The organism is Phaeodactylibacter xiamenensis, assembly GCF_000759025.1.
GTDB classification, from domain to species: Bacteria; Bacteroidota; Bacteroidia; order Chitinophagales; family Saprospiraceae; genus Phaeodactylibacter; species Phaeodactylibacter xiamenensis.
On the sequence record NZ_JPOS01000029.1, the window covers coordinates 115,344 to 173,014 of the forward strand.

A 57,671-nucleotide genomic window follows, 5' to 3' on the forward strand; every position below is an offset into this window, starting at 1 on the left:
GTTTTGTTTCACTACCCAACGCCTTTTACTTTTTGGAGCGCTGGTGGTGGCTTTTCAGAGCTGCAAGTCAGAGTACCATCAGTACGTAGACCGGGAATTAGGTACCGGGGAAATCCGGGACAGCCTCATTTTTGGGATGCGGATGGGCCAAACCAAGAAGGAATTTTATGCCATTTGCTGGGAGCTGAATAAGCAAAAGGTCATCACAGCAGGCACCGGTAATGAGTATGCTAAATACGTGGTGGATGCGGATACCATTACCGGTGATTTGTCAAGAGCTAAGGACATGCTGTTCTATGGCATCTTTGATGAGGATGATGTGATGCGCGGCATGGATATGAAGTATGCCTACCAAACCTGGGCGCCGTGGAACCGCAACCGGCATGCAGACAGCCTGATGAATCAACTGCGCGAGCAGTACCTACAGGGGTATCCGGGCAACGATTTTATGGAGCTTGAGGTCGAAGGGCTCAAGACCCCGGCAATGGTCAAAATTGATGGTAACCGCCAAATCCTGATGTACCCCGTCAGTAATAAGGATGTAAAAGTACGTATCGAAGACTTACGTTATAAGCTTGACAAATAATGAAAGCACCTACTGCATTTTGGATCGTCCCCCTTTTGTTCCTCCTGAGCTGTCAGCCAGACGGTTCCGATCCTCAGTCTTCCTCCGCTCCGCTTTTTACGCTGAGGGATAACGCTGAGGTGGGGATCAATTTCAGCAATGACCTCACCTACACCAAAGACTTCAACGTCTACAAGTACCGCAACTTCTACAACGGTGGTGGTGTCGCGATCGGGGATATTAACAACGATGGGCTGGCAGATGTCTACCTGACGGCGAATCAAACCGGCAATAAACTGTTCCTGAATAAAGGCAACTGGCAGTTTGAAGACATCTCGGAAAAGGCGGGCGTAAGCGGGCAGCGGGCCTGGTCCACCGGTGTCACCATGGTAGATGTGAATGGCGATGGCTTGCTTGACATCTACGTCTGCAACTCCGGTGATGTGGAAGGGGACAATAAGGAAAACGAACTCTTCATCAATCAGGGCAATCTGCGCTTTGAGGAACAGGCAGAGCAGTACAACCTCAATGATAAAGGCTATTCCACTCACGCCAGCTTCTTCGACTATGATAAAGACGGTGACTTGGATGTGTACCTGCTTAACAACTCCTTCCAGGCCATTGGCAGCTTCAACCTGCGCAAAAACGAACGCCCGAACCGCGATGCCCTCGGTGGGGACAAACTGATGCGCAACGAAGGAGGCCGGTTCGTGGATGTGAGCCAAGAGGCCGGTATTTACGGTAGTGTGATTGGCTTCGGGCTGGGCGTAACCGTGGGCGATGTCAATAATGATAACTGGGAGGACCTCTTCATCTCGAACGACTTCTTCGAGCGGGACTATCTTTACATCAATCAGCAGGACGGCACATTCAAGGAAGACCTGGTCAATCAAATCAACTCCATCAGCGGGGCGTCCATGGGCGCCGATATGGCTGATATTGACAATGACGGCTATCAGGATATTTTCGTGACGGAAATGTTGCCTTCTGACTACAGCCGCCTCAAATCGGTTACCACCTTTGAAGGTTGGGACAAGTACCAGTACAACGTCACCAACGGCTACCACCATCAGTTTACCCGCAATGTGCTGCACCTCAACCGGGGCAACAGTACCTTCAGCGAAATCTCCCGCCTGGCAGGCGTGGAAGCTTCCGACTGGAGCTGGGGTGCCCTGTTCTTCGATATGGACAACGATGGGTACGAAGACCTTTTCATCGCCAACGGCATTTACAAAGACCTTACCGATCAGGATTACCTGCAGTACATCGCCAATGAATCGGTCATACAGTCTATCATTTCCGACAAAGGAGTCAACTACAAGGAACTGATCGACATCATCCCTTCCAATAAGGTGCCTAACCACGCCTTCAAAAACCTGGGCGGGCTTTCCTTTGAGGCATACGAAGCGAGTGGGCTGCAAACGCCCAGCTTTTCCAATGGCTCTGCCTACGGCGACCTCGATAACGATGGCGATCTCGACCTTGTGGTCAATAACGTGAGCATGCCCTGTTTTGTCTATGAAAACCAGGGCGCGGGCGGCAACTACCTGAAGTTTCACCTGCGGGGCGAAGGGCAGAACACCTTCGCCATTGGCAGCAAAGTAGAGATTCGGGCAGGCGATCAGATCTGGCGGGTGGAAAACCAACCTACACGGGGCTTTCAGTCGAGCGTAGACCCGGCGGTAGTGGTTGGTATCGGCAAGGCAGCGCAGGCTGAGGTGACCATCATCTGGCCGGATGGAAAAGTGACGCAACTCGGCACCGTGGAAGCAAATCAGACACTGACGGTGGCTTCTTCTACCGGGCAGGCTGTTGCTTCCATGGCTTCCGAAAATACCGTCTCCGGCAAGGCTTTCGAGCCTGTAGTCTCTCCCATTGACTACAGGCACGAAGAAAACAACTATGTGGACTTCAACCGGGAGCGCCTCCTTTACCACGGGCATAGCACTGAAGGCCCCCGGGCAGGGCAGGGTGACCTGAATGGCGATGGCTATACGGATATCGTCATACCTGGCCCCAAGGGTGCGCCCTGTGTAGCTTATTTCGGGCAGGCAGACGGCAGCTTTTCCAAAACCGTGCTGGAGCAAATTGACGCCGGGGCAGAACACCTCACTGCCCACCTCTTTGATGCGGATTCGGATGGTGACCTGGACCTCTACCTTGCAAGTGGAGGTGTGGAAATCACGGAATTCTCCAACCTTCTGCACGACGAGATTTGGTTCAATGACGGGCGCGGGCGGTTTACGGAGCACCGACAGGTCTTCCCCAATGACCAAAAAATGAGCACCCTCGCAGTGGATTCCCGGGACATCGACGGCGATGGTGACCTGGACCTCTTTGTCGGAGAGCGGATCAAAGTCGGGAAGTATGGTGCCAAATGCTCAGGCTTCATCCTGGAAAACGATGGAGCAGGCAACTTCCGCGATGTGACCGCGCAGTACTATCCTGAATTGTCCAATATAGGCATGATCACAAGTGCCCGGTGGTGCGATCTCAATAATGACGCCCTCCCGGATCTGGTGGTGGCCGGAGAATTCATGGAAGTACACATTTTGATCAGCGAAGGGTCAAGCCTGCGCAGGCAGCCGCTGCCCTTTCCCAATGCCGGGCTTTGGACGGCACTGGAGGTCGCAGACTTGGATGGCGATGGCAATGAAGACCTGGTACTTGGCAACCTGGGCACCAACAGCCGTATCCGCGGCACCACCGAACACCCGCTGCGCCTGTACTACAACGATTTTGACAACAACAACTTCCCGGAAAGCATTTTGACCTTCAACGCAGACAACGGGAAAGACTATCCCTACGCCCTGCGGCATAACCTCACCAAACAGATGCCGTACCTAAAAAAGCAATATCCGGATTTTCAATCCTTTAAAGAGGCAGATATCACACAGATATTCAATAAGGAACAGCTGGGAAGTACAGAAGTACTGGAAGCCAGCGAGCTTAGGTCTGTGGTACTGCGCAACCTCGGTGGGGGGCAATTCGAAAAGCAGGTCCTTCCGGTAACGGTGCAGTTCAGCCCGGTCTACGCCATTGAAGCGGCAGATGTAAATAAAGATGGCAAGCCGGATTTACTGCTCGGTGGCAACCTGTATAAAGTACAGCCTGAAATAGGCATCTACGATGCTTCTTATGGGAATTGCCTGATTAACGATGGGAAGGGGCAGTTTGCCGACCGCGCTGTCGAACTTGGGTTTGGCGTTAAGGGCGAAATTCGTGACATTCAGCTCATCAATGAGTTGGTTTATATTTTTCGGAATGATGATGAGATCAAGACATATCAGATTAACTATGAATAAAGTTGGGTTTTTTCAGGGGCTTGCTGTATTGCTGTTATGGTCGTTAAGTGCCTGCGGGGGAGACCCCTCGTCTTCAGGTGAGACGGCCCCGGGTACTATGCGGACGCTCGGGCCTGAGGAAACAGGCATTAGCTTTGTCAATCAGTTGTCTGATAACCTGGACCGCAATATCATCGAGTACCTGTATTACTATAACGGTGGCGGCGTTGCGGTAGGAGACATCAACAACGATGGGCTGGAAGACCTATTCTTTACCGCCAATGAGCAACCCGACAAGCTCTACCTGAACAAGGGCAACCTTCAGTTTGAAGACATCACAGCACAGGCGGGCATTTTGGCCGATGATGCCTGGTCGACCGGAGTGGCAATGGTGGATGTCAACAACGATGGTTACCTGGATATCCACGTTTGCAAAGTGGGTGTGGGCGTCATGCCGGCTGCACACAACCTTTTGTACCTGAATCAGCAGGACGGCACCTTTAAGGAAAGCTCCAAAGACCTGGGGTTGAATATTCAAGCCTTCTCCACACAGGCTTGCTTCCTGGACTACGACCTGGACGGCGACCTTGATCTATACCTCCTCAATCATAATGTCCATTCGGTACGCAGTTATGGCTCAATCAAAAAACGGAAAGAAACGGACCCACTTGCTGGTGACCGGTTCTTCGAAAACCGCGTCAATGAGGCAGAAGGGCAGTTTGTAGATGTGACGGCATCAACCGGTATCTACAGCAGCCCTCTCGGGTACGGGCTGGCTATCTCTGCCGCAGACCTGAATGGCGATGGCTACACCGATATCTACATCGGCAACGACTTTCACGAAAACGACTATATTTACCTCAACAACGGCGATAAAACTTTCCGGGAGGTGATCAAAGACTGGACCGACCACACCACGCAGTTCAGCATGGGCGTCGATATCGCAGACCTCAACAACGATCAGTTGCCGGATATCTTCAGCACGGATATGTTGCCCTTTGACGAGGAGATTTACCTCAAATCCGGGGGCGAGGATACCGATCAGCTCAAACGGATAAAGGCAGACCTGGGGTATGAGGAGCAATACGCCCGCAATCACCTGCAGCTCAATTCCGGCAAGGCTTATTTTACAGACCTGGCTCTGCAAACCCGCACCTTCGCCACCGACTGGAGCTGGGGCGTGCTACTGCAGGACTTCGATAATAACGGCTGGAAGGATATCTTCATCACCAACGGCATTGTGAAGCGCCCGAACGACCTGGATTACATTAACTACCTCAACAGTGAAGCCATCGCAAAGCTGGACGAGGACGACCCGGAGCGCACCCGTAAGCTGATTGAAAAGCTACCTTCCGAAAAATTGCACAATATCCTCTTCTTGCAACAGTCCGAACTGGAATTCACGAACCTGGAAAGCTCCAGGGTGGGTACGCCAACCTTCTCCAATGGCGTAGCTTATGCCGATTTGGACAAAGATGGCTATTTGGAAGCCGTTGTAAACAACATCAATGAGCCTGCACAAATACTGACCTGGAAAGACCGTGCAGCGGGTGGTAATTACCTCAGCCTGCACTTAAAGAACAGTGCCGGAACAACTGCACTGGGCACCAAAGTCTATGTTTACGCCGGTGGGCGCACCCTCTATCAGGAGCTACAGGTGGTCAAAGGCTATCAGTCCTCTGTTTCCCACCGTTTGCACTTTGGATTGGGCGATGTCAGTCAGATTGACTCTGTGCGGATCATCTGGCCGGGACAGGGAACACAGGTCCTGTCTGAGCTGTCTGTTAATCAGCATTTGGAAGTGGAAAGACCGGCGGCTGACGCGCTAATAGCCGCAGGGGGTAATCCGGTCGAAGCTCAGGCTTTTGAAGTGTTTCCACTACAACACGAGGAGAACCCCTATGAGGATTACGAAAAGGAAAAGCTCATGCCCGAGCGGCTTTCACAGGAAGGCCCGGCTGTTTTGTACGAAGACCTGAATGCAGATGGCATTAAGGACCTGCTCATTGGTGGAGCACATGGCTATCCCATGCGCTTGCTACAGGGTCAGGCGGACGGGTCGTTTCAGAATCTGGAGGTCGATGCATTCACCCGTGATGCCGGTTACGAAGATGCCAGTTTTGCGGTCATTGATTTCGATGCCGATGGTGACCTGGATATCTATGCCGTGAGCGGGGGAGGAGCGGCCAAAGAGCTGGAGAAGGCACTGGAAGACCGGTTGTACCTGAACAACGGTAATATGGACTTCCGCCGCGTGGCGCTTTCTCTGCCCCATACCAACGGAAGTGTGGTGGCGGTTGCGGACTTCAACAAGGATGGGTACGAGGACCTTTTCGTAGGCGCCCGCTCGATCCCGGGGTCCTATGGGCTATCTCCCTATAGCTTTATCCTGACCAATAAGCAGGGCAGGGGCGTAGATATCGCCTACAAACAACGGTTCGGCATGGTCACTGATGCCAAATGGGCCGACTTTGATCAGGACGATGACCTGGACCTCATCATCTGTGGTGATTGGATGCCGGTGACGATACTGGAGAACGATGGTGAAGGCGCGCTGGAGTACCTGCCGGAAGAAGCCAACGGCCCTGCGCTGACCGGATTCTGGACGAAGCTGGCCGTGGCAGATGTCAATCAGGACGGGCAACTCGATATTTTTGCTGGCAACCTGGGCACCAATAGCCTGATGCAAGCGAGCCCCGAGGCTCCCGTTAAGCTCTACCTTGGCGATTTTGATGAGAATGGCTTTGTTGATCCTCTGGTCTTTTTCCAATACTACGACCGCTACGTCCCGCTCGGTTCCAAAGATAAATTGCTGTCGCAGCTACCCGGGCTGAAAAAGGATTTCGTGTCCTATTCGAAGTATGCTGAGGTGGCCAGCTTTGAAGCCCTTTTGCCGGAAGGTCAGAAATTTCTGGTAGAAGAAAAACAGGCAGAAATCCTGCAGTCCATGCTGTTCCTCTCCACGGCTGATGGAGGCTATGAGGCGCAACCCTTGCCTGCACAGGCGCAGTGGGGCACCATACAGGATCTGTGGTGGGAAGAAGATGCCCGGCAGTTGTACTACATCAGCAGCAATGCTGAGCTGATGGCTGTACATGGCAATAGTCAATCCGCACGGGGAGGAGTACTCGGAGATTACGATGCAGCAGCTTCCGCCTTTAAAACGGTACAATCACTGGACCTGCCGAGAGGGGTTCAGGCGCGGGCGCTCCTACCGGTAAGCGGGCGGCAGTTGTTACTGATTACGAATAATGATTACCCCTATCTGCTAAGTAGCCGATAAGGTGCTACAACAAAAACGGGTTTTTAAGGTTGCCTTTATGTACTGCCCGGTGCGTGAAAGCTTGTGCGACCAGACCGGATGATTTGATCGTATTTCCGCGCTTAAGCCTTCCCTGGTGCGTGGTCTGTCGGCACAGGAAAGTAGAAGCTTTTACCACCTTGGAGCATTGAACCTTCAGATACCGCTATGCCATGACTACTTCCTTGAAGTTGATTTCGTTGTTTTGCCTTTTCCTCTTTGTACTACCGCAGGATGCCGATGCGCAGCGCCGGGGCAAACGCATTAAGCAGCGCTTCCGGGCCTCCCTGATTACTGGTTTCAACCTTTCTCAGATGGATGGCGATAATTACAATGGCTTCGACAAGTTCAATCCGCAGTTTGGCATCGGTGGCACCGCTATCATCAACAATTACTCAGAAATAGGTATTGAGCTGCTCTATCATAGCAAAGGTACCCGAACGGAATCAGACCCCCGCCGTACGATAAATAGAAAAGATCGATTGGTGGATTTGAACTATATGGAAATCCCCTTTTTCTATCGCTACAATCGTATGGGTGGCGCGCCCGGCGTTTTTTTTGAATTCGGTGGCGCCTTTGCCCGGCTTATTGATGCCCGGGTTAAAGAACCGGATATGGTATTGGACGGCTTGGTCATCAGCGGCCTGGAGGATGATTTTAACAAAAACGAGCTTAGCCTGCTGCTTGGGCTGGGACATCATTTTACCGAGCATATCGGCGCACGTATTCGTTACAGCTTTGCGCTTACCCGCGTTTACAATACAGACGACCTTAGCGAACAGGCCGTATTACAAATTGAACAGGAACGAGGGCTAACGCAGCTGCGAAACTACTATATCAGTCTTGCTGCTTTCTATCGGTTTTAAACTACAGCTATTGATTTTGTGTATAAGTGTTTGATTTACAGTTGGCTTTTCGAGGTGAATTGATTGTAGCCAAATAATATTCGCTGGTATAGAAAAAGGGTTGCATTGATCGAATATTCCCGCCCGTTTATAGAAGGTACCCATTTTCAAAGATCATTTCGTGCAACTTCCTCGTTTTATAACCGTCTTTGATAACGAAGACATCAATAAACGATTTAGTTGATAAGCACCCGCTGACCCGGGCCATTTGCCCAGCGGTCAGGTTATGCCTTATTGCCTGATTGTTAGTTTTTTATCCCGATTGTTATACCTAAAATCAGTTTTGTTATGAAAACCTTTCGCATTGTTTTTTCCGCCCTTTTGCTTACTGCATTCGTCACTGCATCCTTTGCTTCTGCACCCGACAGCGCTACTGCTGCCAAGGACCTGCGCCGCGAGATTTCCAAAATGATCGAAGCGCCAAACCTGGAGCAGCTGGGCATGAAGGAAACCTTTGTATTCATTAATTTCAAGGTGAACGAAAATAACGAGATCATTGTCCTCAATGTACTCGGCGTGACCGACGAAATCTGTGAACAGGTAAAGGAGAGTATCAACCACCGCAAAGTAGAAGGCCTCGGCCTGGACAAAGCGCAGGAATACAACCTGCGGGTCAACTTTGTAGCTGAGGGTGCACTCGCCAAACGGTAAACGTTAGTTTTCTTGGTGAAGGTAATGCCGGGTTGAGCCACGCGCTCAGCCCGGCATTATTTGTTGGGCAGTAAGCGCACAGGAAAGCTTTGGCCCGCTGGTGCAGAGCTTAAGCTTTGGTCTTTCCAGGCGCTCTGCCCCCGCTTCGCCCGGCGCACGCTCCGTCCGACGTAGTCGGGTCTTTCGCCGGGCGTACCCTTCCTTGCAGATCAATAGCGCACCGGGTGAATGCCTTGGCTCCGGTATGGGCTTAGTGCACCCGGTGAGCCCTTCAATGACCGACGAAGCAAGTAGAGACGCGAAGTCGTGAAAAGCATAATGCCACAAAACCTTCAGCCCCTTTGCCAACTCTTTCCGCCTACGCTCTTGCAGGTCAAGTTGAGGCCGGCAATGCGCAAAGGCTAAGCCGAGGTTGAAGTCCAGCCAATGGGCCTGATTAAAGAAAGGAATAGCCCGCTATTCCCGCCCTGAAGCCATCGCCAAGCCCTCAACCTTGACCGGAGTCTAAACCCTGGTCATCGCCCGGCAACCATAAAACCCACAGCCCGCCAAAGCCATAGGCAACGGCGGGAAAACGCCACAAAACCCTCTTTCCGCTGCGCACAAGGCGGTTACTGAATCACCACCCTTTCCACCCAAACCTGCCCTTCCGATTCCACGCGCAGGGCATACATGCCCGGCGGCAACTCCGGCAACTGTAGCGGTACTTCAGGTGCAGATGGTTTTATTACTGACCACACCGGCTGCCCCTGCAAATTGTAGAGCGTGAAATGTCCGGTGCCCGTGGGCACAGCTCCCGGCCAGGCGACCGTAAGGTGGCGGCAGGCGGGATTGGGGAAGACGGTGACCTCTGGCTCAGCAGGAGATGGGGCCCACTCCTCAGAAGTAACCACATAAGCGCAGGAGTCCAGGCTTGGGCACCCTTGTGCATCGGTGCGGACCAGCCAGCAATTTCTGCGCCCGTCTCCGCGCGACTTTCCCCCAACTATCAGATCGCCATTGGGCAGCTCTCCAAAGCGGCCAAATTGCCCGGAAACATTTTCGCCTGACAAGTCGAAGGGGGGCAGATAGTAACGGGACCACAGGGTATCCCCTTCCGGCGTAAACTTAAACAGCCACCCGGCCAGCTTTTTCGACCCGCCCGCCCAGGTACTGTGCTCTCCGGCACTCACAATGTTACCGTCCGAAACCAGTTTTAGCTCCCGGGAGCCTTCCTGTCCATTACCAAACAAATGGGGCGGTCCTGCAGGATTAGCCCATTGTACACTATTGACAGGAGAAAGCCTGGCGATAACTGATTGTACCATGGAGAATAACCAGCCATCGGGGTAATACTCTTCAAATACCTCCCCGAAAGTGATCAGGCTCCCATCCTCCAGGGCAACAATCTGCCGGATCAGCCCCGTTTCAGGATATACCTCCGAGGCCCATTCGGATTGTAGCGTACCATCGGTTACATTTATCTTGTATATTATGTTATAAAATTGCTCAGACTTTGTGCAACTAATCACTAAGATGGAGTCCCCCTGCATCGTGCCGTCCTGAACGATTTCCGTGGCACCTTCTTCCCCGTAATACTGCACCCATTGGGTCTCCCCAACTTTATTAATCCGGCGGGCATAGGGGGCGCCGGAACCATCAAGCGCCTTAGCCGTACCGTACAACAGGTACCCGCCCTCCAGTTCGATGGGCTCTACCACTGTAAAATTGCTGATCGCATTGCTGTCCTGGTATTCGTAGCGGAACTCCTCCTGCAGATCGCGGTTGAGTTTGACGATGATTGAATTATTCCTGCTAGTCACCGCATTAAACAAATACCCGTCATCTCCGGTCGGGATCAAGCCACCGTAGAGATAGTCTACTGCAAAGTTATTTATAATGGCAGAGGTCGTCGCTGTATCCGTAATGAAGTTTTGAAGCTGCACTTCATTGGATGGGCCATACCGGGTCAGTAAGACGCCTATTCTGTCAACCCCATCGGACTCCTCCATGGCTCTGCCAAAACCGATCATCGCCCCATTGTGCCCAACAACCGCATCGATGTAATCATTGAAATCATACCCAAAATCATCCGCGCGGTTGGCCGGTTGGGCAACAGAAAAGGTATAGAAAAAAAGGGAAAGGGCTCCAAAGAGCCAAATGTTATATGACTTTATCATGGCTGGTTCTTTAGCTTTAACGCAATACTACTTTTTGGCGCAGTGGGGCTGCAGCAAGTATTAGCCCCCCCTTCATCTGAAATGATATAAACGTTCAATGCCTTCTGTATTTCTTCCAATGGTTGCAGCTCTGCCCTCACCTCTCCGAGTTCTTCCGGCAGTTGGGGAGGGCTGCTGAAATCCGGGCCAATGAAAGAATTATAATACCCATCCCCATCACAATACCCCTGTCCGAAAGGGACAAAGAAAATGCCATGGGCGTTAAACGCATTATTCAAATTTGCCATCCCGGCCTTTGTTTCATCTTCTAAAATATAGGTGCCATTGTCTGAAGTATTCCACCATGCCTGGCTTGGACTGGCGGCATTTTCATCAATGAAATTGAAGATCACCCTTATGGTATAAGTGGAGGGGTCATCTTCATATACTTCCCCGTAAATAAGTCCTGGATAATCTGTGTTCTCTTCCTGGCTGTATAGAATGTCAGCATGAGCGCATAGCCAAAGGGCAAGCATGGTAAATGCCCAGTATTTGTGTGTGTGTTTAAGCATGGGGTTCGGTTTTTTAGTGGTTAGAGAATGATTGGTAAGGTACGATATTAAAAGGACAGATGCAATGTTTAAAAAAGGTAGTATTCCAAATCCATTTAGCTGGTTAACTTTTCATAATGAGCTAGAGCCCAGGCGATATATAAGCGGCCACGCGCTCAGCCCGGCATTATTTGTTGGGCAGCAAGCGCACAGGATAGCTTTGTCCTGCTGGCGTAGAGCTTAAGCCTGGGCATTTCCGGGAGCTCTGCTCCAGCTTTTCTTTGGGAAACCTATCGGAGAGCAGGAAGCTCCCCGACAGGAGCTCTATCCTGCTGGAGTAGAGCTTAAGCCCAGGCTTTGCAACGAGCTCTGCCCCAGCTTTCCCAATTACTTATTAAGGCGAAAAGTTCGCCGGGAAGGACGCCGCAGCGCCTGCCAGATGCTGTAGACATGCATGGCCATACAGAATGGAAAAATGAAGCTCATCAATGGCACAAAGAGCGGATGGGTCAGAAAAGCGCCGTCTGGTGTAGTGGCAAATAGCTGGTACGGGCTTTGCGGAAGCGAAACAAGGGCGATAGCCACCAAGTAAAGCAGCGAAAAGAGCCCAAAGGTATTCCAAAGTAGGGTCTCCGGTCTCCGGAACTGCCCCCGGGCGAAGAACACATAGCTGCCCATCAGCGCGCTGATGCCCACCACAATATCGTAATTGAACCACAAGAAGGTCAGCTGAGGCGGCACATACCGCCCTGCGTAGCCCATCCACAGCAGCAAACTGAGGACTATCCGGATCCCTTGCGCTTTGACGATCCACTGCGGGGGCGTGATGAGAAGGACCTGCCGGAAAAACCGAAAACCAAGCAGCAGCAGGAAGAAAACGGAAGGGAGCAGGAAAAGGCTAAGCATGGTGAGCACCGGCTCGGCTGTCCCGTACCGGGCGCTACTGGCCATCCCGATACTGATCAAAAGCCAAATGCTGAGCGACAAAATGACCAGCCGGCCCGCTTTTTTGCGCTGAGCAGGCGGCTGCTTCAACCGGCTCATGCCAATGCGCAGCGCAGTATACAAGCTGCCCAGCAATCCGGCGGTCAGCAGCAGCGTTATCAATTGGCCGATAAGAAATAAGGACTGGCTCATATCAGAATATGGTTGCGGAAGATAGGCTTTTGACAGCCGATCAAAAAAGAAACCGGGCAAGGATTTTCAAGACCAGCGTAAATCAAGTATTATTGTAAACTTAGCAGGTATCTCAATTTAGCCTGCTTCATTCACAACCTGAGACTCCTGCTGCATGGACAACAACAAGACAACGTCAGTACTGGAAGCCGCCCGGGCCGATACTCAGGAGCGTTTCCAGGCTGGTCTGACCACCGACCACCAATACCATAATCAAGGGCATACCGAACGCGTATGCAAAGCGGTGCTGGAGCTGGGGCAGTCAGCAGGGCTTGCAGGGTACCAGTTGGAAATCCTGGAACTCGCTGCCCTTTTCCACGACCTGGGCTTTACGGAAACCTACGAAGGGCACGAAGCGGTGAGCCGGCAACTGGCCGATCAGTTCTTATCCAGTCAGGCGTATGAAGAGGAGCGCAAAGCGGAGGTGCTCAACCTGATCGATGTAACGTTCCCGCCAAAGGTGCCACAAACGCAGCTCGAAAAAATCATGTGCGATGCTGACCTGAGCAACCTCGGCAGCCCGCATTACTTCGAGTACCTACAGGCTCTTCGCCACGAGTGGAAGACTTTTCTCAACCAGGAGTACACCGATGAAGCCTGGTACAGACTCAACTATAAATTCGTCAAAAACCACCGCTTTTACACCGCTGCGGCTGTAGAAGCCTACGACAAACAATGGAATACTAACCGAAAGCAGTTGAAACAGCTCAGAGATGAGCACCGCAGCCCGGCCCTGGGCAATGATAAACCGGCCAAGCCGGAGCAAGCCAAGCTGGCTGGGGCTATCAGTGATAGCAAAAGTGCGCAGACCATGTTTAAAACCAGCCTGCGCAACCATCTCGACCTTAGCGCGCTGGCGGACAACAAGGCCAACATCATGTTGAGTGTGAATGCGCTGATCGTTACCATCGTTATGCCTCTGGCCAGCTCCTACGTCAGCGAGCACCCTCAATTGGTGATCCCGATGCTGGTACTTTTGGTGACATGCCTGACCTCTATGATATTTGCGACCCTGGCTACCCGGCCCATCAAGATGAGCGGAGAGACCAGCCGGGAGGCCATTTCCAGCGGCACTTCCAACCTCTTCTTTTTCGGCAACTTTTTTAAAATGGACTTTCCCGCCTACGAGTCCGGCATGCAGGAGATTGTCTCTGACACTAAAAAACTGGACAGTTCAATTATGCGCGACTTATACTTTCTGGGGCGGTCGCTGGGCCGAAAGTACCGCCTGCTCAGGATCTGCTATACCATTTTCATGATTGGTATAATCACCACGGTGTTGACCTACGGGCTGCTGATATGGATCACTTCTGCTATTTGATCATATCCCGTGGTGGAGACAGGAATAAGCCCACCCTGAAATAGGGTTGAGGCGAAGTACGGGCACGAAAATCGTAGGTGGCATCAAGGGTATTGTCAAAGCGGGCCCGCCTTGGGATGAGGTAGCCTGTTTCAGCGGTAAGCCAAATCCAGGAATAGAGTTTCCTGTCATAAGTGGCTTTTAGGGCAATCTCGGCATGCCGGAAGTAGTAGGGCGTCATGCCTTGTGTTTCCGGCTGTAGCAGATCAAGAGCGTAAGAACTGCTCTGGTATTCTACCCCAAATAGCAGGAGATTTGTCGGGGAGAAGTTGTAGCGCATCATGATCTGAACGGGCAATACCGTCTCAATACCCCATTTTTCGCTGAAAGTTTGGTTGAACACCCCAAATGGAAGAATGGTAGTATTGAAAAAATTGCGCCCAAACATTAACCCAAGACCCCATTCCAGGTCCTCCCGTTCCTTGAAGCCCACTGCTGCCAGACCACTGTAGGTAGCGTAGCGCGGGTCGAAATTCATCATCTGTTCGTAATCGCCCCGGTAAGAGGTGCGTAGCCGCAAACCACCGTAGACCCGCTCGTTGAAAGACTTGGTGATGTAGACAGAATATTTATTGGTACGCAGCGCTTTGCCATTAAGCGATTCGAAAAGCTCCTGATTGAAGTAGCCAATCCGGTCAAAATGGACCGACTCCTGTTGGTATTCATAAACTGCCAATACTTTCAGGCTGGGCGCATTAATGATAGGAATTTTGATTTTAGCACGGAACTGCTCAATGTAGTCAATTTCGCTGGCATTGGCACCTTCTATACCGCCGGCGCGGGGCGCAAGGTTTTGATCGCCTACCATGGTGCGCTCAATGAGCAGGCCGCGGCCGCGAGACTTGTTGACCACCCCGGGGCGGCAGTAAGCCATACCGTCTTTCGTCAGGTCAATATCCTCTTTTTCAATCAGAGACAAAGATTGCCCATATAGGCTCTGCCAGGAAGCGGCAGATATCACTATGAGTAACCCTATCAAAGAACGATATTTGATCATACTAAACCTGTGTGCTTTTCTTTTTGACGGCTATTTTGAGAATGGCCACAGCAAAATTAGCAAACGAAATAACGACCTGAAATATTATCAGGTTTGTGCTGTAGCCCCGCCTTCAGAGGTCATCTATTGCTCTTTTATACAAAAAGAAGTACAGGTTAAATGTTCCTTTTCAGGTGTTAAAGTCTTTTATCGCTATTAGTATTTTACGGTAAAGCGGAGGGCCCGAAGCCCCTGTACGCCCTGTAGTTTTCCGATTTTGAGATCCTCAATTTCTTCGGTAATGTACCCTTCGGAAATGAGGTAGTCCGCATATTCGAGGTACTCCTGCTTATCTTTTTCCTGCAGATAAACAATCGCCACTTTGCCGGCCTGCGTCAGCCGCTCGTCTGTACCTTCGATCAGCGCTTTGTCAATGCGCTTCTTCAGTATCTCGTAGCGGACATTGTAGGCTCCATCCACATCAAACTGCTTTTCGTCCATCCGGAAGCGGATCGACAGGGGGTTGGAGTAGGTAAAGATCAGTTGCGCAGTGGTGAGAGGTACGGGCAAGTCGGTTTGCAGATCCTCTACCAAACGGGTGACTTCGCACATGTCAATAAACTGCCAGAGCCGGAGATTACGCAGGTGCATGCGCTTGAAGGTGCCGGTTTTAAGCAGGGACTGCCCGGCGTAGATATCGTACTCCACACCATCCGTCTTATAGCGCTCAAAGTAGTGGGGGACAATTTTTTGGGCTGCTTCCTGTTGGTCTTCCAGATAACGGGCAATGGTGGAATTGATCATGGATACGCTATCCTCATACTTTCTGCGTTCCTGGTACACGATGCCCAGGTCGGCATCAATGTAGTTGAAATAGTGGCGGACCTTGGCTTGCAGGGCCGGATACCGGCTCCTGATGTCCTCGAGCACCGGATGGATTTCGTCCTTCAGCCAGGAAACGATTCTGGACTCGTCGTTGGAGTTGAAATCCTCCAGTACGCCTTTGAGGTTGCGTTCGGCCGCAGCCCGGTATTGATTGAGCAAAGGGTAGCGGCCCATGCCAATTGCTACATCAAGGAGGTCCAGCAGCAGGTGCAGGTTTTCTGAAAGGTCGGCCTGTATGGCATGGTTCCGCCGGTCAGAGGAGCTTACAATATCTGCCTGCGCATAGAGCGGGTGCACATCTCTGAAAGCAATAGGCGGAGCGGTGGCATTCTTGCCCTCAACCTCCCGTTTCTCCAGCAGATTGTAGGAGGTTTCAATGAATTTCCACTCCACACTCGGGTGGATGGCCGTGTATTGCTCCCGGATGATGGCCTCAATCTGATTGTCGATCTCATCCCGGCTGCGTTCCACCGCCATACTAAATAAACTGACCAGCTCCCGGAATTTAAGCTCTACAAAGCTGTGCAGTTCGTAGGGCTTGGGCGAGCCGATTTCGAGCAGGCCGATGATACGCTCTTTTTTATTCAGCAAAGGCGCAACGATGATACTACGGATCCCCTTTTGGAGCAAGCCTTCTTCGATCGGGGTTTTTTGCTTTATTTTCTCCAGGTCTTCTACCAGCACTATCTCCCGGTATTTACAGGCTTTCTCATAGATGGAGCCTGCGTTGTCCTCCGCCAGTAAGTCTGCCTGCTCCTCGGCAAGAAAATCATATCGGATTTTATACTGATGGGCGACCTGATACTCTTTGGGGTAGTCAATCGCCGTAACGCCCATCTGCAAGCCAGGGATGTCAAAGAAGGTTCGGACAAGGCCTTCCAGCCGGCTGACCTTTTCTTCCTGCACCACAGCATTTCTTTCCAGCATGGAAAACTTAAGCCTGGACAAGGCCTCTTCCTCCGTGATATCGATCAGCGTACCGATGGTGAAGCCTTGGAACTCGAAGTTTTCCGGGGGCAGGTACTTCATCCAAAGCTCTACATCGTACACATTGCCTAGCAGCTCGTTGATCTGTTCCTGGCTGAGCGGTTTTAGCGGCTTTAGCTTTTTTATCCTCATGTAGTCTGTGTCGAGGCGGGTTTTGTAATGCCGCTCCATGCCCGTCTCCGGGTTGGAAATAGAGATCGACAGGGGCGATCCGATTTTTAGATCGGTACCGTAGTAGGTATTCAGGATGAAGCTGCAGGCGCTGATCACCATAGAGCAGAAGGTGAAGCCTGGCTTGTGGTTGATGACATACTTGAAATTTTTAGCCCGGATGTGCTCCTCCAGGGCTGGCGTCATGTATATCGGTGCCATTTCGAAGGGCGCCGACACCTTGATCAGCTGATTTCGGCGCAGGGCAGGAGGGATGACCATCAGCATGAGCAAGTCGATAATATCCTTATGTTTTTCCAGCTGTCTGCGGTCTTCAATGGGCTGCCATAACTCCGGCGCATCCTTCAGGCGGTCCATGACGAACTGCCCTACCCCTGACTCTACCGGGTTGTCGCTTTCCGCCTTCTCTTTGATCATCTCCAGCAAAGGAGCCAGGCTGAGCTTGAACCGGAAAGGCATTTTCCCGATATCGAGTTGCTCCAGCACATTCCATTCTTCATCTACAACGGCCTGCCGGGCGCGTGGCTGTGTCTTCGGGGGCTTCACAGGTAAGTCGATTTCTTCCATAGTGTGCAATGCTTATTCTCCTAGTAAACGTACCACAGGAGGCTTTGGATGTGGAAAGTAGAGAAACGGGGTGTTTTCCCGATTGAGGTCGCTTGTGGGACTACAAGGAAGCGTCCTGGTTTAACGATGGGTTTACAATCTTAATATTGGAGTGCGGATAAATTAAGGTTTAATTAAAGCCTCTGATTGTCAGTGGGTTGCAGGTGGTTGGTAACTTGCGTTTTTTCGGAAATCAATTCTAAACAAATGAAGAAAATTACACTTACACTCACGACTCTTATGGTGCTGGCATTGCAGTCTGTCAATGCACAAAGCCTAGAGTTTTCCCGCTATATCATGGCGACTGACACCATCACAGATGAAGGCGTAACCTTCGCTGCTTCTTCTGATGATGCAGAACAGGAGAACGATGCCATTGATGCGCTGTTTGATGACGATATTGATGCGGGTTGGGAAGGCGCACCTGAAGACTTTAATATTCTATCCTGCGGTCTCCGTTTCCGCGATATTTGCATCCCGAAAGGAGCTCGTATTGACTCTGCCTTTATCGTGGTTTATTCACACGAAGCGAAGACTGCCGAAGACGTGGCGGAACTCACTATCTACGGCAATGATGTTGATGATGCCGAAACCTTCACCGAGGATGCCCTCATCACCGACCGTACTTACACTCAGGAACGCGTAGAATGGACCGTAGCTGAGGAATGGGGCCTGTGGACTGAAGAGCGTACGCCGGACCTTTCCAATATCGTTCAGGAAATCATTGACCGGGACGGCTGGAACTTTGGCAATTCCCTGGCCTTTATCATCGAGGGGGAAAATCAGGGCCCAAGCGAAGTGGAGAATGCCCGCGAATTTGAATCTTTTGAGAATATTGCTGACCCTGAAGATGGAGGCGATGGCCAAAACAAGCCGGAGCGTATACCGCAACTGTTCATTTATTACACTGTAGAATCCGCAGAACTGCAAATCCCCATCGTAGCTACAGACACGATCACCGATGAAGGCGTAACCTTTGCCGCCTCATCCGATGATGCCGAGCAGGAAAACGATGCCATTGATGCCTTGTTTGACGATGACATTGATGCCGGCTGGGAAGGAGCGCCCGAAGACTTCAACGTCCTCTCTTGTGGCCTGCGTTTCCAAAACCTGTGCATCCCCAAAGGTGCCCGTATCGATTCTGCTTTCATTGAAGTCCACTCTCATGAGGCAAAGACTGCTGAAGATGTGGCGGAGCTGACTATCTATGGCAATGACGTGGACGATGCTGAAACCTTCACTGAAGACGCCCTCATCACAGATCGTACCTACACCAATGCCGTGGTCGAATGGACCGTGGCAGAAGAGTGGGGGCTGTGGACTAAGCACCGCACGCCGGATTTATCCAGCATTGTGCAGGAACTTGTAGACCGGGATGGTTGGGATGCTGGAAATGCGATTGCATTCATTATCGAGGGCCGAAACCAGGGCGCAAGCGAGGTAGAAAATGCCCGTGAATTTGAATCCTACGAAAACATCGCCGATCCAGAAGACGGGGGCGACGGTCAAAATAAGCCGGAGCGCGTTCCACGCCTATATGTATACTACTCTTCTCCTAATGTAACATCAGTCCGGGAAGTGTTTACACCTGCTGTTGAGCCACTCAAAGTCTTCCCCAACCCGGCAACCGAGATGGTTACCGTAGAATTGGACACAGACGAACCATCGGTTATCCTGTTGTTCAACAGCAACGGGCAGCTGATGCGTCAGCACCAAAGTGATTGGGGGCAGCAGCAGCAAATTGACATCGCTGGTTTTGCCAAAGGCATGTATTACCTGCAGGCTCGTCAGAATGGCAAGCTGTATGCGCAAAAGTTAATCATCGAGTAAGCATTTTCCGGGAGTAGCCATTGGTTATCCTGCTTTCCCGCCTGTAGAACCGGCTTTTAGCCGGCTCTACAGGCATTGCTGTTTAAATCTATATCCTCATGCGGACACTCATATTTAAAGCATTGCCGGTCGCGCTCTGCCTGCTCTTTAGCGCAGCCCAACTACAGGCACAACTGAGCATATCAGGCCGGGTTATTGATGCCAGCAACGGCGAACCCCTCGTCGGTGCAAGTGTAGCGGTAGAAAATACCTCCCTGGGCGAAAACACGGACGCCGACGGTCGTTTTTCCATCAAAAATATCGAAAACGCGGATGCCAGGATTGTTGTCACCTACATTGGTTATGAGCCTCAAACCTTATCCCCCAATTTTGTCTCAGGCAAACCTGTCATCATTCGCCTCAAGCCTTCTTCGGTTGAGCTGGATGAAGTGGTGGTTACCGGAATCGTGGAGGGACAAATCCGGGCAATGGTTGATATGAAGCAGGCGGAAAACATCAAGAACATCGTTACGGCCGAGCAGATCGTGACGTTTCCAGATCTCAATGCTGCCGAAGTGATGCAACGCATACCAGGCATCACTTTGCAGAGGGATCAGGGCGAAGGCCGCTTTGTTCAACTCCGTGGCACCCCGCCTGAATTGACCAACTTCAATATCAACGGAGAGCAGGTACCCTCTCCCGAAGGCAGCTACCGCTATGTGGGCATGGACATCATTCCTTCCGATCAGATCGAAGCGGTGGAAGTCACCAAAGTGATGACACCCGATATGGACGCTGATGGGATCGGTGGTTCCGTCAATATAAAAACCAAAGGGCCACAGGGCGGTAAGCCTCAAATCCGTGCCACCCTGGCCAGCGGCTACAACAACCTGCGGGAAACGCCCAACTATAATATGCAGTTTTCCTATGGGCAGCGCTACGAAAAGTTGGGGTTCCAGATTACCGGTAGCTTTTTTGAAAACAACCAGGGCTCCGACAATATCGAGTATAAGTTTGCCAAAGGGCCATTCTTCAATGATGATGATCAGCAGGAAGGACAGGACAACTTCTTTGTGCACTACCGAGAGGCACAGCTGCGCCATTATGACATCAAGCGGACCCGGATTAGTGTGGCTCCTACCCTCGATTACAAGTTTAGTGAAGACTCGAAGTTGTATTTGCAAACCATGTACAATAGCTTCACGGATAATGAGACCCGTCGCAGGCTGATTTATGACCTGGAAGACCCCCTAAATGCTAATTATTTTCTGTTTGGGGGCATTGACCATGATATTCGGGACCGCATCAAGCAGCAACAGCTGAGTACCATCGCCCTGGGCGGGGAGCATAAAATTGGCCGGGTCACCATAGACTACCAGATGTTTTACGCCCGGGCCAGTGAGCGGGAGCCCAATCGCCTGGAAGCCCGCTTTGAGAGCCCCGGGCAGGCCATCACGATTGATTTCGATGTATCCGATCCGGACTACCCGCGTGCGACTTATCCCAACGAGACGAATGCCGCCAATGCAACCGACTACGAAAACTTCGAGCTGGATGAAATGCTGCTGGAAAATACAAATACCCGGGAAGACCTGTATACCCCAAGGGTGAATGTCACCATTCCTTATGAATTCAACAACGGGCAAGAGGGCTATTTTAAGTTCGGAGGCAAGATACGTTCCCGGGTAAAAACACAGGATATTCGCAGTCAAACCTTTGGAGCTTACCGGGAAGAATCGATTCTTTACCCCGGCACAGGTGATCCATTGAATTTGGTGGCAATAGCCGATGACTTCTATGAGGACAATCTGCTCGATCAGGGCTATGTACTGCAAAATATGCCCTCGGCGGACAAGCTTCGGGACTTTTATGAGTTTTTCCCGCAATACTTCATCTTCAGCCGCAATGAGACCCGGAAAAATTCCTACAATCAGGATTACGAATACGCTGAGGATATCTACGCGGCCTACGGTATGCTCCGCCATGATATTGGGCGGCTAATGATCCTGGGCGGCCTGCGTTTTGAGCGTACAGATGTGACCCGCAACCGTGGTTTTGGAGTCATTCTGAACGGTAACCGGTTTATCGGGGTGGATACCATTGACAACCGTCGGGTCCAGGAGTTTTGGCTGCCTCAAATTCAGTTGAAGTACGGGCTTACGCCAAATGTCAACCTTCGCGCGGCTCTCACTTATACCTACTCAAGGCCTAACTACGTAGACGTTATTCCTTCCCGCGAGGAAGACCGCAACGAGGTTAGCATTGGTAACCCTGACCTCAACTTCCCCCGCTCTACCAACGTCGACCTGATGATTGAGCGTTATTACCGCTCTAGTATATTCTCCGGTGGGTTATTCTATAAGCGCATTGATGATTTCGTCTTTTCCTACAAACGTTTTGGCCGTGAAGGTGCGCCCGGCTCTGGTAACTTCCCGGTTTTTGAATTTACCAAGCCCCTCAACGGGCAGGATGCGGATGTGCTGGGAGCAGAGTTCCAGGCACAGTTCAAATTTGATTTCTTCAGTGGCTTTTTCAGCAATTTTGGACTGTTTACCAATTATACTTACACCTATTCCCGTGCTTACCTGCCCCGCCGGGTGCCTGCCAATTATGCAGAAGCCATTATTATTGATCCGCTGGAGGATGACCTGAGTGACTTCTTTGCGGAAGAAGACCGGGAAGAGATCGAGCTGCCCGGGCAAGCGGCGCACACGGCCAATGTCGCGTTGTTCTATGATTCCCCAAAATTCTTTGCTCGTCTGACAGCCAACTACCAGGATGATTTTCTCGTGGAAATCGGGCCGGACCCCGACCTCGACGAATACTATGACGAAGCCTTGCGCCTCGATTTAACCATGAACTACCAGATGAATGATAAGCTGACTTTCTTCGCAGATTGGATCAACATTACCAATGAGCCCCTTCGCTTCTACCTGGGCACCCCTGATGTTATCAAGCAGCAGGAGTTTTATTCCTGGTGGATGCGCGCGGGTCTTCGGATTAGTTTATAAATAATCATTTGTGCTCTGGAAAGGGTCAAATGATGGGGACAGCCTCCCCGCTAAATAAGATGAACATGAAAAACCTACTCTACCTATTCTTGCTTTTTTGGGTGACCGCTTGCCACGCTCCGACAGAGGAGGTACAAGACAAATCCCATGAAAAAATCGTGCCCACTCTGAAGACTGAGCCGGTACAATTTGACACGGACGACCCCGCAATCTGGTACAATTCCGACGACCCTGCCCAAAGCCTGGTGCTGGGTACAGACAAGGAAATCGGTGGCGGTTTGTATGTTTTTGATCTCAAAGGGCGTATTATTGACAGCCTGACCGTTCGAGGGCTGTCCTATCCAAATAATGTTGACGTGGAATACGATGTCCTTCTTAGCGATTCTATGACCACAGATGTCGCAGTGACCGTTGAACGGCCTCTTGGACTGGTGCGGATTTTCAGCGTTCCGGAGCTGCAACCGTTGGATGGGGGTGGGATACCTGTCTTTGAAATGGAATCCGACTCTCTAATGCGCCTGCCAATGGGGGTGGCGTTGTACAAAAAGCCGGATACTGGCGAGGTTCACCTGATTGTCAGCCGTAAGCAAGGGCCTACGGATGGGAATTATCTGGCCCAGTATGCGATCCTGCCAGGCGATTCCAATCAGCTGAAGTTAGAGCTGCTGCGCCAGTTTGGGCAGTTCTCCGGTGGCGAAAGTGAAATTGAAGCTATTATGGTAGACGATGCCATGGGATATGTCTACTACTCAGACGAAATGAAGGGTATCCGAAAGTATTATGCTGACCCTGCTATGGGAGAAGAAGAACTGGCTTTGTTCGGTACCGAAGACTTTAAGGATGATCGGGAGGGCATTGCCCTTTGGCCTACCTCAGATTCAACAGGGTATATTGTGGTTTCCAATCAGCAGGACCTAAGTTTTAACGTTTATCCGCGGAACCCGGAACAACATGCCCATCAGCTGCTAACGAATTGGAAGCTTTCGACCGTAGAAACTGATGGATGTGAATTGCTGGCTAAACCACTGGGGCCGTATTTCCCAAAGGGGGTCTTCATTGCCATGTCTGAAGACACGACTTTTCATTATTACGATTTGAGAAAACTGGCTATTGAATAACCTGAAAAGTGGGCGCTTTTTCTATATTTAAGCAAACATTGCTGCTATGAAAAAGCGCTTTCTGTTCAGTCTGAGCCTTCTGTCGGCGATCTGCTTAACGACCTGTACGCGAAAGGTCTCCCTGGAGTGGTCGGCAGAAGAATTTGAAACGTTTATTCTCCCTCCCGGTGGCGTAGAGATCGCTCCGGGCTTATTCTATGACAGACAGGAAATAACCGTTCGGGACTGGTGGGAGTACCTGCATTGGATACGCGATGTATATGGTACTAAGTCTGCTGAATTTAAAGCAGCGTTACCCCTGACTTCCGTATGGGGAGTGCCCTATCGATGTTTAGAGCGTTTGGAGAAGGAGTATTTTACCTCAGGCCCATATGCTAATTTCCCAATAGTTGGGGTGAGCCGTGCCCAGGCTGTAGCTTACGCAAAATGGCGGGCGGACCGAATACTGGAACTGATTTTACGCCACTTTGAGGCAATTCCTTTTCATCCGGATCCGGGGCCTCGCAATCATTTTACGATAGAGCGCTATTTATCCGGAAAATACCGTCGGTGTGCGCCCCACCCCGCGCTCGCCCGCTACATTCACTACCGGCTCCCTTCTGAAGAAGACTGGAAAAAAGCCAAAGCTTACAACGAAGAAGTCCTGAGGCGTTATCAGAAAGAATGCCAGCTGGATTGTGAAGAGCCCGTTAACGCCGGGCAAAATCCCTGTACACAGGAGAGAGTTATAAGGCTTCCTGTGGCGAGCGCCGGCTCGGGGATTTTGCCGGATAGCCTCAAGTATATCCGGCACCTAAGCGGCAATGTAGCAGAATGGTCAGCCACTCCGGGCGTTACCCTGGGAGGAAGTTGGTTTCATAAGCCTGCTGACGTTGCTCAGTATGTTTTGTTCCGGGCTGATAAACCTAATGCCTGGACCGGTTTCCGGTTAGTGGCGGAGTACCGTGAAGTGGGATACTGATCATTAGGGGGCGGGTTGAATCGAACCAGCACAAATTGAATAATTTGAAAAAAAACGGTGCGCACTCCCAACCCTTTTGCCCTTCCCCTACATCTGTACCCCCGGAAGCCTGCCACAGCAGGTCGTTCCCCTGAAATCACCTGACTTAATTTTTAAAACCTTTTGACCATGAAAGTATCCAAATCATTGCTTCAAGCCATCGCGCTGGGGGTTGCCCTGGGCAGCAGCGCCACATCTTGTATGCTGCTTGACAATTCCGATGAGGTCAAGCCCGACACCGAAAAGGCAGCCGAAGATGACCGCTGCCCAACGGATGATGGCGACAAGCCCTGGTACAATTGCCCGGCTTGCGGAATGGGCTAAGTATGGAATATTCCGGTTTACAGCGCCCACGCGCTACCCTCGCTTGTAATTTGGACACCAACCTGCTGCGGGCCGCTCACCCTTTGCTCACAGCAGGGCAGGTGGAGGCATTGGAGTGGTCCTTCGATGCCCTTTTTTCGTTTCCGGAAATACCGGACTGGTTTACCGCCCTCATCCAGGCCTACAGCGAGGAGGGGCGGCTTGTGGGCCATGGGGTCTTTTTCTCACTCTTTTCCGGCCGGTGGAGTGCGGAGCAGCAGCAATGGCTCGACCGCCTCAAGGCACTTTCTGAAGTGTACCGGTTTGATCATGTGACGGAGCATTTTGGCTTCATGACTGGTGCGGATTTTCACAAGGGGGCACCCCTGGGTATACCTTTCACACCTCAAACCCTGCAGCTTGGCCGGGACCGTCTCCAACGCATCAGCGCAGCAGCTGGCTGTCCGGTGGGATTGGAAAACCTCGCTTTCGCCTATACACTCGATGAAGTGAAGCGCCACGGCGACTTTCTGGAGCAATTACTGGAACCAATCAATGGATTTATCATTTTGGACCTCCATAATCTGTACTGCCAGCTCCACAACTTCCGTCAATCGGCGGAGGAACTGCTCCGGCTGATGCCCCTGCATCGGGTGCGGGAAATACACCTCTCCGGTGGTAGTTGGGAACCGGCAGCAGGGCAGCGCAATCGGCAAATCCGGCGGGATACCCACGATGGAACGGTGCCTCAGGCGGTATTTGACTTGTTAGAAAAAGCCCTCCCGAAGTGCCCGAATTTGAAGTATGTCGTTTTGGAACAGCTCGGAGGGGCACTGGAAACACCGGAACAGCAGCGGGCTTTTCAAGCTGACTTTCGCACCATGCACGGCATACTGAAACGCCAAAACCATTCAGGGAAAACGTCCGCCCCGGCCAACGATTTCCAACCACCAGCTTTCACCCCGTCGGCTACGCCCCGGTCTGATGAAGCCCTGCACCAACAGCAGCAGGCCTTATCAGAAATACTGGAAAATGCAGCAAGCCTGAGGGATGCCCGCACACAATTGTCCGCTTCGCCTCTGGCAGAGACGGCCTGGAACGTCGAAAACTGGGAAGACGATATGCTGGAAACCGCTAGGCGGATTGCTCAGAAATGGAAGGGCGGTTGGGGCTAAGGCGCACCGCTTGCTGGCCTTTTGACTGCCGGTAAGCTTCGGCCGTCTCCCGGATGGTCTGAGCGATGGGCGTGTACGTAAAATCGAAGTGCTGCAGCGATTTCTGATTGTCGTAGTAGAACACCCAGCTCGAATTCCGGGCAGTTTCCCGGGTAAGGAAGGGGCGCTTGCCGGTCAGTTTAGCTTGCAGCCAGGCCAGGCGCCAGGATAAACCGCGCAGGATTTTTCCGACCTTGTACTTAGGCGGATTTACGCTCAGTGCTTCTGCCACTTCCGTTAGCAATTGCTTATAAGGGTAGTGCTCCGCATTGAGGATGAAGCGCTCGTTTTTGATATCGCTTTCCATCAGCCGGACCATATACCAGGCTACATCCCGTACGTCCACCAGGCCAGTCGTACCTACAGGATAAAAAGGGAAGCCTTCGTCGACCATAGAGAAGAAATGTGCCGGGCCGCTTTCCCAAAAACCACTTCCGAGCACAATGGAAGGATTGACTACAGCAATATCCAGCCCTTCGGCAAAGCCGCGCCACACCTCCATCTCGCCCTGATATTTGCTGACCGCATACCGGGTATTGAAGGGGCTGCGCTCCCACTTGGCGGTTTCGGTGATGGTAATGCCCTGCTTGGTCCGGCCCAGGGCCGCAATTGAACTTACGTACAGCAATTTCCTTATCCCCAGCTTAAGCGCTGTATTCACCACGTTGGCCGTACCGGTGATATTGACGGTGCGCAGGTGCCGGGCATCAGCCGGATCAAAGGAGACGACAGCCGCACAGTGAAAAATATAGTCACAGCCCTCCATCGCTCGTTCCAGCGCGAAAATATCCAGGATATCGCCGTCAACCCATTCTACTTTCTCCGCCAGGTCATCCACCAAGTCCATTGGGCTGCCCGGCCGGCGGAAGGCCCGGATACGGTCAAAGCCATCCACCAGGAGCTGTTGCAGCAGATGAGAACCGATAAATCCGGTGGCACCGGTGATGAGTATGGAGCTGTTTTTATCCATTTAGCGGTTATGCGTTTTGGGCGGTGTATGCAGCCCGCCACCGCAGCTTGGTGCAGTACTGCCAGTAGCTGTAGGCAGGGTGTTGGGCAGGCTTTCCAGGCGCAGTGCTCCCATGAGGGCCATCAAAATGGCTTCTTTGTATTCGATAATTAGGGGTGAAGGCACTTCTACAGCTAAGGAACGGTTTTTTTCGCACTTCTCGCGGATGCACTCCACCAGGAATGTATTGAAAGCCCCCCCACCGGTAAGCAGTATGGTATGAGGCTCAGGTTGCAGTTTGGCTTTTTTCGCTATAGCGCTGATGCTATCGTCAACACTTTGTGCAATTTGCCAGCAGGCGGTGTGCAGGCGGTCTGCCACAGAAGCCGGGTAATCCGTGTAGAGGGGGAGCAGTTGTTCCTGTACCCAGTCGTTGCCCAGCGATTTTGGGAAGTCCGCCTGATGATAAGGTAGAGCCATCGCTTGGTCCAGCAAGTCAGGTAGCAGTGCTCCCGTTCGGGCTATGGAACCTCCTTTGTCGTAAGGCTGCCCGGCTTCCTCTGCCAGGGCATTGAGCACCTGATTCGCCCCGCTGCAATCAAAGGCCACATAACCTTGCTCCGTTCGGGCGCTGATATTGGCAATGCCGCCCAGGTTTAGCATAAAGGTCTGCTCAGGAAACAAGTACTGGTCCGCAACAGGGGCTATAGGTGCACCCTGACCGCCAAGTGCAACGTCCTGCATACGGAAGTTGTCGATAGCGGGGCGCCCGGTGATTGCCGCGATGGCCGCGCCGTCCCCGATTTGTGTGGAAACGCCGGATTCCGGAAAGTGGAAAATCGTGTGCCCATGGGAAGCGATAGCATCAGCTTCTACAGCCTGTGCCTCCAGAAAAGCCTTCGCCTGCTCCCCCAGGAGCTGCCCGAACTGGGCGTGAGCTACCGCCAGCTCCCGGGCAGTACCAGCGGGGAGTGCGCGTAGCCGCCGAACCCAGTCCTCCGGGAAAGGGCGGGCTTCACATGCAAGGGCTTCCCAATGCTGAAGTGCCTGGCCATTGAACTCAAAGGTGCAAAGCGCCAAATCCAGCCCATCCAGAGAGCTACCAGACATTATGCCGAGTATGGTGTGCCTATTCCCCAAGCTTCATGGTGTATTTGGCGACTGCCTTGATTTCTTTCTCGTCCAGCAGTGCTTCGAAGGCGGTCATGGCTTTGCGGCCGTTGGTAATGACGTTGATGCGCTCTTCCAGGGTGAGTGCCGATTCCTGCAGGTTGTAAGCACCGCTTGCACCCATATCCCCATATAGGCCATGGCAGGTGACGCAGTATTGCTTGTAGATCTTCTCACCATCTGGTTTGGCTACAGCTGCTACAGCTTTTGCACCGGCGCTGGAGTTGCTTTCAGCAGGAGCACTACTGCCACCACAGGCGTAGACGAATGCGGCAATAGCTATAAATACCAATCCTTTTCTCATTGATCTTATTTTTTGGCAAATTAACAAAATAGAGTGGGGTAGGTTGGTACCTGGAACGGGTTTATGGAAAAATGAGCACCTGGCAGGGCGGTATTCAGGTTACAGCACATACCTTTGGTATAGTCTTTCGAGTACCGCTTCGGGATCGTGGCATAAGCCGGGGTGGGTAGGAGAACTCTGAATAATCGTGCTTCTGGCGGCCACCAGCCACCGGAAACGGGAGGCCATGTCAAGTTCGCCAATCTTGCCGCCCTGCCGCCCTCCCGCGCATACTGCTTCCCAGGCGTGCAGGTAGCGATGGATCATGGATACGTCAATTTCCTTTGAGAAGGCCCTGACCTTTGCCTCATCTATCTGGAACCTGATGCCCAGGAACTTCTTCCGTTTGGAAAACAAAATGACGCCAATGTTCAGGAACTCCTCCCGCTCTACTTTGGGCACCAGCCTGACCACCGCGTATTCGTAGGTTACTCTATTTTGCATCTAAAGCTTCTTTGGCCAGTACATCAATTTTATCCAGTTTAGCGTTCAGGAATTCCTGGTAAGCGCTTCTTTTCTCGCCGGGCGTGAGTTCCATATCTTCTTCTGTCAGCCATTCTTCGGGGATGACGGAAATGATTTCGGTGATTTTTGCTTTGTCGATGGCTTCCCGGATATCCAGGGATGCCTCAGGCAGGTGGTTGGCTTTTGCCAAAAGGACATGGTCTTTCACATTGGGGAAAGTCCGGGGGAGGTAATCACGCCAGTTTTTCCAGTTGTGGTGGAAGTAGAGGCTGGCACCGTGGTCAATTAGCCATAGCTCCCTGTTCCAATTGAGCAGGTTGGTGTTCTTTGCAGTCCGGTCGATATTATTGATCAGGCTGTCCAGCAAAACCACCTTGGAAGCGGAATAGGAATCCGCCTCGGACACCAGGGGGTCGTAGGTGATGGCCCCGGAAAGGAAGTGCAGACCCAGGTTGAGCCCAACGCTAAACTTCAGCAAATCCTGGATTTCCTCGTCTGGTTCCGTCTTGCTGAACGAGTCGTCGAGGTTCATGAAAACCACCTCCGGCACATTCAGCCCGATCGCTTTAGCCAGCAGCCCTCCGATAAGCTCTGCAATCAGGGCTTTTTTGCCCTGTCCGGCCCCCCGGAATTTCAGGACGTACAGAAACTCGTCATCGGCTTCCACAATAGCGGGCAAAGAGCCGCCTTCCCTCAGGGGCTTCAGGTATTGCACCACATCAACGGTTCTCACTTCTATATTACTCATGTCCTGTTTAGGGTTTGTGCTGGCTGTGCGCCCGCTTGTCCTGCTTTTCCGGGTGATCAATCGCTCAGCCACAGATTTTCAGGGCTCCAAAGATACGGGGAAAAGGAAATAAAAGTAAATCCAACTGTGGAAGGGGGCCCTGTAAGGTATCCGTCTTTAAGACCCTGATAAATGTCACCCTGAACAGTGATCTTTTTCACACGAGCCTGGGCAACAATTGCCTAACTTATGGTAGGATCTAACCCGTCCTGATTCCTTAACCGAAGCCACTGCCTGTGCAGCTGCGCGACCAAATTGCAAGCCATGAGAACCATACTCAGCCCTACCGATTTTTCCCTTTGTGCCCGGTACGCGACAGATGCCGCTGCGCAACTCGCCCGCCGGCTTGATGCCCAGCTTCATTTACTGCATTGCATGAACCTGCCTGATGGCTGGGATGACTGGAGTGAGCAACAACGCTCTATGCGCCCGGATATACAGCAGATGGTGGCAAATGCTCAGCTGCAATTGCAGGATTTGAGCAATGCTTACCCCAATTTGGAGGTAAAGGCCACCGTTTGCAGTGGCGCCCTGCCCAAGTCTGTGGCGGAGTACGTGGAACACGCTGCGGCAGACCTCGTAGTCATGGGTTCCCACGGTGCAAGTGGCAAGAATGAATACTTCATCGGTTCCAACACCCAGAAAGTGGTGCGGGAAGTGCACTGCCCGGTATTGGTGGTCAAGGAGCCGCTTGAGCACATCAATTTCGATAAGGTGGTCTTCGCGTCCTCCTTCCACCAAAAGGAGCGGGAGGCTTTCCTGAAGTTCAAGGAGTTTGTCAAGCCTTTTGTACCGGAGATTCATCTGGTGGAAATCCACACCTCTTCTTTCTTCGATCCTCCTTACATTCTAAGCCGGCAAGCCATGGAAGAATTCAGGGGACTGTGCGCGCCCTTCCGGTGTGAGACGCATGTGTTCCGCAACTTCAGTGTAGACCGGGGCGTACGGGCGTTCGCTGAAAAGATCGGGGCTGGCCTGATTGGTATTTCCAATCACCACCGTCATCCGTTGCGGCGTATGCTCAGCGGCAGCAACGTGGAGGCTTTGGTCAATCACTCTGACATCCCCGTGCTGAGTGTGGACTATATGGATGAAATAGATACGCCGGCACCGATAGAAAGAAAACAACAACAATTATCCTTTTGATTTCATAAAGCCAGGCGGGGGAAGGTCCTTCTGCCTGGCGCTTTAAAAAAAGTAGCCGATGCGCCATAATATTCTCTTTCCAACCGATTTCTCTCCGGCAGCTCACCATGCCTTTCAGTACGCGCTGCTGCTAGCTGACAAGTTGGATACAGCTCTTGACCTCATGAGTGTTTACCACCTGCCAGTTGGCGATACAAGCCGTGTAGCTCCTCATCAGGTAGATAGCCTCCTGAGGGAAAAACGAGCGGAGGTGATGCAACACCTGGGAGAACTGGCGGAGGAAGCCCCTGCCAATCGTATTGGGCAGTTGCGGGCAGATTATGGCCTGTTTGTATATCAGGAGATCATTGATGTCGCCGGAAGAGGTGGGCATCAGCTTATTGTGATGGGTACGAAAGGGGAGCGCAGCCCCGTACAGCAGATGATGGGCAGCGTTACCACCCATACCCTCATGAATGCGCCCTGCCCGGTAATCGCTGTGCCGCAGAGTGCACCGGTGCGCCCCATTAGTCATATCGCCTATGCCACGGACTTCGAGCCAAAGGATGAAAAAGCAGTGGCGAATCTGACGGAGCTGGCGGCCAGACTTAAAGCGAAAGTCCATTTCGTACATGTGGACAGGGAGGTGGATGCTGCCAAAACAGAAGCCTATAAAATGGTGGATCAGTACCCGCTTCCTTTCTCCGATTTCACAGTAGTGGCTAATCCCAACCCTGCTGAGGGCATCAATGCCTTTATCGCTGAGCGGGACATAGATGCACTGGCGTTGTTCGTTCCCAACCGCCGCCTGCTGGAACGCCTCTTCCATCGTAGCTTTACGAAGCAGATGGCTTTCCATACAAAGGTGCCTTTATTGGTTTTCAGGGGCTGACCCATCGGGTTTCCTTGTTTTTGGCACGGTTATTGCAATTGACAGAGTGGTTAATTAAGGTCAAAAATTAGGATTACGATTTGTTTGAAAATGCCCGCCTTTGTGTGGGCTTTTTTTTTGGGTTGTACTGAGGGTTTCACGCAGCGTTCGCGAAGGATGGCGCAAAGTACGCAGCGTTTCCTGATTAGGGCCGTTAACTTGGCGCTCTTTGCGAAGCCCTTCTTCCCTTTTGCGCTTAAACTCGAAAGCGTCTCCTTAAAACGCCTGCAGCTCCACCAGTTTCTGGTACTCCCCGTCCTTCTGCAACAGGCTTTCGTGCGTACCCCGCTCCATGATTTGCCCGTCCCGCATTACAATGATCTCATCCGCGTGCTGTATGGTAGACAGGCGGTGAGCAATAACGATGGAGGTCCGGTTTTTCATCAGCTCAAGCAGGGCTTTCTGGACTAATTTCTCGGATTCGGAATCCAAGGCAGAGGTCGCTTCGTCCAGAATAAGTATAGGTGGGTTTTTCAGAATGGCGCGGGCAATTGTAAGCCGTTGCCGCTGCCCCCCGCTCAGTTTGCTGCCCCGGTCCCCGATATTGGTATGGTAACCCTGCTCGGAAGCCAGGATGAAGTCGTGCGCGTTGGCTGCCCGGGCGGCAGCTTCCACCTGTTCTTGCGTGACCCCCTCCATGCCGAAGACGATGTTGTTGTAAATGCTGTCATTGAAGAGAATGGCTTCCTGAGACACAATGCCCATGAGGCTGCGCAGGTCGCGAAGGCGGTATTGGCGGATATTCTGTCCGTCCAGGAGAATCTCTCCTTCCTCCACGTCGTAAAACCGGGGGAGTAGGTCAGCCAGGGTTGACTTCCCTGCCCCGGAGGCACCCACCAGCGCCACCACTTTGCCCTTGGGAAGGCTCAGGTTGATATTTTGTAGCACAGGGCCCTCATCGTTGCGGTAAGCGAAGGTGACGTTACGGTATTCTATACTGTGCCGGAAGCCCGCAAGGGGGAGAGCATCGGGTGCATCTTTGATGTTGACAGGAGCATCAAGCAGGGCTTCCATGCGGCGCATAGCTCCCACGCCTTTTTGGACGTTGTAAACAGCCTTTGATAATTTCTTGGCCGGGTCAATGACGTTATAGAAGGCAAAAATGAACGTCAGGAAAGTCTCCGCATCCAGCTGTCCGCTAAAGACCTGACGGGAGCCATACCACAGCAGGACTGCCACCGTGCCAATGCCCAGGAATTCTGAAAGTGGAGAAGCCAGGTCGCGCCTCCACAGCAGGCGGGTGAGCGAATGCCGGTAGCCATCATTCTCTTTCCGGAATTTTTCTTTTTGATAGTGCTCGGCATTGAACCCTTTGATGATCCGCAGCCCGCCCAGGCCTTCATCAAGTATGGCGACGAGGTTGCCAAGTCGGTCCTGTACATCCGCTGATTTTTTCTTGAGCCGCCGGCCAATACCACCGATCACCACGCCCGTGAAGATCATCAGCAGAAAGACAAAACCTGTAAGTGCCGGGCTTACATATACCATGAACCCCAACGCCCCTATGATGATGAGGGGCTCCCGGAATACGGCTTCCAGCACATTGAGAATGCTCCATTCCACTTCCTGTACGTCGCTCGTCATGCGGGACATCAGGTCGCCTTTGCGCTCCTCGCTGAAGTAGGCCAGGGGGAGGGTCATCACCTTATCGTACATTTGCGCGCGCAGGTCGCGGATGATACCGTTGCGAACCGGTGCCATGAAGAAAAGGGATAGGTACCGGAATAGGTTTTTGAGCAGGAAAACCGATAAAATAGCCACGCAGACGAAGACCAGTGCAGCTTCCTTACCCTGCTCCACAATCAGCTGACTGATGTAATAGTTGAAGGAGGCCGTGGCGCTTTCGATATCCCAGCCAAAAGTGGGCTTGTCCATAACCAGCTCCCGCCGGTCAAAGAGGATCTCCAGGAAAGGGACCAGCAAGGGGATGCTCAGGGCTGTGAACAGCGCTGTCATAATATTGCTGAAAATATTGAGCCCTACATACGCTTTATAGTTGCGCATGTAGCCGAGCAATCGCCAAAAGCTGCTGCGTTCTTTTTTCATAGTGAGTTTGGTGTGCCTATTCTACGGGTTCCAGGCGATAGCTGGTTTCTCCTTTTTTCAGGGCGTAGGTTATCATTTGAGGATTGCCGTTGCGCTGACCGTTTTGAGGCGTGGAGAACTTCCGGAGCAGAGCCGTTTCCGTAAGTTCGAACGTTTCAACCCCTTCGCGGCCCCGTTGGTTGGCAGTGTTTTCTGCTTCCGCCATGTAAATCTGCCCGTAGGAGCGGTTGCGGTAGGAAGCAAAGGCATATACTTCTTTGGTACCATCGTCCGTGCGGGTAAAGATGTAAACCTCCGGGTAGCTATCCTGGTTGAGGTCGGCAAGTTGAGCGCGTACCACTGCACCGTTGATTTCCATTTTGGTCTCCTCATTGCGCACGCTCATACCTTCTGTATTCAGGGTGAAATAATTTGAGCTGCTGTTAGGGGATTCCACGATGAAGGAAACAGTACCTTCCGTTAGTTTTTCTTCAAAAGGGCCGGTAGCCGGAGGTGCCGATTGCCGGGTCATTTCGGCGGGCTCAGGGGCAGAGGCTTCATTGGAGGTGCTTTCGGTTGCGGTGGGGGTTTCGGTTGCGGTGGAGGCTTCGCCCGAAGCTTCGGAACTGCCGCCACAGCTGCAAACTGCAAAGGACAGGGCAAGTAAAAGCAGGAAAATGGATCTCATAGTGCGATGTTTTGGTCTGTAAATAAGAACAGGCTTGCCGGGCTTATTATTTTCCCAGGCAAACCTGTTGTTTTGTAGTAGGGGGTAGGCAGTTGCCTACTTCTTTTTCTTAGGCTCCTCGGGCTTCAGTTCAAAGTCGTTAAGGAAGCCGGTGTGGAAGTCACCGTTGCGGAAACGCTCATCCTTCATCAGTTGCTGATGGAAAGGGACGGTGGTCTTCACGCCTTCAATGATGAATTCATCTAGTGCACGCTCCATTTTCTTGATACACTCTTCGCGGGTTGGAGCCCGGCAAATGAGCTTGGCAATCATGGAATCATAATAAGGTGGAATGGTATAGCCAGCGTATACGCTTGTGTCCACCCGAACGCCATGCCCTTTAGAGCTGTGGAAAGACGCAATTTTGCCCGGGCTTGGACGGAAGCCATTGAAGGGGTCTTCTGCATTGATCCGGCACTCCATAGCATGCGCATTGGGATAATAGTTGCCCCCTTTGATGAGCTCACCCGCTGCGATTTTGATCTGTTCCTTGATCAGGTCATGGTCGATTACCTCTTCTGTGACCGGGTGCTCTACCTGAATCCGGGTATTCATTTCCATGAAGTAGAAGTTCCGGTATTTGTCTACGAGGAACTCCACGGTGCCCACGCCTTCGTACTTGATAGCTTCTCCTGCTTTTACAGCCGCATCGCCCATTTTCTCCCGGAGCTCATCGGTCATAAAAGGAGAGGGGCATTCCTCCACCAGTTTTTGGTGGCGGCGCTGAATAGAGCAGTCCCGTTCGGAAAGGTGGACGACTTTGCCTTTTTGGTCACCAGCAATCTGGAATTCGATATGACGGGGCTCTTCGATGAACTTTTCGATGTAGATGCCATCGTTGCCAAATGCCGCTTTCGCTTCCTGACGGGCACGGTCCCAGTTAGGCTCAAACTCCTTTTCTTCCCAGACAATCCGCATCCCTTTACCGCCACCGCCGGCAGTAGCCTTCAGGATGACCGGATAGCCGATATCTTTAGCGATTTTGAGGCCGGATTTGGTATCCTTGACCAGCCCATCGGAGCCGGGGATGACCGGGACTCCTGCTTTGATCATGGTCTCTTTGGCCGTGATTTTGTCCCCCATTTTGCGGATTTGTGCAGGGGTGGGTCCAATAAATTTGATACCGTATTCGGCGCAAACTTCGGCAAAATCAGCATTTTCAGCTAGGAATCCGTAGCCTGGGTGTACCGCATCGGCGTTGGTGATTTCTACCGCAGCCATAATTCTTGGTACGCTCAGGTAAGACTCGGCAGAGGCAGGCGGGCCAATGCAGACCGCTTCATCAGCGAAGCGCACGTGCAGGCTTTCCTTGTCGGCAGTTGAATAGACCGCCACCGTTTTGATGCCCATTTCCCGACAGGTGCGAATGATTCGCAGGGCAATCTCGCCACGGTTGGCTATGAGTACTTTTTCAAACATAAAACCATTCAATTGGATGAGCAGCAAAGGGCTATTGCCCTTGCAGCGATAGGTGTTTCAAACAGCAACTAGCCCTTAGGGTCAACCAGGAACAGTACCTGATCATACTCTACCGGCTGTGCATCTTCAACCATTACCTTAACGATCTTGCCGGCAATTTCGGACTCGATCTCGTTGAAGAGTTTCATAGCTTCCACGATGCAAACGACCTGCCCAACCTCAATCGCGTCACCCACTTTTACATAAGGCGGCTTTTCCGGGCTGGAAGAACGGTAGAAAGTACCGACAATCGGAGACCGGACTTCCAGGTAGTTGGAATCCTCTGCTTTGGCCTCACTGGCTGGTGCTTCTGCTTTGGCAGGCTCTGCCTGTGGCTTTGGTGCCGGAGGCGCAGGAGCAGGCTGTGGCGCCTGCGGGTAAGGCTGCTGCACGGGCGGAGACATCTGAATGATCGGTGCGGTAGGCTGAGGAGCAGAAGGAGCCGGTGCTGTGCCGGAAGCATAGTCCCTGGGCTTAGCCTTCTGATGCTTGTTGGTCCGGATGGAAAGCTCAAACTCTCCGTCCTTCATTTTAAATTCGGTCAGGTTGGATTTGTTGATGAGCTTCACCAACTCTTGGATGTCCTTAAAAGTCATAGGTGTTATTGTTTTACGCGTTCCATGTAAGCGCCGGTTTCAACCTCAATCTTCACTTTGTCGCCCTGATTGATAAACAGAGGGACCCGAACTTCCGCACCGGTTTCAACGGTAGCTGGCTTCAGGGTGTTGGTGGCTGTATCGCCCTTAACACCAGGCTCTGTGTAGGTGACTTCCAGAATGATGTACTGAGGCATCTCCATGGTCAGCGGCACCTCGCGGTCTGCGTGATAGATCACGTCTACTTCCATGCCTTCTTTAAGGAAATGGGCATGCTCTACGATATTGTCGCTAAGCGCAACCTGCTCATAGGTTTCATTATTCATGAAGTGGTAACCCATGTCGTCGCTGTAAAGATACTGGAATTTGCGGCGCTCCACACGCACTTCGTCCACTTTGTGACCGGCAGAGAAAGTATTATCCAAAACCTTTCCGGAAGTCAGGCTTTTGATTTTTGTACGTACGAATGCCGCACCTTTTCCTGGCTTAACGTGTTGAAACTCAATAATGGTGAAGATATCATTATTGAAGTCAATGCACATGCCTTTTCGGATGTCAGAAGTTGTAGCCATTTGCTATAGCTTGCGTTTTTATTTGGTATTCAAATTGCGATGCAAAGATAGAAAAATCCAAGGACTTGAAACGAGGCCTTAAGCAGGAGGTCTCCTGCCGGGCAGAAGGCTCGGTGCTATTCGGCTTAGTAAGCCCACTTGATATAGATTGCTCCCCAGGTGAAGCCGCCCCCGAATGCGGTCAGGATGATGTTGTCCCCTTTCTGAAGCTGATCTTCCCAGTCCCACAGGCAGAGCGGCAGGGTGGCAGCAGTCGTATTGCCGTATTTCTGTATGTTAACCATCACCCGCTCCATCGGGAAGTCCGCCATGCGGGCTACCGTCTCGATGATACGCTTGTTGGCCTGATGAGGGACCAGCCAGGCAATATCGTCATTCGTTAGGTTATTGCGGACCATTACCTGAGTGACCACATCTGACATGCCGGATACGGCAGCTTTAAACACCGGGCGGCCATTCTGAAAGACAAAGTGCTCCCGGTTGGCCACCGTTTCGGCGGTCGCCGGATAACGGGAACCTCCTGCTTTCTGATGCAGATAAACCCGGCCGGAGCCATCGCTCTTAAGCAGGGAGTCCATCACGCCAACCGGCTCCTCTGTAGCTTCCAGCATCACGGCACCGGCACCATCACCAAAGATGACGCAGGTTGTCCGGTCTGTATAGTCTACAATGGAAGACATCTTGTCTGCCCCAATGACGACTACTTTTTTGTGCGCACCAGCCTCGATGAAGCGGGCGGCGGTAGTCAGGGCATAGAGGAAGCCAGAGCAGGCGGCATGGATATCGTAGCAAAAAGCATTTTTCATGCCGGTTTCGTCAGCGATGATATTTGCCGTGTCCGGGAAAACCATATCAGGGGTAACGGTGGCACAAATGACAAGCTCTACCTCGCCGGGATCGGTATTGGTCTTTTCAAGCAGCCCCTTTACGGCTTCAATGCCCATTACCGAAGTGCCTTGCCCTTCCCCCTTTAGGATATGCCGCTGCTCAATGCCGGTGCGGGTGCGTATCCACTCGTCGTTCGTGTCGACTATGGTTTCCAGTTCGGCGTTGGTCAGGATGTAGTCCGGCAAATATCCCTGAACGCCGGTAATGGCAGCTTGTGTTTTTGCCATAGTTCCTTGGTAGATTGTAATCCTTGATGTACGCCCGGGTTTTGAAAAGCTGGCAACCGTTTAAAAGAGCCGTATTTCATGCGCTTTTGCCTTCAGCTTCGTCAATGACCCATGGGATTTATCAAAGATTGGTAATTGTTGCTAATCCGTTTTGTTGTCATGGCCCTTAGTAAGGGCCACTCCTAAAATGGGCAGCAAGGTAGGAAAATCTTGGGGATCAGGCAATTTATTGAATCAGAGTAAACCGGTTAAGGCGTTTTCCTCCTTTAAGCTTCTTCCGAAATTGCCCAAAGCCCGGCAAAGGTCAGCAAGCCATTGAGGGCGATAATGAGGAAGCCAAACTGGAAGCCCATGAAGAGCACCTCAGAGTTGGCGTTTAGCACGTAAGATAACACAGGGGCAGCAACACAAACCGGGATGACTAAACGTGGGTTCACCCGGCGGTTGGTGAGCAGCCCGAAGGTAAATAATCCGAGAATCGGACCGTAGGTATACCCGGCTGCCTTGAACAGCTGACTGATAACATCCTTATTATTCAGGGCATTGAAAACGACGATAATGATCAGCAGCAGTACGGAGAAGCCAATATGTACATAAAGGCGGGTGCGTTGCTTGTCTTGTTCTGATGCATCGCTCTTTTCAAAATTCAGAAAATCCACGCAAAAGGAGGTCGTCAGCGCAGTGAGTGCGGAGTCTGCACTTGAGTAAGCCGCAGCAATGAGGCCCAAGACAAAAAAGATGCCTACCGCTGCCGGCAGGTGGTTGAGCGCAATCATTGGAAAGAGCTCATCGGTCCGCTCAGGTATATCGATCCCAATACTTGCAGCGTAGATGTACAGCAGTGCTCCCAGAGAAAGAAACAGGAACTTTGCCACCACCAGTACACTGCTGAATACATACATGTTTTTCTGGGCATCGCCAATATTGCGGCAGCTCAGGTTCTTCTGCATCATATCCTGATCGAGGCCTGTCATCACGATGGTAATGAGCGCTCCGCTGATGAACTGTTTGAAGAAGTTGTTGGGGTCATTCCAGCCTCCTTCAAAGAAAAACATCTGAGAATAATCGCTGGAGCGTACCATGGCGACCATGCCCCCGATATCGGTTTCCATAGCTTTGCCAATGAATATGATGGTAAGGACAACCGCCGAGATCATGGCCACAGTTTGCAGGGTGTCTGTCCACACGATGGTATTGATGCCCCCTTTAAAAGTGTAAACCCAGATCAGCACAATCGTTACGGCAACGGTTGCGAAAAAAGGCACGCCGAAGGGGCCCAGCACAAAGGCCTGCAGCACAATAGCCACGAGGTAAAGCCGAAAGGCAGCGCCTATGGTACGGGAAAGCAGGAAGTAAGCGGCACCGGTTTTATAAGCTTCCAGCCCCAGCCGCTCTTCCAGGTAACCATATATAGAGGTCAGATTCTTTTTGTAGTACAGCGGCAGGAGCACCTGGGCAATGACTACATAGCCTAGAATATAACCAAAGACCATCTGCATGTAGGAGAACGCCTGGTTTTCTCCCCCGGCACCCACTACGCCCGGTATGGATATGAAGGTGACGCCTGAGAGCGTTGCCCCGATCATCCCGATGGCCACAAGCGGCCAGGGAGAGTTGCGCCCCGCCAGGAAAAACTCAGCATTCCCTGCTTTGCGGCCGGTGAAATACGAAACGGAAATCAGCACTAAAAAATAAAGGGCGATGATCCCGAGTATGATAGTTGGCGTCAGTTGACTTAGCATAGGTTTTATCTTGGTGGCTTCCACTTGCTTACAGCAGCCCGGTCCGGATTAATAGTCGTTACCGTTTTTAAAAATGAGCCCCTGGTTTTCCTTGATCCAGGACGTCTAACCGGGGCCGTCTTTAGTCTAAGACTATGTTGGGATTTCACCCTTTGGGCTGCATTTGCCAAATTTTATCCTGAACTTCGTTGCTCTTCAGTCGCTTAGCTTAGGCTAGGCTCCTTCATCCCGCCTTGTTCAGAATAAAATTTGACTACATTCGCTCCAAAAGCGAATTCCCAACATAGTCTAACAAGTGGGTCTGGCACGGCAAATATAGCAGATTCTCGGACAAATGGAAGACCGGAGTAATGGGGGAACGATCATTGCAGCCCGGGAAGTATAAAGTGGGAATTGAAACGCGGGGGCGCATCAGGTTCCTGAATAGAAAGTGTATATTTGACCAAAAGCCTGAAACTATGCAACGTCTGGCCTTACTCTTCTTCCTGGCGGTTGCCCTGGCCAATTGTTCTGGGGGAGGTAGTACCGGAAATGATGAACAAACCCGGGAGCCGCCTCCCGGTAATGCGCCCGTGGTGAATGAAGACGAAGCTATTATGCAGCTGTCGGCCTACCTGATCGGAGAGCCCGCTACGCTGGCAGAACAACAGCAAAATGCGATTGTGAACTATGCGATTGATGAGATTATCCCACTACAGCGGACCCGCTCCGGCTTGTTTTACAGGATACTGGACCCGGGCAACGGGCAGCCGCTGGAATGGGGCGATTACCTCAGTGCCCATTACAAAGGTTACCTGCTTGATGGCAGGGTTTTTGATTCTTCCTACCGGAAAGGCCGCCCAATGAAGTTTTACATTGGCAATATGATTGACGGCTGGAACGAAGGGCTGCAACTGGTAAAAGAAGGCGGGCGTATTCAGCTCTTTGTGCCTTCTCATCTGGGCTATAAGGAGCGGGGAGTGCCTGATGGTAAGGATGGCTATCTCATTCCGCCCGATACGCCCCTGGTCTTTGAAGTGGAAGTGTTGGGACTGGAAGAAAAGCCAGACTGATCTTTTTCAACGAAGCTTAAGGGGGGGGCGGACAAACAATTGCCAGCTTCACCCGATTCTTTATATTAGAGTGTTTGTCTGAACGAAGGGCATTGCCTGACAAAACCAGGCGCGTTGCATTAGCCAGCGTTTTCAGACAAGTTTAGGAAACTACTTAACCGGAAAGCAATCTATGGACCTTAGACAAGCGAAAATTACACTGGAAAAAATCAATGATCTTTTCCACAGCCTCGAAAGAGATGCTTCTAATGTTTCGTTAATTGAACGAGACCTGATGCGGGGCTATATCCAGCAGTTTTATGAGCACTTTATTAGCGGGGCCACTGCTCCCAGTAGCGTAGCAGAAGAACCCGTTCGGGAAAAAGCACCGGTACGCCGGAACTACACGCCGCCCCGGATCATCGAAATTCCGGATGCGCCGCGTGACAATTACAGTGCGCCAAAGCCTGACCCTACCCGCCGGCCCAATCCGCAGCCGCAACCCCGCCCGGAGCCCCGCCCTCAGCCCAAGCCAGAGCCGGAGCCCAAACCTGATCCCCGGCCAACCCCGCCACCGCCACCAAAGCCTGAGCCAGACCCGGAGCCGCAGAAACCCGAACCCGTTAAGGTTGCTGAACCAGTAGCTCCAGCCGCCCCCCGGCAGGATATCCCCGCCAACCTGAAGCATCTTTTTGCTTTCAAGGAAGCCACTGAGTTGTCGGAAAAGTTGAGCGAGCGGCCTGTTCACGATCTGACCAAAGCTCTCGCCATTAACGACCGCCTGCTCTACATGAATGAGCTCTTTGGCCGCGACCTCAATGCCCTGAACGACACGCTGGGCCGCCTCAATCAAATGAACAGCATGGATGAAGCACGGGACCTGATTGTCCAAATGGCACAACGCTACGACTGGGGCGCTGACGAAAAAGAGGACACCGCCCGCGATTTTATCCGCTTGGTCCGCCGGAAGTATCAATAAAGGTGCCCTTTGACGAAAGTCATTACTTGGTGTTTGCCTTACACTTACTTTCGTGCCAAACCAGAAACATGATCAGACCATGAAAAAAATAGCTGTTTTTACTTCCGGAGGCGATGCGCCTGGCATGAATGCCTGTGTTCGGGCGGTTGTGCGTACGACTTTGCGGCACGATCATCAGGCTGTAGGTATCCGCAGGGGCTATCAGGGAATGATAGAAGGTGACTTTTGGGCAATGGAAGCCCATTCCGTGAGCAACATCATTCAGCTGGGAGGTACTATCCTTCGGTCTGCCCGCAGCCAGGATTTTCGTACCCCTGAGGGAAGGGCCAAAGCTTACGCCAATCTGCGTGCCAACGATATCGACGGGATTGTGGCGATTGGTGGCGATGGCAGCTTCACTGGTGCCCGCATCTTTATGGAAGAATACCCCGATATCCACATGGTAGGGTGCCCGGGCACGATCGACAACGACTTGTACGGGACTGACTATACGATTGGCTACGATACTGCCATCAATACCGCAATGAACGCCATTGACAACATTAAGGATACCGCCAATGCTCATGACCGCCTGTTTTTTGTAGAGGTAATGGGGCGGGATGCAGGTTTCATAGCCATGAATGTCGGTCTGGCCACAGGCGCAGAAGCCGTGCTGGTACCAGAGAGCAAAACCGATGTCAATAACCTGATCGATACCCTCAACAGCAACTACAGCAACAAGAAAAATTCCAGCATCGTAGTGGTGGCGGAAGGCGATGAAAGCGGCGGCGCTTTTAAGCTCGCGGAGGAGGTAAAGAAACACTGCCCTTACGAAACCAAAGTCACGATCCTGGGACACCTGCAACGGGGCGGCCGCCCAACCTGTATGGACCGGGTGCGGTCTAGCCGTATGGGCGTTGCTGCAGTCAATGCCCTTCTGGAAGGAAAGTCAGGAGTCATGATTGGCGAAATCAATGGAGAAATTGTGCATACCCCCTTCGAACAGGCCATCAAGTATCACAATGAGATCAACCCAATGCTGCTGGAAATGGTTGATATACTATCCTGATCAAAAATTTAAGCCATGAGTACTGCCCTGGATCGTGCCTCCCGCAATTTCAAAAGCGCCCTCAAAATCGCGCTGTGGACGGTGGGCATCATCTGGGGCATCCATTTGCTGCAGGTCCTGACCGGCGCTGATTTTGGTACGATGGGGATCTACCCCCGCCGCCAATTCGGGCTTAAGGGGATTCTTTTTGCGCCTCTGTTGCATTCGGGCTGGAAGCACCTGCTTGCGAATACGCCCCCTCTTTTTGTGCTGACCGGCATACTCTTCTTTTTCTACCGCCGGGTAGCTGTCGCCAGCTTTACCACGATTTACATTTTGACCGGGCTTGCCGTCTGGAGCTTTGCGCGGCCCGATGCCTTTCATATTGGTGCCAGCGGCGTGGTGTACGGTCTGGTGGCTTTTGTGTTTTGGACCGGCATTTTCCGGCGCAATATCCGTTCTATTGTATTGTCTCTGATCGTGGTAGTCTACTACGGAGGCATGTTTGCCGGTATTCTGCCAACGGATGAGCGGGTATCCTGGGAGAGCCACCTCTTTGGTGCCCTGGTCGGCATCTTTGTCGCTTTTTGGTTCAAGAACCGCATAGAGCCCGAGGAAAAACGCCCCACCTGGTCCTGGGAACGGGAAGGAGAAGCCGAAAAGCGTTTCTTTTTGGAGCGCGACGCCTTCGACAAGACCAAGGCCGAGCGCGAACGTGAACGGGACGAAGGCAATGATAGCTGGTTCTCCACCCGAAGCTGGTAAGTATGAGCCGTTCAAACGCCAAACAACCGGACACCTTATATACCAGGCTTTTCGCTAAGCTGTACAATCCCGTCATGGAAAAGCTGGAAGCCCGCCTGTTGATGGATATGCGACGGGCTTTGCTCACGCAGGCACGGGGCAGGGTGCTGGAGGTTGGGGCTGGGACAGGTGTGAATTTTCCACTCTACGACCCTGCCACTCAGGTACTGGCTATCGAACCCGCACAGGCGATGGCTGAACAGGCGGCAACTGTCCTTCAGCAACTGAATGCTTCGCATATTCAATTACTGGAAGCCGGTGTTGGCGATGCCGAAGTGAGCGCTCAGTTGGGCGAAGGTAGCCTTGATACTATTGTCAGTACGCTTGTGCTGTGTACTATTCCTGATCTGGAGCAAGCCCTGAAGCACTTCCGCAAATGGTTGCGCCCCGGCGGTCAGCTACTGGTCCTGGAGCACATTCACGACGACCGTCAACCGCAACGCTGGATACAATCGGCCGTAACGCCGGTCTGGAAGCACCTGGCAGAAGGCTGTTACCTCAACCGCCGCACCGATGAATTGCTCAAAGATTATGGCTTTGCAGTGGAAACAGAGGATTATCACTACACGCGATGGGTGCCTTTTTACAGCGCGGTGCTGCGGATGGAAGAGAAAGAGAAAAATGGGTAAACGCTAAAAAAATGCCATCCGGGCATCAACTCCGGGCAGCTGTTGCCAAAGTTATAATTGGAAGCCTTGCTCACTGAAAAGGCAGTAACAAATGCCGGATTTTATTGCGCTCAGAATTTTTGTCCTGATTTTTTTTCGTTTTTAAAATATTGAGACTGTGCTTTGCGATGCTTTAGTTAAAACCGTGTGGTTCAAGCAGTTTTGTTAATATTTATTTTGTAATTCCGGTTAAATTTGTGTTAAAGGAAGCAAAAAAATCAGGGCCGCACTCGCATTTGTCCTGAGATGCCCTTATCTTTGAATTGTTATTATCCGAGTCACGGACAATTTTTCAACAAAATCACAGGTCTATAGAAAGTAACTTCTACACTAAAAGAATTGCGACATAATATCCCATAACGCTAATTTGATTTTAGTTATGCAAGTTACACCACTGAACGACCAACAGTTGATCACCAATTATTTGTCCGGCGACGAAAGAGCTTTCGAAGAATTGCTCTCCCGCCACAAACAACGGATTTACACTTCCATCTATCTTTTCGTCAAAGACCAAAGCTTGGCTGAGGATATCTTTCAGGAAGTCTTCATAAAAATTATCGACACCCTGCGCAAGGGCAAATACAACCACGAGGGCAAATTCCTGCAGTGGGCACTCCGTATTTCCTACAACATGTGCGTGGACTACTTCCGCCGCAACAAGCGCCGCCCAAAGGTGTCTCCAACCGAAACCTTCGATATTTTTGATGTGCTGCAGTCTTCTGAGCGCAACGCTGAGCAAGGCATCATCCGAAGTCAGACCCACGATAAAGTGCGGGCACTGGTGGATATGCTGCCGCCTGAGCAGCGCGAGGTGGTCATCCTGCGCCACTATGCTGACATGAGCTTCAAGGAAATCGCCAAGCTGACCCGGGTGAGCATCAACACCGCCCTGGGCCGCATGCGCTATGCGCTGATCAATATTCGCAAATTAGTAGAAGAGCGCGAAATCGTATTACAGTAGTAACTGCATAAAAAAACTACCACTGTCCCGGCGGATAGCCGGGGCACCAATTCTCCTCACGCCTGAAAATCCGTAAACCAAAAATTGGAAGCCGGTAGCTTTGCTGCCGGCTTTTTTTGGCTTTTAGAGGAAGGCTTGCCTAGCCATGTAAAATTTGGGCATTAGCTTTTTTGTAGATAAATAGCTGTTTTATTGTATTTTTGAACTATTTAATCTGGGCATTGTTGATTTTTTTGTTATCATATTTCTATTTTAAGAATTAGTCATTTTATGAACTACCAACTACCAACTACCAACTGCTTAGAATAGTTTCCGGATTGACATTGTTAATTTGTGTTTTGGTTTCAGGTCATTCTCAGGTTTTATCGGGCTTTGTTTTTCCATCCACGGATAGGTCACAATTCCTACTTTCTTCAGCCCAACGGACTGAGTTGTCTTCTAAAGTAGACTCCATGCGTGTCATTCAAATAGATGTACAATTTTTGAAATCTATGGTTAACACATTTGAGGTGTGCGCGCCCGGAGGGACTAATTTGAAGCGACAGGACAACAATGGCATCGCAGGTCAGAAAAGAGGTAAAGTAAATGCAGTACTTGAAATGGCGGAATTGGATGAAGTAATGTTTCAAATACACCCCAACCCGGTTAAAGAATGGTTGATAGTTGAATCTTCAGCACCTATCGAACAGATTATTATTTACAATACTTCAGGCCAGGAGGTATACCGGAAAGATTGGCGAGGTATTTTACAGGGGCCGCTCTCCGTTACGGGTTGGCCAACTGGAATGTACTGCCTGCAGGCAAGAGCCGCCAATCAGGTTATTAGCCAAACCTTTATCGTTGCCCAATGAATCGACTGCAAGAATACCTGCCCTGTCTGATATGCTGTGGCCTTGCCCTGCTGTCGAGTCTGTCATTGGCTGCTCAGCCGGACTCTTTGTGGAGCGTGGCGCTTTATGGTGAGAAAGGTTCATTTGGGCATCAATTTATTGAAGGCATTGATGGTAACATTTATTGGGAGGGGGGAATGAATAGCAAGTTGGGAGACTTCACAGGTAATACGAAGGATGAGGATGGGATTTTCCTTGCAAAAATCTCTCCATCCGGAGAAAAAGTCTGGATTAATACTTTTAACGATGGCTACCGTGAAATTAGGAGGCCTGGCAGCCGCCCCTGATGGGGGCGTAATACTAACAGGCTGGCGGCAGGTGGAAGGAAATCAGAAAGACCTGTGGGTGGCCTGGTATGATCCGGATGGCAGGTTAGTTTGGGAAAGGACATTTGGAGGGCCGCAGGATGATACAGGCAGTAGCATTTTTCTTTCCGGCAATGGGCAAATCATTATCACGGGAGGCACTGAAGGCAGTGGGGGAGATGTAAGCAATCATTATGGTGACCGGGATGTTTGGCTGGTGGCACTTGATCTGAATGGGAATCTAAAGTGGGAGCGTACCATCGGTGGCAGTGGAACAGATTTGGGGAGCCACCTTATTGAATTCCGGCAGGGCTACATTCTGGTGGGCTCTTCCGATTCTCCGGATGGGCATATTTCTGCTCCGCGTGGTGATTTCGACATCTGGCTAGTGGAATTGGATGGAGAAGGACAGTATATGCGGGATTATTCTTTTGGTGGTTCAGGGCATGATGCGGCATTTAGATTAATTCCAATTACTGACGGTGGGTTTATGTTAGGTGGTAATACCGACTCGAAGGATCAGCAGATATTTCACTATAAGGGTGGACCTAACAATATTTGGGTCGCAGAGCTAGACTCAAATTTTAGCTTAGAGTGGAGCCGGACTTTTGGTGGCAGCCGTGGGGCTACTGGCATCGGGATGTTTCAGACAATAGCCAATACCTTTATCGTAGGGAGTAGGTCACTTTCACAAGACGGAGATATTACTTCTGACCCTCCGGAAAACAATCCGTTTCTGTATGGCGGTGGGTGGCTATTTGAATTTGGCGATTACGGTGAAATACTTTGGGATGTAAAGTTTGCTGTAGGCGACTTAGGCAATAATGGCTTTATCCGTGATATTGCCCCTGCGTCTGATGGAGGCTTTTATATTGGGCGTAACCGCCTAAATGTATTAGAGGGGACCTTTAATGATTATTTCCACGCATGGCTAACGAAATTCGGCCCGCCATTCCCAAAATACCGGGAACAATCAGTTTGTCCCGAATGGCTCCTTTACCCCAATCCACTGACTGGAAGGCAGGTACAACTACGCTGGCCTGAAGCTTTGACTTTTGACGGTGAAATCCGGGTCATTGATGTTTTGGGCAGGATAGTCCATAGGCAAGATGCCTACTTTGGCGGGCTGGAAGGGCAATTTGAGCTGCCAGCTTTCCTGCCTGCCGGGCAGTATGTCGTTCAGTTGCGCAGTGAAGGCAAGGTCTGTCCCGAGCCATTGATTATTGCGGAGTAGCGTTGGCGTAAAGCAAAATTCCCCATCCACACAACCCTAGCCTCCCTCCGCTGTTCTATACTGATACTGACGATTAAGTGGTTTGCCAGTGCAAACCAGCTTAATGTCAGCACCTATGCTGTGAAATGGTTCAGCTTCTTTGCGCTGTACCATTTCAAAAAGCATAGGAGTGAAAAACTTCAACCTGCATCTATGTCCAAAAAAGCGACTACGCCAACGCTTGACAAGCCTAGTGAACAGAACCTCAAAGAGGCGATCCGGATCAAGGGCGCCCGGGCGAACAACCTCAAGAATGTCAGCCTCGATATCCCTAAGAATCAACTGGTGGTCGTGACCGGCGTGTCCGGTTCCGGCAAGTCTTCCATCACTATGGATACGCTCTACGCCGAGGGGCAGCGCCGCTACGTGGAAAGCCTGTCGAGCTACGCCCGGCAGTTCCTGATGCGGATGAAAAAGCCCGATGTGGACTACATCAAAGGCATTTGCCCGGCCATTGCGATTGAGCAGAAGGTCAGCACCAGCAATGCCCGCTCCACAGTAGGCACGCTTACCGAGATTTATGATTACCTGCGCATCCTTTACGCACGGGTGGGGCGCACCTATTCCCCGGTCTCCGGTGCGGAGGTCCGCAAGCACGAAGTCAGTGATGTGGTGGACTACATCAACCGCTTTGAGGAGGGCACCAAGGTGCAGTTGTTTATCCCGCTGCCCTACAAATACAAAGACCGCCTGGTGAAACAAGAAGTGGAACTGCTGCTGCAAAAAGGCTATACCCGCCTGCAGGTGGAAGGCGATTTGCAGTACGCGGAAGACCTGCTGGAATCCGGCGCGGCTTACCTGGACAAAAAGCTGGGCGATATCAAAGACAAAGGCATCCGCATTCTGATTGACCGCTTTGTGGTTAAGCAAGAGGATGAAGAAAACAACAAGCGCATCGCTGACTCTGTCCAAACGGCCTTCTACGAATCAGAAGGGGAGTGCATTGTCGATATCATGGGCAGGGAGGAACAAGACTTCAACAACCGCTTTGAGCTTGATGGGGTATCCTTCCTGGAGCCTACACCACAGCTGTTCAATTTTAACAACCCCTACGGTGCCTGCCCTACCTGCGAGGGCTTCAGCAAAGTCATGGGCATAGATGAAGGCAAGGTGGTACCTGATCAAACCAAATCTGTCTACGAGCAAGCCATCGCCTGCTGGCGGGGCGAGAAATATGGGCGCTGGCTGGACCAGTTACTGGAAACCGCCCACCACTTCGACTTTCCGGTGCATACCCCATATCAGGATCTTACCAAAGCCGAGCGCCGCCTTCTCTGGAAAGGCAATCAGTACTTCGATGGCATCAACGACTTCTTTGCCGAGCTGGAGCAAAAGATGTACAAGATTCAGAACCGCGTCATGATGGCCCGCTACCGGGGCAGAGCGACCTGTCCCACCTGTGAGGGCGGCCGACTGCGGGAGGAAGCGACTTACGTGAAAATCCAGGACCGCCCCATTACTGATCTGGTAGAGATGCCGGTGGATGAACTTCTGGACCACCTGCGTAGCCTGGAACTCAGTGAGCACGACCAAAAAATTGCCAAGCGGCTGCTGCTGGAAATCAATAACCGCCTGCAGTTTATGAGCGATGTGGGGCTAAGCTATCTGACTTTGGGGCGGCTTTCTGCTACCCTGAGCGGTGGAGAAACCCAGCGGATTAACCTCACCCGTACCCTGGGCAGTAATCTCACGAGCTCCATGTACATTCTGGACGAGCCCAGTGTAGGGCTGCACCCGCGGGACACTAACCGCCTGGTGCGCGTGCTGCGCTCCCTGCGCGACCTTGGTAATACGGTCATCGTAGTGGAGCACGAGGAAGACATTATCGAAAGTGCGGACTACCTCATCGATATTGGCCCGGCAGCAGGTATCCACGGTGGGGAAGTGGTCTTTGCCGGTCCCTACGAAGGCATTTACTCCGAGGCGACGGAAAGCCTGACAACCAAGTACATGAGCGGCCGTATGAGCATACCGGTGCCTGCCCACCGCCGCAAGTCGGCTAACTACATTGAGGTACAGGGCGCCCGGCAGCATAATCTGAAGAACATCACCGCCCGCTTCCCGCTAAACACCTTAACGGTGGTCACCGGCGTTTCCGGCTCAGGCAAGACCACGCTGGTCAAGCAGATTCTGTACCCCGCTCTGAAGAAGCATTTGGGCGAAAGCTACTCCCAAGCCCCCGGGCAGTTCGATCAGCTGGCGGGCAGTGTGGATACCATCACGCAGGTAGAAATGGTGAGCCAAAGCCCGATTGGGAAATCCTCTCGCTCCAATCCGGTCACCTACGTAAAGGCCTACGATGGGATCAGAAAACTGATGGCCGATCAGCAATTGTCTAAAATACGTGGCTTCAAGCCCAAGCATTTTTCCTTTAATGTGGATGCCGGGCGCTGCGATACCTGCAAAGGGGAGGGCGAACAGGTGGTGGAAATGCAGTTCCTGGCCGATGTACGCCTGGAGTGCGAAGCCTGTGGCGGCAAGCGGTTCAAGCAGGAAGTGTTGGATGTGCAGTACAAAGGCAAAAGCATTTACGATATCCTGGAGCTGAGCGTGGAGGAAGCGTTGGAATTTTTCGAAGAGGAAAAAGACGTAGTCAGCAAGCTGCAGCCGCTCTATGATGTGGGGCTGGGGTATGTCCACCTGGGGCAGTCCTCAAGCACCCTTTCCGGGGGAGAAGCGCAGCGGGTCAAGCTGGCCTCCTTCCTGACGCGGGAACGGGCCAACGAGCACATCCTGTTCATTTTTGACGAGCCTACCACCGGTCTGCATTTTCATGATATCCGCAAGCTGCTGGATGCCATGAATGCGCTCGTGGAGAACGGGCATACCGTCATGGTCGTGGAGCACAATATGGAGGTGATCAAAAATGCCGACTGGGTTGTGGACCTGGGCCCCGGCGGCGGCAAAGAGGGTGGCGATCTGGTCTTTCAGGGCACGCCTGAGGAGTTGGCAGAAGTGGAGGCCTCGTATACCGGGCAGTTCCTAAAGCCTAAGTTGGAAGTGTAAAATTTGCTACCTTCACCATCTGAAAAAAACCAACAAACATGGGACTATTAGATGGAAAAGTAGCGCTGGTGACCGGGGGCTCCCGCGGTATTGGTGCTGCTATTGTTCGCCGGTTTGCGGAGCAGGGCGCTAATGTGGCATTTACCTACCGTTCCTCTGCGGAACAAGCCAACGCACTGGCTGCCGAGCTGGAACAACTGGGCGTAACGGCAAAAGCCTACCAATCAGACGCATCCGATTATGAGGCCGCAGAAAATCTGGCTAAGGAAGTGCTGGAAGCGTTCGGGCAAGTGGATATCCTGGTCAACAACGCTGGCATCACCAAAGACACCCTGATGCTCCGCATGACGGAAGCCCACTGGGACGATGTGATCCAAACCAACCTGAAGTCGATCTTCAACCTCACCAAGCACCTCATTCGCCCAATGATGAAAAACCGTGGTGGCTCGATCATCAATATGAGCTCTATCGTAGGGATGACGGGCAACGCCGGGCAGGCCAACTACGCCGCCTCCAAAGCGGGTATTATTGGCTTCACGAAGTCTATTGCCAAGGAGATGGGCTCGCGCAACATCCGCTGCAATGCGATTGCGCCCGGCTTCATCGAAACGGACATGACAGAGAGCCTCGACGAGAAGGTCAGGGAAGGCTACCTGCAAAACATCCCGATGAACCGCCTCGGCAAAGCCGAAGAAGTAGCTGATGTGTGTGTATTCCTGGGTTCTGATTTGTCTACCTACCTGTCCGGGCAAGTCATCAGTGTCTGTGGAGCACTGAATACATAGCAGTACAGGGCTTCCCTGTGTGAAGAAAAGCGAAAAGTAGCCGGGGGGTAAGCCCCCGGCTTTTTTTAAGCAAATCGTGACAAACTTTCGTGAATCTTATGGGGAGTCTCAATCTGTGTGTTAAGGCACCGAACCCATCATTCTTTATACAAGGCGGCAAGCGCCTGTACAGATTTACGGGTTTGGAATAGCTGACGTGCATTAATGGTGTAATGGCAGCCAAGAATGTCATCGTGGCGGTGGACAGCCTTGGACAAGCAAAGCTTTTCCAGTTGCGTTTCCAGTATTTCTGTGTTATACTGAGTGTGCAGGGCGATGTCCATCAGCTTGCTTTTCCCGTTTTTCCGGAGGTATTCCAGAATGCGGGAAGAGACAGGACGCTCAAGGGTTTCCAAGACTTCAATAGCTCGGTCAAGTTTGTTTGTGCTTACGGTTTTGATAGTGTTCCATGTGTGCATGGGTGAAAACTTTAGACAGTTCCACAATAAGGTTTCAATAAGTAGTGTGCATAGCTCCTGTAACCTGATCGCTCATACTGGCTTAAATGAGCATGTATGCAGGCCAGTCTTTCCAAAAGGTTGCCCCATGAAAAGAACGGAGTACATCCAGTTTGATGCTACAACGCATGGCTGTAGCCTGGTACAGTGTGTAAATGAAGTTGGTGTTGTGATTGGTGTGTAGTAGCCGTTTGCTTAGTGTGGGATGGGGGGAGAAGACTGTTCAGTAGGTTTGTTGTAACAAATCTAAAAGTAAGATTTTAAATATCCTAAGTTTTTGAATTAAAAAATTTCTATATACGAGTTTTTGTTCCCGGATATTTAACTGCTTTGGGGGGCATTTCACTACTTCCGGGCACACAAAAGATGTGCACAAAAGCAGTGCTTTCAAAATGTCAGGGGATGTGTTAGCGTGCTTATTTGTTGAAGGGTAGTGGATGGACAGCGTAGGAGGGAACGACCTGTCCGTTTGGGTTGCGTATTGATACGCCAATTACATGGCTTTGTTACATCTCATCGGTAAAAAGTGGCCAGTTTTTTTTCTGGCGTCTGTATTTTTGAGCAGTGAAAAGTTATTTAACCACTCAAAACACAACGACTGATGCCTATTCGAATGGAAAAAGATGACCCGCAGCCATCGCGGGGCAATAACGGTAACGGAGGCGGAAAAGGGAATTTTCTGATCCGGTTACTACCGCTCATCATCATGTTCCTGGTGCGCCGTCCAAAGCTGATTATTCCTGCCCTGCTAGTGGTCTGTCAAGTGTTAATTTATGGGTTGAGTGGGAGGGAATTTTGAGGCTAATCAAGGCGGATGTTCCCGCGCATAGCAGCGCTACGTAAGGGGTTATCCAACGAAGAGTAGCCTCAAAAGTCGCCGCAGGCAACCCCTAGTTTTAGCCTTGACAGACCACTAGTAGGTGCAGTATGGTACTTTTTCTTCGGCGGCAGTGAAATGCTTAGCGGAGGGTACGCGGCACCGGACCCCGATCAGGCTGCAGCCTTTTCTATTGGGGCAACGCTCGATCCCAATGAGTATGATAAAGCTCAGGTATTTGAGCCCGTTAGCTATGGCTTCGGTGCGCAGTCCGGGTTGCCTTCCAAAGCATCACTGGAGCAATATGCCCCTACCCGCCGGCATCAGGGGAAACAGGGCTCTTGTGTAGGATGGGCGAGTGCCTACGCAGCAGGTAGTATCCTCCAGGCTCAGTCTACCGGGCAGCCCGCAGACCGGGTGGCATTCAGCCCTGCCTATCTGTACAATCAAATCGCACTTTCCGGCTGTCAGGGGGCCTACATGAACACGGCTATGAAAGCCATGATGCAGTACGGCAATCTGCCCTTTAGCGAATTTAACTACGATGAGCGGACGTGCGCCAAAGAACCGTCCAGCCAGCAAAAGCAGGCCGGGCAGCGCTACCGCATCCGTGGCTACGACCGCCTGTCGGTGGGCGCTTCCAATTACAAAACGGACCTCAACGGCATCAAGCAACATATTGCCCAGGGCTACCCTGTGGTCATCGGTATGATGGTCGGCGGCACCTTCATGCAGAATATGATGGGGCAGCCGCTTTGGAAACCCTCTCAGCGCGACTATGGCATGCGTGGCTACGGCGGCCATGCGATGTGCGTTATTGGCTACGATGACAACTACGAAGGGGGCGCTTTCCAGATTATGAATTCCTGGGGCTCGCAGTGGGGCGATGATGGTATGGCCTGGGTGCGCTACCGGGATTTTGACCACTTTAACAAGGAAGCCTACGCCATCTACCCACAACCTTCCGCTGCGGATTCAAAGCGCATGGCAGTGGAGTTTGGCCTTTACGATACAGAAGCAAAGCAAACCCTGAAGCTGGAGCGCAGGGACGATATGACTTTCCGTGCCCAGCCCATTCAGAAAGGCGATAAATTTAAGGTGTTGATTGCCAATTCGGTGGAATGTTACACTTACGTCTTTGGACAGGAAACGGACGGCTCCAGCTATGTGCTCTTCCCATACACGCCTAAACATTCGGCTTACTGTGGCGTGACCGGTACCCGCCTTTTCCCACGGGATTATTCCATGGTGGCAGATAAGGTTGGCAGTCAGGACCAGATCGCTATTGTGGTGAGTAAAAAGGAACTCAACTTTGAGGATTTCAATCAACGCATCAACCGCAGTAATGGCAACACCTATGCCGCTAAGCTCCGGGATGCACTGGGCAATGAGCGCTCCCGTCAGGTGGAATTCAAATCAAGTGCGAATGTCGCTTTCGAGGCCAATACCGAAAGTGCCAGCGCGGTGGGCATGGTCATCGAAATCCCGAAACAATAGACTTGATGCGTCGGGTCAGTGTAGTGGGAAAAATGAGCTATTTTCAACCACGCGAAGGCTTTTTTTAGGAGCTTAGCCTGAGCTAAGTGACTGAAAAAAGGCATAGCGTGGGAAGGAAAGAGCCATTTTAACCCTGCAATGATCCCCGACGCATCAAGTCTAACAAAAAAGCACCGTGCCTGGGAATAGGCAACGGTGCAAGTGTCAAACATTTGGGAAATTTGGGGGTGGGTGGCTTGGACAGCTACCCACGCTCAGTTGTTCATAGCATAGCTTAAAACTTAATTCCCACACTTAAACTCAGGACATTATTGCCTCCTTCCGCATTAGCGAAGAAGTCGTCCAGGCCTATTTCGTAGTTCAGGTCAGCCGTGAGGAACAGGAAATTGACCCCTACGCCCACGTTAGCGCCCCAGGTGAAGCTGTTGAGGTCTTCCTTGTTGAAGTCGATGCCGTTTTTCTCATCCACACCTAGTATGTAAGTTGGGGTGACACCGCCCCGGGCCTGAATGCCAATCAGCCCGTTGTCGCCGGTCAGGCGCAGCCCAATGTTTAGCGGGGCTTTCAGTGCCTGAATGGTGGTCTCATCGGAAAAAGCGATGTCATCGGGGTGCTCTACGCCTTCCACGAGGCGGGCAGTGAAGTTGTAGTAGTGCAGTCCCGGTTGCAGGTAGAGGGCTTTGTCGCCCATGCGCAGGTCAACGCCCGCGTTCCAGCCCACTCGGGTCTCAGCGGTGATGTCCTGCAGCTTGGCTTCCACGCCGGAGAAGTTGACACCGACTTTTGGGTTGATTTGGGTTTGGGCCGTAGCGGCAACGCTGGGAATCAGTGCAGCAACCGCGATGAATAGGATTTTGGCAGATGATTTCATGGCTTATCTCTTGTTGTTGTGAGGGAATAACGCCCCCTGTTTTGCGATTCGTACCTGCTATGCGTTAAAGTGGCGTTAACCAGCGCTTGTTTTTCCTAAGGAAATTCACTTTTACTCCAAAAACATCAGTCAGCGTAGAACCTACCCATGCCCAAATTGATTATTTTGGTGACTTCACTGCGGGAAACTACAAGCATTGCATGACCACAACAGACTTCAAGGCCATTTCTGATACCATCCCCCGGCAGCCCGGGGTGTACCGGTTTATCGATGAGGAGGATACCATATTGTATGTGGGCAAGGCTAAGAACCTGCGCAACCGGGTCTCTTCTTACTTCGGGCAGCGCAAGGACCGCGCCCACCGCACCCGCGTGATGGTGAAAAATGCCCGCCGCATTGAATTCACCGTGGTAGAAACCGAAGCGGATGCCCTTCTGCTGGAGAACACCCTCATCAAAAAGCATCAGCCCCGGTACAATGTGATGCTGCGGGACGACAAGAGCTACTCTTACATCTGCATTAAAAAGGAGCGGTTCCCCCGGGTGTTCATTACCCGGAGAGTGGTCCGGGATGGTTCCACCTACTTCGGCCCTTACACCAGCAAGGGACGGCTGAATATCATCCTCGAACTCATCAAGCGGCTGTTTCCCCTGCGGACCTGCAGTTACAATTTATCTGCTGAGAATATCGAAGCGGGCAAGTTCAAGGTTTGCCTGGAGTACCACATCAAAAACTGCATGGGCCCCTGCGAAGCTCTGGAGAGCGAGGAAGCTTACAACGAAAAGATCGATCAGGTCCGCAATATCCTGAAAGGCAACTTCGGGGCGGTAAAGCAACACTTCAAGGGGGTGATGGAGCAGCATGCCGAAAACCTGGAGTTCGAGAAAGCCCAGCGTATCAAGGAAAAACTGACAGCTTTCGAAGACTATCAGGCGAAGTCTACGGTGGTAAGCACCACCATCCGGGATGTGGATGTCTTCTCCGTGGCCTCCGAAGAGAAAGAGGCCTTTGTCAATTACATCAAGGTGGTGAATGGCGCCATCATCCACACGCACACGCAGGAGCTGGTCAAAAACCTGGACGACGACGATGAAGCGGGCCTGTTGCAATATGCCATCCCGGTCATCCGGGAGCGGTTCAACAGTATTGCCACGGAGATTATCCTGCCTCAGGATATCCCTTTGGAGGATGAAACCCTGCAGGTTACTGTGCCCAAGATCGGTGATAAGCGGCGCCTGCTTGACTTGTCCGAGAAGAATCTGAAGTACTACATGCTGCAGCGGCATAAGCAAAAGGCTTCAGCCAAACGCAAGCAAACATCCGCGGAGCGAATCCTGCGCACGATGCAGTCCGATTTGGGTATGGACGCCCTGCCCCTGCACATCGAATGTTTCGACAACTCCAATATGCAGGGCAGCTATCCGGTTTCTTCCTGTGTGGTATTCAAAAATGCCAAGCCCAGCAAAAAAGACTACCGGCACTATAACATCAAGACGGTGGTTGGCCCGGATGACTTTGCGTCTATGCGTGAAGTCGTGCACCGCCGCTACCGCCGGCTGCTGGAAGAGGGGGAGTCGCTACCGCAACTTATCATCATTGACGGAGGCAAGGGGCAACTCTCTGCTGCCGTGGAAAGCCTGAAGACACTTGGTATTCTCGAAAAAGTAACCATCGTCGGTATTGCCAAGCGGCTGGAGGAAATCTACTTTCCGGGAGATTCTGTACCCCTGTACATCAACAAAAAGTCAGAGTCTTTAAAAATCATACAGCAGGCACGGGACGAAGCCCACCGGTTTGCCATTACGTTCCACCGCAACAAGCGTTCTCAAAACTTCACCGGTTCTGAGCTCACTAAAATTCCCGGTATTGGAGAGAAAACGGCGCAGAAGTTGCTGGCGCATTTCGGCTCCGTAAAGCGGGTGAAGGAAGCCCGTGCTTCCCAGCTCGCCGAGGTGGCCGGGCTGAATGTAGCCAAGAAAGTTAAGACCTACTTTGCCGATGCAGGCGCAGAATGATAACTTAGTGACGGAGAAAATTGCATCATTTATCCTGCCTGCCCGTGAGGCCACGGCCGAACAGGCAGGTTCATCAAATCACTTAGTACCTCCAAACCCAAAAGAATACCATGTCTGAGACCATCATTATCGGAGCCGGACTGGCGGGCCTTACCGCCGCCAACTATCTTCACCAAAAAGGAAAGCCCTTTCTATTGCTCGAAGCCTCCGGTCAGGTGGGCGGACGGGT

48 protein-coding genes (2 of these 48 cut by a window edge) are annotated in these 57,671 nt (G+C 51.8%); 29 read left to right on the forward strand and 19 right to left on the reverse strand.

Translation table 11 applies throughout. The features are described from left to right. The 5 genes from IX84_RS11645 to IX84_RS11665 form a co-directional block, all read left to right on the forward strand. Positions 1-586, forward strand: partial view of a hypothetical protein gene (locus IX84_RS11645; protein WP_044220457.1) — the 3' portion only. Its footprint begins 44 nt before the window's first position; 586 of the gene's 630 nt are visible here — the last part of the coding sequence; the start codon falls outside the window, past its left edge; its stop codon occupies positions 584-586. After that, the gene (locus tag IX84_RS11650) at positions 586-3,870 is read left to right on the forward strand and encodes a VCBS repeat-containing protein (protein ID WP_044220459.1); all 3,285 of its coding nucleotides are present in this window, start codon (positions 586-588) and stop codon (positions 3,868-3,870) included. Before IX84_RS11645 ends, IX84_RS11650 begins: the two co-directional genes overlap by 1 nt. Beyond that, a complete protein-coding gene (locus IX84_RS11655; protein ID WP_052515961.1) occupies positions 3,863-7,132 on the forward strand; it encodes a VCBS repeat-containing protein in 3,270 nt (1,089 codons plus the stop codon). The genes IX84_RS11650 and IX84_RS11655 overlap by 8 nt, the downstream gene beginning before the upstream one ends. 191 nt (positions 7,133-7,323) lie before the next feature. Further along, positions 7,324-8,016 carry an outer membrane beta-barrel protein gene (locus IX84_RS11660; RefSeq protein ID WP_044220465.1) on the forward strand — a complete coding sequence of 231 codons (693 nt, stop codon included), beginning with the start codon at positions 7,324-7,326 and terminating at the stop codon, positions 8,014-8,016. 327 nt (positions 8,017-8,343) lie between these two features. Further along, positions 8,344-8,706: a hypothetical protein gene (locus IX84_RS11665; protein ID WP_044220467.1), complete on the forward strand. Its 363-nt coding sequence runs from the start codon at positions 8,344-8,346 to the stop codon at positions 8,704-8,706. A gap of 611 nt (positions 8,707-9,317) precedes the next feature. On the opposite strand, the gene IX84_RS11670 is transcribed toward IX84_RS11665, so the two are convergent. The 3 genes from IX84_RS11670 to IX84_RS11680 all read right to left on the reverse strand — a co-directional run bounded on the left by IX84_RS11670 (position 9,318) and on the right by IX84_RS11680 (position 12,532). After that, the gene (locus IX84_RS11670; RefSeq protein WP_044220472.1) at positions 9,318-10,865 is read right to left on the reverse strand and encodes a T9SS type A sorting domain-containing protein; all 1,548 of its coding nucleotides are present in this window, start codon (positions 10,863-10,865) and stop codon (positions 9,318-9,320) included. Beyond that, positions 10,862-11,416, reverse strand: a complete 555-nt coding sequence (locus tag IX84_RS11675) for a hypothetical protein (protein WP_044220475.1) — start codon at positions 11,414-11,416, stop codon at positions 10,862-10,864. Before IX84_RS11675 ends, IX84_RS11670 begins: the two co-directional genes overlap by 4 nt. A 366-nt stretch (positions 11,417-11,782) precedes the next feature. Then, on the reverse strand, positions 11,783-12,532 hold the full coding sequence (locus IX84_RS11680) for a hypothetical protein (protein ID WP_044220477.1): 750 nt from the start codon (positions 12,530-12,532) through the stop codon (positions 11,783-11,785). A 154-nt stretch (positions 12,533-12,686) separates the two neighbouring features. Between IX84_RS11680 and IX84_RS11685 the strand changes: the two genes are divergently transcribed. Further along, entirely contained in the window at positions 12,687-13,892 is a 1,206-nt protein-coding gene (locus IX84_RS11685; RefSeq protein ID WP_044220479.1) for a Pycsar system effector family protein, read from the forward strand. Here the strand turns inward: IX84_RS11685 and IX84_RS11690 are convergent. Together IX84_RS11690 and IX84_RS11700 are read right to left on the reverse strand one after the other, a co-directional pair. Then, positions 13,885-14,910 carry a hypothetical protein gene (locus IX84_RS11690; protein WP_152605011.1) on the reverse strand — a complete coding sequence of 342 codons (1,026 nt, stop codon included), beginning with the start codon at positions 14,908-14,910 and terminating at the stop codon, positions 13,885-13,887. The two genes, IX84_RS11685 and IX84_RS11690, sit on opposite strands and share 8 nt — an antisense overlap. Positions 14,911-15,123: 213 nt before the next feature. Then, positions 15,124-17,517, reverse strand: coding sequence for a GAF domain-containing protein (locus IX84_RS11700; RefSeq protein ID WP_044220489.1), 2,394 nt, complete (start codon positions 17,515-17,517; stop codon positions 15,124-15,126). Between the two features lie 246 nt (positions 17,518-17,763). Between IX84_RS11700 and IX84_RS11705 the strand changes: the two genes are divergently transcribed. The 6 genes from IX84_RS11705 to IX84_RS11730 all read left to right on the forward strand — a co-directional run bounded on the left by IX84_RS11705 (position 17,764) and on the right by IX84_RS11730 (position 25,972). Then, positions 17,764-19,386: a T9SS type A sorting domain-containing protein gene (locus IX84_RS11705; protein ID WP_081968720.1), complete on the forward strand. Its 1,623-nt coding sequence runs from the start codon at positions 17,764-17,766 to the stop codon at positions 19,384-19,386. Positions 19,387-19,484: 98 nt separating this feature from the next. Then, positions 19,485-22,376 (forward strand): TonB-dependent receptor, encoded by a 2,892-nt coding sequence (locus IX84_RS11710; RefSeq protein ID WP_044220494.1) that lies wholly within the window; start codon positions 19,485-19,487, stop codon positions 22,374-22,376. Between the two features lie 65 nt (positions 22,377-22,441). Beyond that, positions 22,442-23,494, forward strand: coding sequence for a phytase (locus tag IX84_RS11715; protein WP_052515972.1), 1,053 nt, complete (start codon positions 22,442-22,444; stop codon positions 23,492-23,494). Positions 23,495-23,540: 46 nt separating this feature from the next. Then, on the forward strand, positions 23,541-24,455 hold the full coding sequence (locus tag IX84_RS11720; protein WP_044220499.1) for an SUMF1/EgtB/PvdO family nonheme iron enzyme: 915 nt from the start codon (positions 23,541-23,543) through the stop codon (positions 24,453-24,455). 168 nt (positions 24,456-24,623) lie between these two features. Continuing rightward, positions 24,624-24,818 (forward strand): chryseobasin-related MNIO class RiPP peptide, encoded by a 195-nt coding sequence (locus IX84_RS11725; protein ID WP_044220502.1) that lies wholly within the window; start codon positions 24,624-24,626, stop codon positions 24,816-24,818. A gap of 2 nt (positions 24,819-24,820) precedes the next feature. Next, on the forward strand, positions 24,821-25,972 hold the full coding sequence (locus IX84_RS11730; protein ID WP_044220505.1) for a multinuclear nonheme iron-dependent oxidase: 1,152 nt from the start codon (positions 24,821-24,823) through the stop codon (positions 25,970-25,972). On the opposite strand, the gene IX84_RS11735 is transcribed toward IX84_RS11730, so the two are convergent. From IX84_RS11735 to IX84_RS11755, 5 genes are all read right to left on the reverse strand, one after another. Beyond that, on the reverse strand, positions 25,932-26,981 hold the full coding sequence (locus IX84_RS11735; RefSeq protein ID WP_044220507.1) for an NAD-dependent epimerase/dehydratase family protein: 1,050 nt from the start codon (positions 26,979-26,981) through the stop codon (positions 25,932-25,934). The two genes, IX84_RS11730 and IX84_RS11735, sit on opposite strands and share 41 nt — an antisense overlap. Beyond that, the gene (locus IX84_RS11740; RefSeq protein WP_044220508.1) at positions 26,982-28,070 is read right to left on the reverse strand and encodes an anhydro-N-acetylmuramic acid kinase; all 1,089 of its coding nucleotides are present in this window, start codon (positions 28,068-28,070) and stop codon (positions 26,982-26,984) included. It lies immediately after the preceding gene. Positions 28,071-28,089: 19 nt separating this feature from the next. Next, positions 28,090-28,434, reverse strand: coding sequence for a c-type cytochrome (locus tag IX84_RS11745; RefSeq protein WP_044220511.1), 345 nt, complete (start codon positions 28,432-28,434; stop codon positions 28,090-28,092). Between the two features lie 99 nt (positions 28,435-28,533). Continuing rightward, positions 28,534-28,917 (reverse strand): DUF3037 domain-containing protein, encoded by a 384-nt coding sequence (locus IX84_RS11750; RefSeq protein ID WP_044220512.1) that lies wholly within the window; start codon positions 28,915-28,917, stop codon positions 28,534-28,536. After that, the gene (locus IX84_RS11755) at positions 28,907-29,686 is read right to left on the reverse strand and encodes a HipA family kinase (protein ID WP_044220515.1); all 780 of its coding nucleotides are present in this window, start codon (positions 29,684-29,686) and stop codon (positions 28,907-28,909) included. The genes IX84_RS11750 and IX84_RS11755 overlap by 11 nt, the downstream gene beginning before the upstream one ends. Positions 29,687-29,989: 303 nt before the next feature. Between IX84_RS11755 and IX84_RS11760 the strand changes: the two genes are divergently transcribed. After that, positions 29,990-30,871, forward strand: a complete 882-nt coding sequence (locus IX84_RS11760; protein ID WP_044220518.1) for a universal stress protein — start codon at positions 29,990-29,992, stop codon at positions 30,869-30,871. Positions 30,872-30,929: 58 nt separating this feature from the next. Continuing rightward, entirely contained in the window at positions 30,930-31,742 is an 813-nt protein-coding gene (locus IX84_RS11765; RefSeq protein WP_044220520.1) for a universal stress protein, read from the forward strand. 255 nt (positions 31,743-31,997) lie between these two features. Here the strand turns inward: IX84_RS11765 and IX84_RS11770 are convergent, their stop codons facing one another. The 7 genes from IX84_RS11770 to IX84_RS11800 form a co-directional block, all read right to left on the reverse strand. Continuing rightward, positions 31,998-33,827 (reverse strand): ABC transporter ATP-binding protein, encoded by a 1,830-nt coding sequence (locus IX84_RS11770; RefSeq protein ID WP_044220523.1) that lies wholly within the window; start codon positions 33,825-33,827, stop codon positions 31,998-32,000. Between the two features lie 16 nt (positions 33,828-33,843). Next, complete coding sequence (locus tag IX84_RS11775; protein WP_044220525.1) at positions 33,844-34,494, reverse strand: hypothetical protein; 651 nt, start codon at positions 34,492-34,494, stop codon at positions 33,844-33,846. Between the two features lie 96 nt (positions 34,495-34,590). Continuing rightward, complete coding sequence (gene accC, locus IX84_RS11780) at positions 34,591-35,952, reverse strand: acetyl-CoA carboxylase biotin carboxylase subunit (protein ID WP_044220785.1); 1,362 nt, start codon at positions 35,950-35,952, stop codon at positions 34,591-34,593. 68 nt (positions 35,953-36,020) lie between these two features. Further along, positions 36,021-36,587: an acetyl-CoA carboxylase biotin carboxyl carrier protein gene (gene accB, locus IX84_RS11785; protein ID WP_044220528.1), complete on the reverse strand. Its 567-nt coding sequence runs from the start codon at positions 36,585-36,587 to the stop codon at positions 36,021-36,023. A 5-nt stretch (positions 36,588-36,592) separates the two neighbouring features. After that, positions 36,593-37,159, reverse strand: coding sequence for an elongation factor P (gene efp, locus IX84_RS11790; protein ID WP_044220531.1), 567 nt, complete (start codon positions 37,157-37,159; stop codon positions 36,593-36,595). A 125-nt stretch (positions 37,160-37,284) separates the two neighbouring features. Further along, a complete protein-coding gene (locus IX84_RS11795; RefSeq protein WP_044220534.1) occupies positions 37,285-38,274 on the reverse strand; it encodes a beta-ketoacyl-ACP synthase III in 990 nt (329 codons plus the stop codon). A 266-nt stretch (positions 38,275-38,540) separates the two neighbouring features. Then, a complete protein-coding gene (locus tag IX84_RS11800; protein WP_044220537.1) occupies positions 38,541-40,016 on the reverse strand; it encodes a sodium:solute symporter in 1,476 nt (491 codons plus the stop codon). A 458-nt stretch (positions 40,017-40,474) separates the two neighbouring features. Between IX84_RS11800 and IX84_RS30935 the strand changes: the two genes are divergently transcribed. The 11 genes from IX84_RS30935 (at position 40,475) to fabG (ending at position 51,745) form a co-directional block, all read left to right on the forward strand. Next, positions 40,475-41,068 carry an FKBP-type peptidyl-prolyl cis-trans isomerase gene (locus IX84_RS30935; protein ID WP_052515962.1) on the forward strand — a complete coding sequence of 198 codons (594 nt, stop codon included), beginning with the start codon at positions 40,475-40,477 and terminating at the stop codon, positions 41,066-41,068. A gap of 172 nt (positions 41,069-41,240) precedes the next feature. After that, positions 41,241-42,026, forward strand: coding sequence for a hypothetical protein (locus tag IX84_RS11810; protein WP_044220540.1), 786 nt, complete (start codon positions 41,241-41,243; stop codon positions 42,024-42,026). 79 nt (positions 42,027-42,105) lie between these two features. Beyond that, positions 42,106-43,074 carry a 6-phosphofructokinase gene (gene pfkA / locus IX84_RS11815; protein ID WP_044220544.1) on the forward strand — a complete coding sequence of 323 codons (969 nt, stop codon included), beginning with the start codon at positions 42,106-42,108 and terminating at the stop codon, positions 43,072-43,074. Positions 43,075-43,089: 15 nt separating this feature from the next. Then, positions 43,090-43,818, forward strand: a complete 729-nt coding sequence (locus IX84_RS11820) for a rhomboid family intramembrane serine protease (RefSeq protein WP_052515963.1) — start codon at positions 43,090-43,092, stop codon at positions 43,816-43,818. 2 nt (positions 43,819-43,820) lie between these two features. Beyond that, a complete protein-coding gene (locus IX84_RS11825; protein WP_052515964.1) occupies positions 43,821-44,486 on the forward strand; it encodes a class I SAM-dependent methyltransferase in 666 nt (221 codons plus the stop codon). Positions 44,487-44,904: 418 nt separating this feature from the next. Further along, the gene (locus IX84_RS11830) at positions 44,905-45,486 is read left to right on the forward strand and encodes an RNA polymerase sigma factor (RefSeq protein ID WP_044220546.1); all 582 of its coding nucleotides are present in this window, start codon (positions 44,905-44,907) and stop codon (positions 45,484-45,486) included. Between the two features lie 452 nt (positions 45,487-45,938). After that, the gene (locus IX84_RS11835; protein WP_044220549.1) at positions 45,939-46,337 is read left to right on the forward strand and encodes a T9SS type A sorting domain-containing protein; all 399 of its coding nucleotides are present in this window, start codon (positions 45,939-45,941) and stop codon (positions 46,335-46,337) included. Beyond that, entirely contained in the window at positions 46,334-46,663 is a 330-nt protein-coding gene (locus IX84_RS11840) for a hypothetical protein (protein ID WP_044220552.1), read from the forward strand. The genes IX84_RS11835 and IX84_RS11840 overlap by 4 nt, the downstream gene beginning before the upstream one ends. After that, complete coding sequence (locus IX84_RS11845) at positions 46,623-47,915, forward strand: T9SS type A sorting domain-containing protein (RefSeq protein WP_044220555.1); 1,293 nt, start codon at positions 46,623-46,625, stop codon at positions 47,913-47,915. Before IX84_RS11840 ends, IX84_RS11845 begins: the two co-directional genes overlap by 41 nt. 192 nt (positions 47,916-48,107) lie before the next feature. After that, positions 48,108-50,960, forward strand: coding sequence for an excinuclease ABC subunit UvrA (uvrA, locus tag IX84_RS11850; protein WP_044220558.1), 2,853 nt, complete (start codon positions 48,108-48,110; stop codon positions 50,958-50,960). Positions 50,961-50,998: 38 nt separating this feature from the next. Beyond that, entirely contained in the window at positions 50,999-51,745 is a 747-nt protein-coding gene (gene fabG, locus IX84_RS11855) for a 3-oxoacyl-[acyl-carrier-protein] reductase (protein ID WP_044220560.1), read from the forward strand. Between the two features lie 137 nt (positions 51,746-51,882). Here the strand turns inward: fabG and IX84_RS11860 are convergent, their stop codons facing one another. Further along, positions 51,883-52,203: a hypothetical protein gene (locus IX84_RS11860; protein WP_044220563.1), complete on the reverse strand. Its 321-nt coding sequence runs from the start codon at positions 52,201-52,203 to the stop codon at positions 51,883-51,885. A 640-nt stretch (positions 52,204-52,843) separates the two neighbouring features. On the opposite strand from IX84_RS11860, the gene IX84_RS11865 reads away from it, so the two are divergent. Continuing rightward, entirely contained in the window at positions 52,844-53,041 is a 198-nt protein-coding gene (locus IX84_RS11865) for a hypothetical protein (RefSeq protein WP_152605013.1), read from the forward strand. A 156-nt stretch (positions 53,042-53,197) separates the two neighbouring features. Beyond that, positions 53,198-54,556, forward strand: coding sequence for a C1 family peptidase (locus tag IX84_RS11870; protein ID WP_052515965.1), 1,359 nt, complete (start codon positions 53,198-53,200; stop codon positions 54,554-54,556). A 274-nt stretch (positions 54,557-54,830) separates the two neighbouring features. On the opposite strand, the gene IX84_RS11875 is transcribed toward IX84_RS11870, so the two are convergent. Beyond that, the gene (locus tag IX84_RS11875) at positions 54,831-55,427 is read right to left on the reverse strand and encodes an outer membrane beta-barrel protein (RefSeq protein ID WP_044220569.1); all 597 of its coding nucleotides are present in this window, start codon (positions 55,425-55,427) and stop codon (positions 54,831-54,833) included. Between the two features lie 200 nt (positions 55,428-55,627). Here IX84_RS11875 and uvrC point away from each other — a divergent pair, with 200 nt between their 5' ends. Continuing rightward, positions 55,628-57,442 (forward strand): excinuclease ABC subunit UvrC, encoded by a 1,815-nt coding sequence (uvrC, locus tag IX84_RS11880; protein ID WP_044220572.1) that lies wholly within the window; start codon positions 55,628-55,630, stop codon positions 57,440-57,442. Positions 57,443-57,552: 110 nt separating this feature from the next. Next, positions 57,553-57,671: the 5' end (the start) of a protoporphyrinogen/coproporphyrinogen oxidase gene (locus tag IX84_RS11885; RefSeq protein ID WP_044220575.1), read on the forward strand. It continues 1,114 nt past the right edge of the window; the window shows 119 of its 1,233 coding nt (coding positions 1-119); it begins with the start codon at positions 57,553-57,555; its stop codon lies beyond the right edge, outside the window.

Bases quoted from the DNA above. Each gene is read 5' to 3' on its own strand.
- IX84_RS11650 (WP_044220459.1), top strand. From the start codon at position 586: ATGAAAGCACCTACTGCATTTTGGATCGTCCCCCTTTTGTTCCTCCTG.
- IX84_RS11655 (WP_052515961.1), top strand. From the start codon at position 3,863: ATGAATAAAGTTGGGTTTTTTCAGGGGCTTGCTGTATTGCTGTTATGG.
- IX84_RS11660 (WP_044220465.1), top strand. From the start codon at position 7,324: ATGACTACTTCCTTGAAGTTGATTTCGTTGTTTTGCCTTTTCCTCTTT.
- IX84_RS11665 (WP_044220467.1), top strand. From the start codon at position 8,344: ATGAAAACCTTTCGCATTGTTTTTTCCGCCCTTTTGCTTACTGCATTC.
- IX84_RS11670 (WP_044220472.1), bottom strand. From the start codon at position 10,865: ATGATAAAGTCATATAACATTTGGCTCTTTGGAGCCCTTTCCCTTTTT.
- IX84_RS11675 (WP_044220475.1), bottom strand. From the start codon at position 11,416: ATGCTTAAACACACACACAAATACTGGGCATTTACCATGCTTGCCCTT.
- IX84_RS11680 (WP_044220477.1), bottom strand. From the start codon at position 12,532: ATGAGCCAGTCCTTATTTCTTATCGGCCAATTGATAACGCTGCTGCTG.
- IX84_RS11685 (WP_044220479.1), top strand. From the start codon at position 12,687: ATGGACAACAACAAGACAACGTCAGTACTGGAAGCCGCCCGGGCCGAT.
- IX84_RS11700 (WP_044220489.1), bottom strand. From the start codon at position 17,517: ATGGAAGAAATCGACTTACCTGTGAAGCCCCCGAAGACACAGCCACGC.
- IX84_RS11705 (WP_081968720.1), top strand. From the start codon at position 17,764: ATGAAGAAAATTACACTTACACTCACGACTCTTATGGTGCTGGCATTG.
- IX84_RS11710 (WP_044220494.1), top strand. From the start codon at position 19,485: ATGCGGACACTCATATTTAAAGCATTGCCGGTCGCGCTCTGCCTGCTC.
- IX84_RS11715 (WP_052515972.1), top strand. From the start codon at position 22,442: ATGAAAAACCTACTCTACCTATTCTTGCTTTTTTGGGTGACCGCTTGC.
- IX84_RS11720 (WP_044220499.1), top strand. From the start codon at position 23,541: ATGAAAAAGCGCTTTCTGTTCAGTCTGAGCCTTCTGTCGGCGATCTGC.
- IX84_RS11725 (WP_044220502.1), top strand. From the start codon at position 24,624: ATGAAAGTATCCAAATCATTGCTTCAAGCCATCGCGCTGGGGGTTGCC.
- IX84_RS11730 (WP_044220505.1), top strand. From the start codon at position 24,821: ATGGAATATTCCGGTTTACAGCGCCCACGCGCTACCCTCGCTTGTAAT.
- IX84_RS11735 (WP_044220507.1), bottom strand. From the start codon at position 26,981: ATGGATAAAAACAGCTCCATACTCATCACCGGTGCCACCGGATTTATC.
- IX84_RS11740 (WP_044220508.1), bottom strand. From the start codon at position 28,070: ATGTCTGGTAGCTCTCTGGATGGGCTGGATTTGGCGCTTTGCACCTTT.
- IX84_RS11745 (WP_044220511.1), bottom strand. From the start codon at position 28,434: ATGAGAAAAGGATTGGTATTTATAGCTATTGCCGCATTCGTCTACGCC.
- IX84_RS11750 (WP_044220512.1), bottom strand. From the start codon at position 28,917: ATGCAAAATAGAGTAACCTACGAATACGCGGTGGTCAGGCTGGTGCCC.
- IX84_RS11755 (WP_044220515.1), bottom strand. From the start codon at position 29,686: ATGAGTAATATAGAAGTGAGAACCGTTGATGTGGTGCAATACCTGAAG.
- IX84_RS11760 (WP_044220518.1), top strand. From the start codon at position 29,990: ATGAGAACCATACTCAGCCCTACCGATTTTTCCCTTTGTGCCCGGTAC.
- IX84_RS11765 (WP_044220520.1), top strand. From the start codon at position 30,930: ATGCGCCATAATATTCTCTTTCCAACCGATTTCTCTCCGGCAGCTCAC.
- IX84_RS11770 (WP_044220523.1), bottom strand. From the start codon at position 33,827: ATGAAAAAAGAACGCAGCAGCTTTTGGCGATTGCTCGGCTACATGCGC.
- IX84_RS11775 (WP_044220525.1), bottom strand. From the start codon at position 34,494: ATGAGATCCATTTTCCTGCTTTTACTTGCCCTGTCCTTTGCAGTTTGC.
- accC (WP_044220785.1), bottom strand. From the start codon at position 35,952: ATGTTTGAAAAAGTACTCATAGCCAACCGTGGCGAGATTGCCCTGCGA.
- accB (WP_044220528.1), bottom strand. From the start codon at position 36,587: ATGACTTTTAAGGACATCCAAGAGTTGGTGAAGCTCATCAACAAATCC.
- efp (WP_044220531.1), bottom strand. From the start codon at position 37,159: ATGGCTACAACTTCTGACATCCGAAAAGGCATGTGCATTGACTTCAAT.
- IX84_RS11795 (WP_044220534.1), bottom strand. From the start codon at position 38,274: ATGGCAAAAACACAAGCTGCCATTACCGGCGTTCAGGGATATTTGCCG.
- IX84_RS11800 (WP_044220537.1), bottom strand. From the start codon at position 40,016: ATGCTAAGTCAACTGACGCCAACTATCATACTCGGGATCATCGCCCTT.
- IX84_RS30935 (WP_052515962.1), top strand. From the start codon at position 40,475: ATGCAACGTCTGGCCTTACTCTTCTTCCTGGCGGTTGCCCTGGCCAAT.
- IX84_RS11810 (WP_044220540.1), top strand. From the start codon at position 41,241: ATGGACCTTAGACAAGCGAAAATTACACTGGAAAAAATCAATGATCTT.
- pfkA (WP_044220544.1), top strand. From the start codon at position 42,106: ATGAAAAAAATAGCTGTTTTTACTTCCGGAGGCGATGCGCCTGGCATG.
- IX84_RS11820 (WP_052515963.1), top strand. From the start codon at position 43,090: ATGAGTACTGCCCTGGATCGTGCCTCCCGCAATTTCAAAAGCGCCCTC.
- IX84_RS11825 (WP_052515964.1), top strand. From the start codon at position 43,821: ATGAGCCGTTCAAACGCCAAACAACCGGACACCTTATATACCAGGCTT.
- IX84_RS11830 (WP_044220546.1), top strand. From the start codon at position 44,905: ATGCAAGTTACACCACTGAACGACCAACAGTTGATCACCAATTATTTG.
- IX84_RS11835 (WP_044220549.1), top strand. From the start codon at position 45,939: ATGCGTGTCATTCAAATAGATGTACAATTTTTGAAATCTATGGTTAAC.
- IX84_RS11840 (WP_044220552.1), top strand. From the start codon at position 46,334: ATGAATCGACTGCAAGAATACCTGCCCTGTCTGATATGCTGTGGCCTT.
- IX84_RS11845 (WP_044220555.1), top strand. From the start codon at position 46,623: ATGGCTACCGTGAAATTAGGAGGCCTGGCAGCCGCCCCTGATGGGGGC.
- uvrA (WP_044220558.1), top strand. From the start codon at position 48,108: ATGTCCAAAAAAGCGACTACGCCAACGCTTGACAAGCCTAGTGAACAG.
- fabG (WP_044220560.1), top strand. From the start codon at position 50,999: ATGGGACTATTAGATGGAAAAGTAGCGCTGGTGACCGGGGGCTCCCGC.
- IX84_RS11860 (WP_044220563.1), bottom strand. From the start codon at position 52,203: ATGCACACATGGAACACTATCAAAACCGTAAGCACAAACAAACTTGAC.
- IX84_RS11865 (WP_152605013.1), top strand. From the start codon at position 52,844: ATGCCTATTCGAATGGAAAAAGATGACCCGCAGCCATCGCGGGGCAAT.
- IX84_RS11870 (WP_052515965.1), top strand. From the start codon at position 53,198: ATGCTTAGCGGAGGGTACGCGGCACCGGACCCCGATCAGGCTGCAGCC.
- IX84_RS11875 (WP_044220569.1), bottom strand. From the start codon at position 55,427: ATGAAATCATCTGCCAAAATCCTATTCATCGCGGTTGCTGCACTGATT.
- uvrC (WP_044220572.1), top strand. From the start codon at position 55,628: ATGACCACAACAGACTTCAAGGCCATTTCTGATACCATCCCCCGGCAG.